The organism is Ruminococcus sp. 1001136sp1_2201st1_G3_2201SCRN_220225, assembly GCF_040924365.1.
Taxonomy (GTDB): domain Bacteria; phylum Bacillota; class Clostridia; order Lachnospirales; family Lachnospiraceae; genus Blautia_A; species Blautia_A faecis.
In genome coordinates, this window is sequence record NZ_JBCOME010000031.1 from 1 (window position 1) to 46552 (window position 46552).

The 46552-nt window shown below is 44.9% G+C and carries 39 protein-coding genes, 1 other RNA gene and 2 pseudogenes; 9 read left to right on the forward strand and 33 right to left on the reverse strand.

Annotated features, from left to right (window positions below; translation table 11 throughout):
- Window positions 1-478 precede the first annotated feature (478 nt).
- The 7 genes from AB5642_RS11100 to tgt form a co-directional block, all read right to left on the reverse strand.
- Window positions 479-1642, reverse strand: coding sequence for a phosphoglycerate dehydrogenase (locus AB5642_RS11100; RefSeq protein ID WP_173719450.1), 1164 nt, complete (start codon window positions 1640-1642; stop codon window positions 479-481).
- Entirely contained in the window at window positions 1642-2724 is a 1083-nt protein-coding gene (gene serC, locus AB5642_RS11105; RefSeq protein WP_148461832.1) for a 3-phosphoserine/phosphohydroxythreonine transaminase, read from the reverse strand. Before serC ends, AB5642_RS11100 begins: the two co-directional genes overlap by 1 nt.
- A complete protein-coding gene (gene ilvB / locus AB5642_RS11110; protein WP_148461833.1) occupies window positions 2721-4403 on the reverse strand; it encodes a biosynthetic-type acetolactate synthase large subunit in 1683 nt (560 codons plus the stop codon). The genes serC and ilvB overlap by 4 nt, the downstream gene beginning before the upstream one ends.
- Before the next feature lie 103 nt (window positions 4404-4506).
- Window positions 4507-6180 carry a dihydroxy-acid dehydratase gene (gene ilvD, locus AB5642_RS11115; RefSeq protein ID WP_173717453.1) on the reverse strand — a complete coding sequence of 558 codons (1674 nt, stop codon included), beginning with the start codon at window positions 6178-6180 and terminating at the stop codon, window positions 4507-4509.
- A gap of 69 nt (window positions 6181-6249) precedes the next feature.
- The gene (leuB, locus tag AB5642_RS11120; protein WP_173717454.1) at window positions 6250-7332 is read right to left on the reverse strand and encodes a 3-isopropylmalate dehydrogenase; all 1083 of its coding nucleotides are present in this window, start codon (window positions 7330-7332) and stop codon (window positions 6250-6252) included.
- Between the two features lie 239 nt (window positions 7333-7571).
- Window positions 7572-7871, reverse strand: coding sequence for a preprotein translocase subunit YajC (yajC, locus tag AB5642_RS11125; protein ID WP_118584184.1), 300 nt, complete (start codon window positions 7869-7871; stop codon window positions 7572-7574).
- A 117-nt stretch (window positions 7872-7988) separates the two neighbouring features.
- Window positions 7989-9146 (reverse strand): tRNA guanosine(34) transglycosylase Tgt, encoded by a 1158-nt coding sequence (gene tgt, locus AB5642_RS11130; protein WP_173717455.1) that lies wholly within the window; start codon window positions 9144-9146, stop codon window positions 7989-7991.
- A gap of 453 nt (window positions 9147-9599) precedes the next feature.
- Here tgt and AB5642_RS11135 point away from each other — a divergent pair, with 453 nt between their 5' ends.
- A complete protein-coding gene (locus AB5642_RS11135) occupies window positions 9600-13850 on the forward strand; it encodes an acyl-CoA dehydratase activase-related protein (protein ID WP_368371618.1) in 4251 nt (1416 codons plus the stop codon).
- Window positions 13851-14026: 176 nt separating this feature from the next.
- Here AB5642_RS11135 and AB5642_RS11140 read toward each other — a convergent pair whose 3' ends face one another.
- The 7 genes from AB5642_RS11140 to AB5642_RS11170 form a co-directional block, all read right to left on the reverse strand.
- Window positions 14027-15646, reverse strand: coding sequence for an oligosaccharide flippase family protein (locus AB5642_RS11140; protein ID WP_368371619.1), 1620 nt, complete (start codon window positions 15644-15646; stop codon window positions 14027-14029).
- A 3-nt stretch (window positions 15647-15649) separates the two neighbouring features.
- A complete protein-coding gene (gene ung, locus AB5642_RS11145; RefSeq protein ID WP_118584187.1) occupies window positions 15650-16336 on the reverse strand; it encodes a uracil-DNA glycosylase in 687 nt (228 codons plus the stop codon).
- A 784-nt stretch (window positions 16337-17120) separates the two neighbouring features.
- Entirely contained in the window at window positions 17121-17879 is a 759-nt protein-coding gene (hisF, locus tag AB5642_RS11150) for an imidazole glycerol phosphate synthase subunit HisF (RefSeq protein WP_148461840.1), read from the reverse strand.
- A 2-nt stretch (window positions 17880-17881) separates the two neighbouring features.
- Entirely contained in the window at window positions 17882-18499 is a 618-nt protein-coding gene (gene hisH / locus AB5642_RS11155) for an imidazole glycerol phosphate synthase subunit HisH (protein ID WP_118584280.1), read from the reverse strand.
- Window positions 18500-18808: 309 nt separating this feature from the next.
- Window positions 18809-20326, reverse strand: a complete 1518-nt coding sequence (locus tag AB5642_RS11160) for a cell wall metabolism sensor histidine kinase WalK (protein WP_295261166.1) — start codon at window positions 20324-20326, stop codon at window positions 18809-18811.
- A complete protein-coding gene (locus tag AB5642_RS11165) occupies window positions 20326-21003 on the reverse strand; it encodes a response regulator transcription factor (protein ID WP_118584277.1) in 678 nt (225 codons plus the stop codon). The genes AB5642_RS11160 and AB5642_RS11165 overlap by 1 nt, the downstream gene beginning before the upstream one ends.
- A 63-nt stretch (window positions 21004-21066) precedes the next feature.
- Window positions 21067-21288 carry a DUF6783 domain-containing protein gene (locus AB5642_RS11170; RefSeq protein ID WP_319017836.1) on the reverse strand — a complete coding sequence of 74 codons (222 nt, stop codon included), beginning with the start codon at window positions 21286-21288 and terminating at the stop codon, window positions 21067-21069.
- Between AB5642_RS11170 and AB5642_RS11175 the strand changes: the two genes are divergently transcribed.
- Together AB5642_RS11175 and AB5642_RS11180 are read left to right on the forward strand one after the other, a co-directional pair.
- Window positions 21187-21408 carry a DUF6783 domain-containing protein gene (locus AB5642_RS11175; RefSeq protein ID WP_319017837.1) on the forward strand — a complete coding sequence of 74 codons (222 nt, stop codon included), beginning with the start codon at window positions 21187-21189 and terminating at the stop codon, window positions 21406-21408. The genes AB5642_RS11170 and AB5642_RS11175 overlap by 102 nt on opposite strands.
- Window positions 21366-21599 (forward strand): hypothetical protein, encoded by a 234-nt coding sequence (locus AB5642_RS11180; RefSeq protein WP_118584275.1) that lies wholly within the window; start codon window positions 21366-21368, stop codon window positions 21597-21599. The genes AB5642_RS11175 and AB5642_RS11180 overlap by 43 nt, the downstream gene beginning before the upstream one ends.
- Before the next feature lie 141 nt (window positions 21600-21740).
- On the opposite strand, the pseudogene AB5642_RS11185 reads toward AB5642_RS11180, so the two are convergent.
- Both AB5642_RS11185 and AB5642_RS11190 read right to left on the reverse strand, forming a co-directional pair.
- Window positions 21741-22013, reverse strand: a pseudogene (locus AB5642_RS11185) (transposase domain-containing protein); the annotation flags it as partial.
- Window positions 22014-22139: 126 nt separating this feature from the next.
- Window positions 22140-22346, reverse strand: a complete 207-nt coding sequence (locus tag AB5642_RS11190; RefSeq protein ID WP_118584274.1) for a hypothetical protein — start codon at window positions 22344-22346, stop codon at window positions 22140-22142.
- 159 nt (window positions 22347-22505) lie between these two features.
- Between AB5642_RS11190 and AB5642_RS11195 the strand changes: the two genes are divergently transcribed.
- Complete coding sequence (locus AB5642_RS11195) at window positions 22506-22814, forward strand: helix-turn-helix domain-containing protein (protein WP_173717559.1); 309 nt, start codon at window positions 22506-22508, stop codon at window positions 22812-22814.
- A 390-nt stretch (window positions 22815-23204) separates the two neighbouring features.
- On the forward strand, window positions 23205-23336 hold the full coding sequence (locus AB5642_RS11200; protein WP_264293745.1) for a hypothetical protein: 132 nt from the start codon (window positions 23205-23207) through the stop codon (window positions 23334-23336).
- 243 nt (window positions 23337-23579) lie between these two features.
- Here AB5642_RS11200 and ssrA read toward each other — a convergent pair.
- The 14 genes and pseudogenes from ssrA to AB5642_RS11270 all read right to left on the reverse strand — a co-directional run bounded on the left by ssrA (window position 23580) and on the right by AB5642_RS11270 (window position 38566).
- Window positions 23580-23929: a transfer-messenger RNA gene (gene ssrA / locus AB5642_RS11205) on the reverse strand.
- A gap of 726 nt (window positions 23930-24655) precedes the next feature.
- The gene (locus AB5642_RS11210; protein ID WP_173772770.1) at window positions 24656-25924 is read right to left on the reverse strand and encodes an amidohydrolase family protein; all 1269 of its coding nucleotides are present in this window, start codon (window positions 25922-25924) and stop codon (window positions 24656-24658) included.
- 59 nt (window positions 25925-25983) lie between these two features.
- Window positions 25984-26739 carry a MerR family transcriptional regulator gene (locus AB5642_RS11215; RefSeq protein ID WP_173719434.1) on the reverse strand — a complete coding sequence of 252 codons (756 nt, stop codon included), beginning with the start codon at window positions 26737-26739 and terminating at the stop codon, window positions 25984-25986.
- A gap of 8 nt (window positions 26740-26747) precedes the next feature.
- The gene (locus AB5642_RS11220; RefSeq protein WP_173719435.1) at window positions 26748-27689 is read right to left on the reverse strand and encodes an ABC transporter permease; all 942 of its coding nucleotides are present in this window, start codon (window positions 27687-27689) and stop codon (window positions 26748-26750) included.
- Window positions 27689-28741, reverse strand: a complete 1053-nt coding sequence (locus AB5642_RS11225; protein ID WP_195392005.1) for an ABC transporter permease — start codon at window positions 28739-28741, stop codon at window positions 27689-27691. Before AB5642_RS11225 ends, AB5642_RS11220 begins: the two co-directional genes overlap by 1 nt.
- A complete protein-coding gene (locus tag AB5642_RS11230) occupies window positions 28741-30267 on the reverse strand; it encodes an ABC transporter ATP-binding protein (protein ID WP_195392004.1) in 1527 nt (508 codons plus the stop codon). The genes AB5642_RS11225 and AB5642_RS11230 overlap by 1 nt, the downstream gene beginning before the upstream one ends.
- Before the next feature lie 194 nt (window positions 30268-30461).
- Window positions 30462-31454 (reverse strand): annotated as a pseudogene (locus AB5642_RS11235) (BMP family protein).
- A 216-nt stretch (window positions 31455-31670) separates the two neighbouring features.
- Entirely contained in the window at window positions 31671-32678 is a 1008-nt protein-coding gene (locus AB5642_RS11240) for an aldo/keto reductase (RefSeq protein WP_195392003.1), read from the reverse strand.
- A gap of 450 nt (window positions 32679-33128) precedes the next feature.
- Window positions 33129-33686, reverse strand: a complete 558-nt coding sequence (gene efp / locus AB5642_RS11245; RefSeq protein WP_118583940.1) for an elongation factor P — start codon at window positions 33684-33686, stop codon at window positions 33129-33131.
- Between the two features lie 136 nt (window positions 33687-33822).
- A complete protein-coding gene (locus AB5642_RS11250; protein WP_195392002.1) occupies window positions 33823-34326 on the reverse strand; it encodes a shikimate kinase in 504 nt (167 codons plus the stop codon).
- Window positions 34323-34826 (reverse strand): YqeG family HAD IIIA-type phosphatase, encoded by a 504-nt coding sequence (locus AB5642_RS11255; protein WP_195392001.1) that lies wholly within the window; start codon window positions 34824-34826, stop codon window positions 34323-34325. Before AB5642_RS11255 ends, AB5642_RS11250 begins: the two co-directional genes overlap by 4 nt.
- 154 nt (window positions 34827-34980) lie before the next feature.
- Window positions 34981-35841: a patatin family protein gene (locus tag AB5642_RS11260; protein WP_148461851.1), complete on the reverse strand. Its 861-nt coding sequence runs from the start codon at window positions 35839-35841 to the stop codon at window positions 34981-34983.
- Window positions 35842-35843: 2 nt separating this feature from the next.
- Window positions 35844-37208, reverse strand: a complete 1365-nt coding sequence (locus tag AB5642_RS11265; RefSeq protein ID WP_195380349.1) for a citrate/2-methylcitrate synthase — start codon at window positions 37206-37208, stop codon at window positions 35844-35846.
- A 140-nt stretch (window positions 37209-37348) separates the two neighbouring features.
- A complete protein-coding gene (locus AB5642_RS11270) occupies window positions 37349-38566 on the reverse strand; it encodes an aminotransferase class I/II-fold pyridoxal phosphate-dependent enzyme (RefSeq protein ID WP_195392000.1) in 1218 nt (405 codons plus the stop codon).
- Window positions 38567-38788: 222 nt separating this feature from the next.
- Between AB5642_RS11270 and gdhA the strand changes: the two genes are divergently transcribed.
- Window positions 38789-40123 (forward strand): NADP-specific glutamate dehydrogenase, encoded by a 1335-nt coding sequence (gene gdhA / locus AB5642_RS11275; RefSeq protein WP_118583930.1) that lies wholly within the window; start codon window positions 38789-38791, stop codon window positions 40121-40123.
- A 111-nt stretch (window positions 40124-40234) separates the two neighbouring features.
- On the opposite strand, the gene nrdR is transcribed toward gdhA, so the two are convergent.
- Window positions 40235-40684, reverse strand: coding sequence for a transcriptional regulator NrdR (nrdR, locus tag AB5642_RS11280; protein WP_173719442.1), 450 nt, complete (start codon window positions 40682-40684; stop codon window positions 40235-40237).
- Between the two features lie 201 nt (window positions 40685-40885).
- Here nrdR and AB5642_RS11285 point away from each other — a divergent pair, with 201 nt between their 5' ends.
- Entirely contained in the window at window positions 40886-41143 is a 258-nt protein-coding gene (locus tag AB5642_RS11285; RefSeq protein WP_118583926.1) for a PRC-barrel domain-containing protein, read from the forward strand.
- A gap of 144 nt (window positions 41144-41287) precedes the next feature.
- On the forward strand, window positions 41288-42067 hold the full coding sequence (sigG, locus tag AB5642_RS11290) for an RNA polymerase sporulation sigma factor SigG (RefSeq protein WP_148461856.1): 780 nt from the start codon (window positions 41288-41290) through the stop codon (window positions 42065-42067).
- A gap of 175 nt (window positions 42068-42242) precedes the next feature.
- On the opposite strand, the gene pap is transcribed toward sigG, so the two are convergent.
- On the reverse strand, window positions 42243-43718 hold the full coding sequence (gene pap / locus AB5642_RS11295) for a polyphosphate:AMP phosphotransferase (protein WP_368371620.1): 1476 nt from the start codon (window positions 43716-43718) through the stop codon (window positions 42243-42245).
- Window positions 43719-44075: 357 nt separating this feature from the next.
- On the opposite strand from pap, the gene AB5642_RS11300 reads away from it, so the two are divergent.
- Window positions 44076-44669: a LysE family transporter gene (locus AB5642_RS11300; RefSeq protein ID WP_173717099.1), complete on the forward strand. Its 594-nt coding sequence runs from the start codon at window positions 44076-44078 to the stop codon at window positions 44667-44669.
- A gap of 119 nt (window positions 44670-44788) precedes the next feature.
- Here AB5642_RS11300 and AB5642_RS11305 read toward each other — a convergent pair.
- On the reverse strand, window positions 44789-46552 hold a 1764-nt coding region (locus AB5642_RS11305), incomplete at its 5' end, for a DctP family TRAP transporter solute-binding subunit (protein WP_368371621.1).

The following is a 46552-nucleotide window of genomic DNA, read 5'->3' on the forward strand; positions in this document are numbered from 1 at the left end:
GCAAGACTAACTTCCACCCCCAGTTTCTAATGTAGAACAAAACAGACTAAAGGTGGAAGTTAGTTTTTCATTTAAGGTATTTTTTTTCTTTTATTAAACATTCAGGTTGTGTTCCTTTAGCAGAACTGTTATAATTGTTATATGGGTGTTGCCATAACGGTAGGCGGTTAGTCCTTCAACAGAGGGACTGTGACCCTCTGATTACATAGAAACCCGTAAGGGAATTCAGTGGAAAGGAGGGCTAAGCCAATGAGTATTGTTGACCTTATAGCAGTTGTAAGCTTCGGCTTAACCTGCTTTACAATAGGATACACATTGGGTAAAGATGTAAATAATACACAAAAATAGCCGCCCTGTCTGTAAACTAAGCGGCAATTTTTGCTAACCAGTATATGGGCTAACCGTCTATCGGCAACACTCTTTTTCTATACTTATATTAACATTCTGTTGTCTTAATGTCAATTATCTATATTCGAATTTATTTCACCACGCGAACCTTTGAAACACCCTCAATAGCCTTCAGTGCATCCAGTGCCTCTGCAGAAGCCGCACTCTCCAGATCAATCAGAGTATACGCATACTCTCCTTTACTCTTGTTTGTCATATCTGCAATGTTCAGGCCCTCAGCACCAAGAATCTTGGTCAGCTGGCTGATCATGTTAGGAATGTTCTTATGTGTAATGGCAATACGTCCAACCGCTACGCAGGTACCCATGTCACAGTTCGGGAAATTTACGGAATTTTTGATATTACCATTCTCAAGGAAATCACGAACCTCCTTCACAGCCATAACTGCACAGTTCTCCTCAGATTCCTCTGTGGAGGCTCCAAGATGAGGAGTTACCAGAATACCCTCGTGACCTGCAACTGTATGGTTGGCAAAGTCTGTTACATACTTTTTCACCTTGCCGCTGTTCAGCGCCTCAATCAGCGCATCCTCGTCAACCAGAAGGTCACGGGCAAAGTTCAGAAGTACAACACCGTCTTTCATCTTCTCGAAAGCTTCTTTGTTGATCATCTTCTCTGTGGAATCCAGAAGCGGTACATGTACAGTAATATAATCACACTTGCTGTAAATCTCATCTAGGCTCTTGCTGTGCTTAATAGTACGGGAAAGGTTCCATGCTGCATCGATGGAAATGTATGGATCATATCCATAAACCTCCATACCAAGGGAAGCTGCTGCATTTGCCACCATGCTTCCGATAGCACCAAGACCGATGATACCAAGCTTTTTGCCCATGATCTCACAGCCTGCAAACTGCTTCTTCTGCTTCTCAGCAAGCTTATCAATATCTTCCTGGTCTTTTTCTCTCTGTACCCACTCAATACCTCCCACAATGTCACGGGAAGCAAGAAGCATACCGGCAAGAACCAGCTCCTTTACACCATTTGCATTGGCTCCAGGAGTATTAAATACAACGATACCTTTCTCTGCACACTCTTTCACCGGAATGTTATTGACTCCGGCACCGGCACGTGCGATCACAGCAACGCTCTCCGGCAGCTCCATGTCATGCATCTTGGCACTTCTTACAAGAACCGCCTGGCAGTCATCCAGAGTATCTGCTTTTTTATAATTATCATCAAAAATGTCCAGGCCCTTCTGGGCAATAGGATTCAGGCAATGATACTGAAACATCAGGCATTTTCCTCCTCAAACTTTTTCATGAATGCAACCAGCGCTTCCACGCCAGCCTTTGGCATTGCATTGTAAATGCTTGCTCTCATACCGCCAACAGTTCTGTGGCCCTTCAGGTTCACAAGACCTGCCTTGGCAGCCTCAGCAACGAATTTCGCATCCATCTCTTTATCTCCTGTTACAAAAGGAACATTCATAAGAGAACGGTCCTTCGGAACAACTGTGCCATGGAAAAGCTTGCTGGAATCAAGGAAATCGTAAAGGATCTTGGCTTTCTCCTCGTTGCGTTTCTTCATCTCTTCCAGACCGCCCATTTTCTTCAGCCATTTGAAAACTTTACCGCATACGTAGATGCAATATGCATTCGGTGTATTATAAAGGGAACCAGCATCTGCATGTGTCTTATAGGTAAGCATGGTAGGTGTTCCCGGAAGAACATCCTCTGTGATCAGATCCTCGCGGATAATGGCGATTACCATACCTGCAGGTCCGATGTTCTTCTGAACGCCGCCATAGATAATACCATATTTGCTTACATCAACCGGCTCGGAAAGGAAACAGGAGGATACATCTGCCACAAGTGTTTTGCCCTTTGTATTTGGAAGCTCTTTGAACTTGGTTCCATAAATGGTGTTGTTCTCACAGATATAAACATAGTCTGCATCCGGGCTGATCGGAAGATCGCTGCAATCCGGAATGTAGGAGAAGGTCTTATCCTCGGAAGAAGCAATCTTGTTCGCTTTTCCGTATTTCTGTGCTTCCTGATATGCTTTCTTTGCCCACTGACCGGTTACAATGTAGTCAGCCACCTTATTTTTCATAAGGTTCATTGGGATCATGGCAAACTGCTGGGAAGCGCCGCCCTGAAGGAAAAGTACCTTATAGTTGTCCGGAATATTCATCAGCTCACGAAGGTCCTTCTCAGCTGTGTCAATGATTTCCTGGAATGCAGCACTTCTGTGGCTCATTTCCATAACGGACATGCCGGTACCATTGTAATCCATCATTTCATCTGCGACTTCTTTCAACACCTCTTCCGGAAGGACCGCCGGTCCTGCGGAAAAATTGTACACTCTGCTCATTTCTTCACATCCTCCTCATCAAATACCTCGTCTAAACTTGCTCCTGCAGGAACCATAGGATATACGCTTAAATCCTGGTCGATCCAGCAATCGAGAACTACCGGACCCTCTGATGAAAGCGCCATCTTAAGTGCAGGCTCTACTTCTTCCATCTTCGTAACGCGGATTGCTTTTGCTCCCATTGCTTCAGAAACTTTCACGAAGTCCACACCATCATTTAAGATGGTCTGAGAATATCTTTGTTCATAGAACAGAGTCTGCCACTGGCGTACCATTCCCAGAACATGATTATTCAGAATGATCTGGACAAGAGGTTTGCCGCAGCGAACTGCCGTGGCGATCTCGTTCATGTTCATACGGAAACAGCCGTCTCCTGCTATATTTACCACGGTTTTGTCCGGGCAGCCCATCTTTGCTCCGATTGCTGCGCCAAGGCCGTAACCCATGGTACCAAGCCCTCCTGATGTCAGGAAGGTTCTCGGCTCCTTAAATTTGAAATACTGGGCCGCCCACATCTGGTGCTGTCCTACATCTGTGGAAATGATTGCATCTCCACCAGTCAGTTCATAAAGCTTCTGGATCACGTAGGGTCCGGTAAGCTGGGAATGATCGTAATTCAACGGATACTTAGCTTTCATATCCTGAATATGCTGTACCCATTCATCATGGCGCTTCTCCGGGATTTTCACAAGGAGAAGCTTCAGCACTTCCTTCAGATCTCCGATCACGGAAGCATCAACTGCAATATTCTTGTTGATCTCCGCTGCATCTACATCAATCTGCAGGATCTTTGCCTTCGGTGCGAAGGTCTTTGTATCTCCTGTCACACGGTCGCTGAAGCGTGCACCAAGAGTGATCAGAAGGTCACACTCGCACATTGCGTAGTTGGAAGTTTTGGTTCCATGCATTCCAACCGGACCTGTGTAAAGCTCATCCTCTCCGGAAAAAGCCCCTTTTCCCATAAGGCTGTCGCAGACCGGAGCCTGGATCTTGTGGGCAAGTGCACGGACTTCTTCAGATGCATCTGCGATCACAGCACCGCCGCCAACAAAAATAAATGGCTTTTTCGCTGCTGCGATCATCTGGGCTGCTGTATCCACATCCTTCGGACGGATGGTGTCAACCTTCGGCTCTACGGCTGTGATGGTGTGACGGATATATTCACATTTTGCTGCGGTTACGTCCTTTGGCACATCTACGAGTACCGGACCAGGACGACCGCTTTTGGCGATGATAAAAGCTTTGCGGATGGTGTCTGCAAGCTTTGTTACATCTTTGACAATATAGCTGTGTTTTGTCACAGGCATTACAATGCCTGCGATATCAACTTCCTGGAAGGAATCTTTTCCAAGAAGGGCAGTTCCAACATTACAGGTAATTGCTACCACAGGAACAGAGTCCATACACGCGGTGGCAATTCCGGTTACCAGGTTGGTTGCACCTGGGCCGGAAGTTGCCAGACACACTCCGACCTTTCCTGTCGCACGGGCGTAACCGTCTGCCGCGTGGGAAGCTCCCTGCTCATGGGAAGTAAGTACATGTTTGATTTTATCACTGTATCGGTAAAGGGCGTCATAAACGTTCAGAATAGCTCCGCCTGGATATCCGAAAACGGTATCCACGCTTTGCTCCAGCAAACATTCTATGATGATCTCCGCTCCTGTAAGCTGCAATTTCATTTCCTCCTGGTATATTATACTGTAAAAATCTCGGACATTTGCTATGAAAGAACCATACTTTCATGAACCATAATTCCATTCACATGTCCGGATAAGAATCTTATTATTTTGCTTTCGGAACCTCAAGGATCGCACCGCGGTTTCCGGAAGTAACCATTGCTGCATATCTTGCCAGATATCCGGTTGTAACCTTCGGCTCTCTCGGCTGCCATTTTGCTTTTCTTGCTGCAAGCTCTTCATCAGAAACCTTCAGTTCCAGCTTCAGTTCCGGAATATTGATGCTGATGATATCCCCTTCCTCAACAAGGGCGATGGGACCGCCTACTGCTGCCTCTGGTGAAACATGTCCGATGGAAGCGCCTCTGGATGCACCACTGAAACGTCCATCTGTAATAAGGGCTACAGAAGAACCAAGTCCCATACCTGCGATTGCAGAGGTAGGATTCAGCATTTCTCTCATTCCAGGACCACCCTTCGGTCCTTCATAACGGATGACAACAACGTCACCTTCTACGATCTTGCCGCCTTTGATTGCTGCGATTGCGTCTTCCTCGCAGTCAAAAACTCTTGCAGGTCCTTCATGAACCATCATCTCCGCAACAACTGCAGAACGTTTTACAACGCTTCCGTCTGGTGCAAGGTTGCCCTGAAGTACAGCAAGTCCTCCTGTGGTGCTGTATGGATTGTCGATCGGGCGGATTACTTCCGGGTTCAGGTTTACACAGTCCTTGATATTCTCGCCTACTGTTTTTCCGGTTACAGTCATGCACTCTGTGTGAAGGAGTCCCTTCTTATTCAGCTCGTTCATAACTGCGTATACGCCGCCTGCTTCGTTCAGGTCTTCCATGTAAGTCGGGCCTGCCGGTGCAAGGTGGCAAATGTTCGGAGTCTTTGCACTGATTTCATTTGCAAAGCTGATATCGAAATCCCAGCCAATCTCATGTGCGATTGCCGGAAGATGAAGCATACTGTTTGTGGAACAGCCAAGAGCCATATCTACAGTAAGGGCATTGAGAAGTGCCTCTTTTGTCATAATATCTCTTGGACGGATGTTGCGGCGGTACATTTCCATAACCTGCATTCCTGCATGCTTTGCAAGACGGATACGCTCAGAATATACAGCCGGGATGGTTCCGTTTCCTTTCAGTCCCATACCAAGAACCTCAGTAAGGCAGTTCATACTGTTTGCAGTGTACATACCGGAACAGGAACCGCAGGTCGGACATGTTTTGTTCTCACACTCAGTCAGGCCTTCCTCTGTAAGCTTGCCTGCTGCGTAAGCACCAACAGCCTCAAACATGCTGGAAAGACTTGTCTTGTGTCCGTTTAAGTGACCAGCCAGCATCGGGCCTCCGCTTACGAATACGGTAGGAACGTTGATTCTGGCTGCTGCCATCAAAAGTCCCGGTACGTTCTTGTCACAGTTCGGGATCATAACAAGAGCGTCAAACTGGTGAGCCAGTGCCATGGCCTCTGTGGAATCTGCGATCAGGTCTCTTGTTACAAGAGAATATTTCATACCGATATGTCCCATTGCAATACCGTCACAGACAGCGATTGCAGGGAACATGACCGGAGTTCCTCCAGCCATTGCCACGCCAAGCTTTACAGCCTGTGCGATTTTATCCAGGTTCATGTGGCCTGGTACAATCTCATTGTAGGAACAAACGATTCCTACTAATGGGCGCTCCATTTCTTCTTTTGTCATTCCAAGGGCATTGAACAGGGAACGGTGAGGTGCCTGCTGTGTGCCTGTTTTTACTGCGTCACTTCTCATAACTTGTATCTCCTTTTTGCTTCATAGCCGGAAAAAATGATCCATTTGCTTTTTTGTTTATTTCGAATTCTAAATTTCCTTAGCGATCAGGTCACCCATCTCTTTCGTTCCAACCAGAGTGCATCCCTCAGACATAATGTCACCAGTACGGTATCCGGCAGTCAGAACCTTCTGTACAGCAGCCTCAACTGCATTTGCTTCCTCATCCAGATCCAGGGAAAAACGAAGCATCATGGCTGCGGAAAGGATGGTTGCGATCGGGTTGGCCTTATTCTGTCCTGCAATATCAGGTGCGGAGCCATGGCTTGGCTCGTAAAGACCAAATCTGGTCTCGTTCAGGCTGGCAGAGGAAAGCATTCCGATAGAACCGGTAACCATACTTGCCTCATCAGAAAGAATATCACCGAACATATTCTCAGTGAGAATAACATCGAACTGCTTCGGATCTCTCACCAGCTGCATTGCACAGTTGTCAACCAGCATATGCTCAAGAGTAACTTCCGGGTAATCCTTCGCTACTTCTTCTACTACTTTTCTCCAAAGTCTGGAGGAATCCAGAACATTTGCCTTGTCAACGCTTGTTACTTTTTTGCGGCGTTTCATGGCAATGTCAAATGCCTTGATGGCAATTCTGCGAATCTCATTTTCGTTGTAGGAAAGGGTATCGATGGCTTTCTTTACGCCGTTCTCTTCTACTGTTTTTCTCTCGCCAAAATAAAGACCGCCTGTAAGCTCTCGTACGATGATCATGTCAAATCCGTCTCCAATGATCTCATCGCGAAGAGGGCATGCTGCACGAAGTTCGTTGTATAAATATGCAGGGCGAAGGTTTGCAAAAAGATTCAGTGCCTTACGAATGGCAAGAAGTCCTGCCTCCGGGCGTTTGGATGGCTCCAGCTTATACCATGGGGATGTCTTGGCATCTCCACCGATAGAGCCCATAAGAACTGCATCAGAAGCTTTCGCTGTAGCGATTGCCTCGTCTGTAAGCGGTACTCCATGTACATCAATGGAAGCTCCGCCTAAAAGTACTTCAGAATAAGAAAAAGTATGTCCATATTTCTCACATACTTTGTCCAGAACTTTTTTTGCTTCTGCAACGATTTCCGGACCGATTCCGTCTCCGGGGATCAGTGAAATGTTGTAATTCATAATAATTTCCTCTCCTTCGTTTCTGAATGCCAGCGGAAAATCACCTCTCGCCTGACACCAATGGATAATTGTTATTATAATAACGCACTTTCTTTAATATTTCAACATGTTAAAGTAAAAAACTGTCAAAAAACTGCCTTTTTTCCCATTCTCAAAAAACATTCACGGAAGAAAAAAGGCCCCATCCCTTTATGGAATGAAGCCTGTTCTTAGTTTCTGTCATATTCGGATGAATCTGATTATGCAGAAGCCTGCTCTGCTTTCTCAACTTCGGCAATTGCCTGTTTCCTCATAGGGATACGGCAGTTCTTATTGTTACCGAACTCTACGATCACGTCTTCTTCTGTCATGTCGATGATGACACCGTAGAAGCCGCTTGTAGTTACAATACTGTCACCTACAGCCATATCGCTGAGCATCGCCTGTACTCTCTTCTGCTCTTTCTTCTGAGGTCTGATCATCAGAAAATACATAATACCGAAAAGTACAACCAGCCATACGATGGTAAATCCCATACTCATTCCGCTTGATGCGTCCATTTGCTATTCCTCCTGTATCTTACTATCACGCCCTGTCTTTTTCACCAGCGCATTATAGTATATAATACACAAAATAATTTGATTCTTCAAGTATTTTTCCGATTTTTTATATTAATTTCATTTACTATATCTGCTGTTAATTTTTCCCTCTTCAAAACCAGCCAGTCGCATTTCTTTATATTCTGCAAAATTGCCCTGATCCAGTGCATCCCTGATTTCCTCCATCAGGTGATTGTAGAAGTAAAGATTGTGAAGCACGCAAAGGCGCATTCCCAACATTTCTTTCGCTTTCAGAAGGTGGCGGATATAGGCTCTGCTGTAATGCTGACAGGCAGGACACTGACATCCCTCTTCGATTGGGGACGGATCCAATTCATATTTCGCATTAAACAGATTCAGCTTGCCGCGATTGGTGTAAACATGTCCATGACGTCCGTTACGGCTTGGATATACACAGTCAAAGAAGTCGATTCCTCTTGCGACTCCTTCCAGAATATTAGCAGGAGTACCTACTCCCATCAGATAGGTAGGTTTGTTCTGCGGAAGGTGAGGCACGACTTCGTCCAGAATATGATACATCTGCTCATGAGTTTCCCCAACTGCAAGACCGCCAACTGCGTAGCCGTCCAGATCCAGTTTGGAAATGGTATCTGCATGCGCAATACGGATATCTGCATAGATAGCTCCCTGATTGATTCCGAAAAGCAGCTGCTCTTTATTCACTGTATCCGGCAGTCCGTTCAGTCTGGACATCTCTGCCTTGCAGCGCTCCAGCCATCTGGTAGTGCGGTCTACAGAAGCCTGTACATATTCTCTGCTTGCCACGCTGCTTGGACATTCGTCAAATGCCATGGCAATGGTGGAACCCAGATTAGACTGGATCTGCATACTCTCCTCTGGTCCCATAAAAATCTTATGACCGTCAATATGGGACTGGAAATAGACCCCCTCTTCCTTGATCTTACGAAGTCCTGCCAGGGAAAACACCTGAAAGCCGCCGGAATCAGTGAGAATCGGTCTGTCCCAGACCATAAATTTGTGAAGTCCGCCAAATTCCTTGATCAGCTTGTCTCCTGTTCTTACATGGAGATGATAGGTATTGGAAAGCTCAACCTGGGTTCCGATATCCTTCAGATCCATGGTGGATACTGCACCCTTGATGGCTCCAACAGTTCCCACGTTCATAAACACAGGTGTCTGGATAGTTCCATGTACTGTCTCAAACTGGGCACGCTTGGCACGGCCTTCTGTTTTCATAAGTGTATATTTTGCCATATGTGAATCCTTTCTTTTTTAAGTCTTTATCTTCAAAAAAATTTCTGTTTCTGCTGCCCTGCAAAGACATTTTTCTTTTTACACTTACAAAAGAGTGTAAAACCACGGCAGAAAACTTCATATATTATAGCCCGAAATAACCGAAAATTCAACACTTGTGCGAAGAATCCTTGTTAAACTTTTACATTGTCATTTAAGCCGGGGTATCGTATAATATTACGGAATATTTGCATTTGAATTTTTCACATATAAATAAGAAGATTTAAGGTTACTGTTCACTGGTAACATTCCGCGAGGTGTTTTTTGTGAACAAAGTTCACAGAAAACCCGAGAGTTGCGGCGCGAAATCATGCAAAGCATGATTTCTGTGCATCGCGAAGCGTGTTACTGTAAACGGAGTGAACAGTAACGATTTAAGCACATATGCAACAGATGAGGAGGCATATTCTTTACATGAGCAACAAATACACATTAGGAATTGACATTGGTTCCACCACTGTCAAAATTGCAATACTTGATGAAAACGACACCCTGCTTTTCGCAGATTACCAGCGTCATTTCGCCAACATCCAGGAAACACTGGCAGAGCTTCTGACGAAAGCTTATGGCAAACTTGGAGAGCTTACCCTTCATCCGGTGATCACAGGCTCCGGTGGACTTACACTCGCCAACCACCTTGGCGTTCCTTTTGTACAGGAGGTAATTGCGGTATCCACTTCTCTTCAGAAGATTGCGCCCCAGACTGATGTTGCCATCGAGCTTGGCGGTGAGGATGCCAAGATCATCTACTTCGAAGGCGGCAATATTGAACAGCGTATGAATGGTATCTGCGCAGGCGGTACCGGTTCTTTCATCGATCAGATGGCATCCCTGCTTCAGACAGATGCCACCGGGCTGAACGAATACGCGAAGAATTACAAAGCGCTTTACCCCATCGCAGCCCGCTGCGGTGTATTTGCCAAGACTGACATCCAGCCTCTGATCAATGATGGTGCCACCAAGGAAGATCTTTCCGCTTCCATTTTCCAGGCAGTTGTAAACCAGACCATTTCCGGTCTTGCCTGCGGCAAGCCGATCCGCGGTCATGTTGCATTTCTCGGCGGTCCCCTTCACTTTCTGGATCAGCTGAAGGCTGCCTTTATCCGTACCCTGAAGCTGGATGACGAGCACGCTATCACACCTGAGAATTCCCATCTTTTCGCAGCTATGGGTTCTGCTATGAATGCGAAGGATGAGGTAACCGTTTCCCTTACAGATATGACAAACCGCCTGAAGAACTCCATCAAACTGGATTTCGAGGTGGAACGTATGGAGCCTCTTTTTGCTACGGAGGAAGACTATGAGGCATTTAACAAGCGTCAAAGTGCCTATCAGGTAAAGAAGGGTGACCTTTCCCAGTATCACGGCAACTGCTATCTGGGTATTGATGCAGGTTCCACCACCACCAAGACTGCTCTTGTAGGTGAGGACGGGACCCTGCTTTACTCCTTCTACAGCAATAATAACGGAAGCCCGCTTAAGACAGCCATCCGTTCCATCCAGGAGATCTACAGCATTCTTCCAGAGGATGCCCGCATTGCATTTTCCTGTTCCACAGGTTACGGCGAGGCGCTGATGAAGGCCGCGCTGCTGCTGGATGAGGGGGAAGTTGAGACCGTTTCCCACTACTATGCGGCAGCTTTCTTTGACCCGGAGGTTGACTGTATTGTAGATATTGGTGGACAGGATATGAAATGTATCAAGATCCGTAATCAGACTGTAGACAGTGTGCAGCTGAACGAGGCATGTTCCTCTGGCTGTGGTTCCTTTATCGAAACCTTTGCCAAGTCTCTGAATTACTCCGTACAGGATTTTGCCAAGGCTGCCCTGTTTGCAGAGCACCCCATTGACCTTGGAACAAGATGTACTGTATTTATGAACTCCAAGGTAAAGCAGGCCCAGAAGGAAGGTGCATCCGTAGCTGATATTTCCGCAGGTCTTGCATACTCTGTTATCAAGAATGCGCTTTACAAGGTTATCAAGGTTTCCGATGCCAAAGAGCTGGGACGTCATATTGTGGTACAGGGTGGAACCTTCTACAACGACGGTGTTCTTCGAAGCTTTGAGCGCATTGCAGGCTGTGAAGCTATTCGTCCTGACATTGCCGGTATTATGGGGGCTTTCGGTGCTGCCCTCATTGCCAAGGAGCGCTACCACGCAGAAGGCCGTGAAACCACCATGCTTTCCATTGACAAGATCAACGAGCTGAAATATACCACCTCCATGGCCAACTGCCACGGATGTACCAATAACTGTCGTCTTACCATCAACAAATTCACTGGCGGGCGTCAGTTCGTAAGCGGTAACCGCTGTGAGCGCGGTATTGGTAAGGAGAAGAATAAGGATCATATCCCCAACCTTTACGAATACAAGTACAAACGGCTTTTCTCCTATCCTCCTCTTTCACCGGATAAGGCTACCCGGGGAAAAGTTGGTATTCCGCGAGTTTTAAATATGTTTGAGAATTATCCTTTCTGGTATACCTTCTTTACTGAGCTGAAATATCAGGTAGTGCTTTCTCCTACCTCCACCAGAAAGATTTATGAACTGGGCATTGAATCCATTCCAAGTGAATCCGAGTGCTATCCGGCCAAGCTTGCCCACGGACATGTGACCTGGCTGATCAAAAATGGTGTGAAATTCATTTTCTACCCGTGTATCCCTTACGAGCGAAATGAATTCCCGGATGCAGTCAACCACTACAACTGCCCTATCGTTACCTCTTATGCAGAGAATATTAAGAACAATGTGGACGAGCTTCACGATCCGTCCATTACCTTTATGAATCCGTTCCTGGCCCTGACCTCTGAAGAGATCGTTACAAAGAGACTGACTGAGATTTTCCCGGATATCCCGGAATCTGAGGTGAAGGAAGCCGCTCACAAGGCATGGGAGGAAATGGCTGCCGTACATAAGGACATTGAGAAAAAGGGTGAGGAGACGCTTCAGTATCTGAAGGAGACAGGCCGCCGGGGCATCGTTCTGGCTGGTCGTCCTTACCATATTGACCCTGAGATTCATCACGGTATCCCGGATCTGATCAACAGCTATGGAGTTGCAGTTCTCACTGAGGATTCCGTTTCCCATCTCGTACCTGTTGAGCGCCCGATCCGTGTCAATGACCAGTGGATGTACCATTCCAGACTGTATGCAGCAGCAAACTTTGTGAAAACCCATGATGATCTGGATCTGATTCAGCTGAACTCCTTTGGCTGCGGACTTGACGCCGTCACCACTGATGAGGTTTATGAAATTCTGGATGGCAGCGGCAAGATTTATACCTGCCTGAAAATTGATGAGGTTAACAACCTTGGTGCCGCAAGGATCCGTGTCAGATCCCTTCTTGCAGCCCTCCGTGCAAAGGATGCACAGAAAAGGGAGCGCACCATTAAACCGTCCTCTATTGAAAAGGTTGCGTTTACCAAGGAGATGCGCAAGGATTACACTATCCTCTGCCCGCAGATGTCACCGGTGCATTTCTCCTTACTTGAGGCTGCTTTTAATGCAAACGGCTATCATCTGGAGGTGCTTCCAAATGACAACAAGCATGCAGTTGACGTAGGTCTGAAATATGTAAATAATGATGCCTGCTATCCTTCCCTGATCGTTGTGGGACAGATTATGGACGCTCTTTTATCAGGCAAATACGACCTGAACAAGACTGCAGTTATCATGTCCCAGACAGGCGGTGGATGCCGTGCATCCAACTATATTGCTTTTATCCGCCGTGCCCTTAAGAAAGCGGGAATGGAACAGGTTCCGGTTATCTCCCTTAACCTTAGCGGTCTGGAGAGCAACCCTGGATTTAAGCTTACTCTTCCGCTGGTGAAGGCTGTTGTGTATGCCGCTGTGTTTGGTGATATTTTTATGAAATGTATTTACCGCATGCGCCCATATGAACTGGAGAAGGGCATTGTAAACCGCAAGCACAAGATCTGGGAAAAACGTGTGATTGCATTTCTTACCGGCAGCTCATTAAGCCACAGCCAGTTTAAGAAAATGTGCCGGGAATTGGTTCACGATTTCGATACCATCCCGATCAGTGATGAGAAGAAGCCTCGTGTTGGTATTGTAGGTGAGATCCTGGTTAAATTCCTTCCGGCTGCAAACAATCACCTTGCAGAGCTTCTGGAAGCGGAAGGAGCTGAGCCTGTGGTACCGGATCTGATCGACTTTATGTCCTACTGCTTCTACAATCAGAATTTCAAGGTCGACAATCTTGGATTTAAGAAATCCAAGGCATTCTTTGGAAATATAGGTATTAAGGCAATCGACTGGGTTCGTAAGACTGCAAATGAGGCACTTGCGGAAAGCCGTCATTTCCATCCTACTGCAGATATCCGTGATCTGGCGAAGATGGCACGCCCCATTGTTTCTGAGGGTAACCAGACTGGCGAGGGATGGTTCCTGACCGGTGAAATGATGGAGCTGATCCATGATGATGTTCCGAATATTGTTTGTATCCAGCCGTTCGGCTGCCTGCCGAACCACATCGTTGGCAAAGGTGTTATCAAAGAAATCCGCCGTCAGTATCCGAAGGCGAATATTGCAGCCATCGACTACGACCCGGGTGCAAGCGAGGTAAACCAGCTGAACCGAATTAAATTAATGCTTTCTACTGCACAGAAGAATTTGAAGGCAGAAGAGGCGAAAAATAACAACTAGCCTCGGTTCGTATTCCGAAAAAATACAACACGAAAGCCCTCAGAGTTGCCGCTCTGAGGGCTTTCGTGTTGCATACATTGAACATATCGCTTCTTTCTTGCCGAATGGCATTATAACCTATGCATATCTAAAAGTCAATATATTATAATTTTAATAGCATATTTAAAAACCATGTTCTAAAACGGCAGTTTCCCTGCAATTTTCTTCAGGTAGGCACCGCCTGGCATCATGGCAAACTGCTCATCAGATGGCTTGCTCACTGCCAGATATACAATAAAATAGGCAACCATTCCAAGAACCACTGCGATTCCAAGGCTGATAAAATTGGAATGGATCAGCTTATAAATTCCATAATAGGAAAATCCAGCCACTACAGCCATAGGCACAGATGCCAGAAGTGGATTCAGATAAGCACTTCTCCATGGATTTTTGTACTGCATATACTGTTTCATCGCCTGCTCGTTCAACAGACACATAACAACCGCATAAATAATCATAGCCACTACAATGGCATATACGCCAAGGTCAGTTGCAAACAGCAGAATTGCCATGGCGATCACATCCACCACCAGGGCAATTGCCGCATTGATCATGGGGATATTGGGCTTTCCGATTCCCTGTAGCACACCATTGGAAATATTGGAATTTCCATTGAGGATGATGGTAATGACACCAAGCATCATCAGCTGAGCTGCTGCCCCCTCCGTCCGTGGGAACAGAAGCCTTGTGATCGGGCCGGCAAGAACTGCAAGTCCAACTGCACATGGAATGGAAATAAACATACTGATCCAGGTTGCGCGGTCGATCTTATCTCTGGCACTGTCCATGTCCCTCTTGGCATACTGGGCAGAAACCTCCGGAATCATGGATGTAGGTGCTGTACTTGCAAGCGTAAGGGGAATATTGATCAGGGTCATATAATAGCCATATTCCGCGTAGAGACTTGTAATGGTATCATGGTCAATTCCCTTAAAGCCCTGAATGCCGGAATACATATAACTGTTAATAAAGCCGTTTACATTGTAAATAAAAGAGCTGAGGATGATCGGCATTACGATGAGAACGATATTCTTCATAACCTCACCGGTGGCCTCATCACGGGAATGAGTATCCCTTGCCAGTCTCTTTTTGATATTCTTTCGATTTACCCAGTATACAAAAAGCATGAAAAGCAATGCTGATGCAACTCCTGCACCGGTTCCCATAGTAGCTCCGGCAGCCCCCCAGGCATTTCGTACAGATTCTTCCGCACTACTGAATTTATTCAGCATGACAGTAGACATCAGGATTGCAAAAACCGCTACAAAACACTGTTCCACAATCTGGGACAATGAGGTAGGGAGCATGTTTCGATATGCCTGAAAATAACCTCGGAAGGTACCAAGAATTCCTGACAGGAAAATGGTTGGTGCCAGCATTTTCAGTGCAAGTCTGGCTCCGGACATGGATTCCGGCACCAGAATGGACGAACCGAAAAGACAAAAAAGTGCTACTACGCCTCCCATTATGATTACATATAACAGCGCACAGTGAAATACCTTCTGGGCGTCTCTGTAACGTTTAAAAGCCAGCTTTTCTGCCATAATCTTGGATACTGCCTGCGGAATGCTGAAAGAAGCGATCATCAGCAGGATAAAGTAAACATTCTGGGCATAATTGAAAAGACCCATACTGTTATTTCCAAGAGTATTGGAAAGCGGACTTTTATAGAGCATTCCGATGATCTTGGAGATCAATGCCGCGATCATCAGGAATGAAGCATTTTTTACAAGTGTGTTATCGTTCTTTTTCCCCATTTCTTATTGTTCCTTTTTGATATTTTCAATCTGCCAGTCAATGGGGGCAAGCCCGTTTTTCTCCAGAAATTCATTGGTCTGGCTGAAATGCCTGCATCCGAAAAATCCTCTTGACGCAGACAGCGGGCTTGGATGTGCAGCTGTGAGTACCAGCTGCTTCGGATTGTTCAGCATTGCTTTTTTCATCTGGGCAGGTCTTCCCCAGAGAAGATATACGATCGGGCGGTCCTGATCATTCAGGGTCTGGATAACCGCATCGGTAAACTGTTCCCAGCCGATTCCTCTGTGTGAAAACGCCTGGTGGGCGCGGACAGTCAGTACTGTGTTCAGAAGAAATACGCCTTGTTTTGCCCATTTTTCCAGGCAGCCGTTGTCAGGAATATAGCAGCCCAGGTCGCTGTGGAGTTCTTTATAAATGTTTACCAGAGACGGGGGAATGTCTATATCTTCTCTTACAGAGAAGCAAAGGCCGTTGGCCTGTCCATCGTTATGATAGGGATCCTGACCCAGAATAACTACTTTTACATCGTTTAACGGGGTGTATTCGAAAGCATTAAACATATCCTGGGGCGGTGGGAATACTTTCGTGGTGCGGTATTCTTCCATTATTGTTTTATATAGTTTGGCATAATATGGCTGATGAAATTCATTCTTCAGCGCGGCCTGCCAGTCTCCTGTTATCTGGCCCATTTTAATTGTCACCTCATCTTTTGTATTTTGCTATTTAGTGTGTTGAAAGTTGTTCAAGGCGGACGCACTCGGACAATGGTGATTGCTCACTCGCCGGCGCAACGCTCCAGCGAACTAACTGCTAACTGCGACTAAATCGTTCAGGAAAGCCTTCACGATTAAGTCTCCGTAAGCAGTGGATTTCGCCTACGCTAAAACCGCGCCTGAAATGGCTCGCTGGAGCAATCACCATTGCCCGAATGCTGTGTACTGGCTAGGACTTATTTGTACATAGGAACTTTCAACAGATGGGGAGGGTGAGTGACTGGCTTCCATATACTATATCGGAAACGAAAGTTTATGGAAATCTTGCCGGAAATTAGCGGCTTTTACAATTTCTATGAAGTATTTGCACATTTTTAGGGCTGTTTTGCAAACAAAGAACTTGACATATTATTATATGTGTCTTCGATACCTCATCCATCATTGCCAAGAAAGTATCAGAAAACCAATCACTCCCCCTCTTCCTCGTTAAAAGTTCCTAAATAGAATCAGTCCCAGCCGACACACAGCATTTGGGCAATGTGTATTACTCCAGCGAGCCATTTCAGGCGCGTTCTTAGCGCAGATGAAATCCAGCGCTTACGGAGACTTATGCGTGAGGGCTCTCCCGAACGCATTAGTCGCAGTTAGCGATTAGTTCATCGAAGCGTTGCGCCGGCGAGTGAGTAATACACATTGTCCAAATGCGTCCCTCCTGAAAACTTTTCACCCTCCCAACACACTAAATAGCAATTTTAATATTCTATCGTCTTACCGGAACACCTTTTTCAGCCAGGTAATCCTTCACCTGAGAAATTTCCAGTTCTTTATAGTGGAACAGGGAAGCTGCCAGAACTGCATCGGCACCGCCGTCGGTAAGGCCTTCGTAGAAGTGTTCCAGGGTACCGGCACCACCGGAAGCGATGACCGGGATGGATACGGCATCAGATACTGCGTGGGTTAATGGGATGTCGTAGCCAGCCTTGGTACCATCACAGTCCATGCTGGTAAGGAGGATTTCTCCTGCACCAAGGGCTTCTGCTTTCTTCGCCCACTCAATGGCATCAATGCCTGTATCCAAACGACCGCCATGCTTATAGATGTTCCAGCCGCCGTCAGGACGACGCTTAGCGTCAATGGCAACTACTACACACTGGCTGCCGAATTTATCTGCTGCCTCACGGATTAATTCCGGACGGTCAATGGCTGCGGAGTTTACAGAAATCTTGTCTGCACCTTCGCGGAGCAGCTTCCGGAAATCATCTACAGTACGGATCCCGCCGCCAACTGTAAATGGAATGAATACGTTGGCTGCAACTTTTCGCACCATATCTACTACTGTGTCACGCTGTTCACAGGAGGCTGTAATGTCAAGAAATACCACTTCATCTGCTCCTGCTGCGTCGTATGCTTTCGCAATTTCCACAGGATCTCCTGCATCCTTCAGGTCTACGAAATTAACACCTTTCACTACTCGTCCATTATTTACATCCAGACAGGGAATAATTCGCTTTGTAAACATAATTATGCCTCCTTCCCAAGCTTCGCAAAATTCTCCAGTATTTTCAGACCGTACTTGCTGCTCTTCTCCGGGTGGAACTGGCAGGCAAATATGTTGTCCTTTTCAACGGAGGCATGAATAGTTACGCCATACTGCGCAGTCGCCTTCACGATTTCAGGTTCTTTTGCCTGAAGGTAGTAGGAATGAACAAAGTAGACGTAAGTCTCTTCCGGAATTCCTTTAAACAGGCGGCCATCATTCTGAAGGTGAAGAGAATTCCATCCCATGTGAGGAATTTTAAGTCCAGGAGCCGGGGGAATCTTCACGATCTTACCTTTCAAAATTCCAAGTCCCTCCACTCCCGGAGTTTCGTCACTGGATTCGAAAAGGAGCTGCAGACCCAGACAGATTCCAAGGAATGGAGTTCCTTTCTCTGTAAGCTCCCGGATCACAGGAACAAGTCCGAATTTATTCAGATTATTCATGGCATCTCCAAAGCTTCCAACACCTGGAAGGATTACTTTATCCGCACTCAGTAATACCTGAGGATCTCTGGAAACTACAGTTTCCTCTCCAAGGTAATGAAGGGCTTTTTCCACACTTTTTATATTGCCTGCATCATAATCGATTATTGCTATCATTCGGGCTCCTCCTGTTGTCTGTTTTTCGTCAATACTGCGTCTATTGTGTGCAGCATTTTCTGCCATCATATAAATGCTTTTAATCAGCAAATACTGCCTTCCCAAAGCACAATATTGCTGAACATACACTTTCATATTCTTACAGTATAACGCAAAAACAGGCGGTTGCAAAGAGCTAATTCCATGCTGCCGCCTGTTTTGTTAGTTTGTATTGTCTTTCCCGATCAGCACTGCTTTTTTTATGAAAAATTACAATTATCTTCTCTTTCAAGCACCAGATTTCCAGCCTGAAGATTGACTATTTTTACTTTATTTCCGATCCAGGGTAAACCAGAATTCCACCCCGTTATCAAAGTTCTGAACACCGTACTGCTGATTCATACCTTCCATAATAGCCTTTACAATAGAAAGTCCGATTCCGCTTCCGCCATACTCTCTGGTACGTGCTTTGTCTACCTTGTAGAACTTGTTCCACAAATTCGGGAGATCGGCTTCCGGGATTGGGGTTCCGGTATTAAATACCGTTACTTTCACTCTGTCTTCCTGTTTCTGGACTTTGATCTCCACGATTTTTTCTCCATCCAGATGATGCAGGGCATTGCTTACATAATTCGTCACAACTTCTTCTGTCTTAAACTCATCTGCCCAGACATAAAGAGGCTCTGTCTCATTAAAAATCACCCGGGCTTCTTTCTGCCTGATCATGATATCCATGGTGGAAAGAACGCCTTTGATCAATGCAGTCAGGTCAAAACGCTCCATAACAGCTGCGTCTTTTCCGGATTCCAGCTGATTCAGCGTAAGAAGATTCTTTACCAGCTTATTCATCTTGGCAGCTTCATCAATAATGACGTCACAGTAAAAATCCATGCTTTCCGGATCATCATTAATGTTCTCCTTCAGACCTTCTGCATACCCCTGCACAAGAGCAATGGGTGTCTTCAGCTCATGGGAAACATTATCCAGAAACTCTTTTCGCATTTCATCGATTTTCACCTTATTCTCAATATCCTTCTGCAGCTCATTGTTTGCAGATTTCAGCTCGGAAATGGTATGCTCCAGCTGACTGGACATCTTGTTAAAATTATCTCCCAGCACATCAATTTCATTGCCGGCCTTGCTTTTATATCTGGCTTCAAAATCAAGATCTGTCATCTTACGGGAAAGCTCCGTCAGCTCGGAAATAGGTCTGGTCAGCTTTCTGGTTACTGCCATAATACACATTCCACTTATAACAATAATGACAATTCCTACAAAGAAATAAAACTTATTGGAAATATTTGCGCTTTCCTGGATACTTTCCAGAGGGCTTCGGATCAGGAAATAATTGCCATTGTCAAATTTCCCCCAGCACTCTACATAATCCATGCCCACGAAACGGTCATATACCTGCTGAACCACACAGTTATCCGTCTGTTTCAGAATTGTGCCTTTTCCGTTATCCATGTCAAGATCACTGGCATAACCAAAAAACAGCTTGCTTCTCAGCTGATCTTCATTCTCCGGCCAGCACAGATATTTCGTATTATCCTCATTGACAACCACCCAGGTCAGATTATTCCTGGAGCTTTCCTGAATGATCTCAGAAGACAATTCTTCCTGCTCGCTTTCCACATCGTCCTCTGTCATAGAATCCGTGTTGATCTGACTCAGCACTTCCCTTGCTTCCAGAAGAGTTTCCGTCTTTTTTGACACATAATATTTTTCCAGAAATGCTCCGTTGATCATGGAAATCGTGAGAATGGAAAGGAATAAAAGACCTATAAATGTAAACGTGATCTGGTGCTTTATGGAGCGGATTTTCTTTGGCTTCTTTGATTTCTTCATCACTCTACCTCAAACTTGTAACCCATTCCCCATACGGTCTTGATGTACTCACCTTTATCCCCCATTTTACTTCTTAATTTCTTCACATGTGTGTCAATGGTTCTGGCATCTCCGAAATAATCATAATTCCAAACAGAATTAAGGATTTTTTCCCTGGAAAGAGCAATTCCCTGATTTTCCAAAAAGTAAGTAAGAAGCTCAAATTCCTTAAAGCTAAGATCCATAGGCTTGTCATCGACTGTTGCAAGATGGGCAGCCTTATCGATCACAATTCCCCCTGCGCTGAGCACATCTTCCGCTCCGGTCTGTCCGGTACGGCGAAGGATAGCTTCTACTCTGGCTACCAGGATCTTCGGGCTGAATGGCTTGGAAATATACTCATCCACACCCAGGTCAAAACCAAGAAGCTCATCACGCTCATCTCCTCTTGCTGTCAGCATAATGATCGGCACTTTGGAATTCTTGCGCACCTCACGGCATACTTCCCAGCCGTCCATCTTTGGCATCATTACATCCAGGATGATCAGGGCAATATCTTTTTCTTTATAAAAGATATCCATGGCTTCCTCTCCATCTCCTGCTTCCAGCACCTGAAAATTCTTCTTTGTTAAAAAGTCTTTTACAAGCTTTCTCATTCGGCTTTCATCATCCACTACAAGGATTTTTAATGTATCCATATCTTGTCCTCCCTTTTTGGTCAACCTCATTTATCGCATGGTTTTTATACCTTTTTGTACGATTCACCTGTATCTTAACACAGGGGTATGATGATTTTGTGAACGCCAGCACATTTTCTGACAGATGACTTTTTTTCTGTTTTGTGCTATGCTAGAGCGTGTTTGAAAAAGGCTTTCTGCAAGATGTGCGTCACAATTTGTGGGAGATTTCGCTCGGATGAGGGCGCCGTAGCGGGCTACGGCGCCCGAATTCGGGTGAAATCTCCCGCAAAGTGGGGCGTGCAGATTGCGGGAATGATTTTTCAAACACGCTCTAAGTACAGTGTAAAATATAAATCAATTTTTGAAAAGAGGGAATTCACATGCGTCAGGAAAGTTTTAAAATGGAGCGTCCGGGACTGGTGAAACCGGGAGATAAGATTCAGATCACGGAATATCAGTCCTACATGAACTACAGCTATATCATTGAGCCTGCTGTAGCCATGTCCGGCTGCTATCCGAACTCACAGAGAATCAAGGCAAAGGAAGGAACCATTGTCAGTGTGGAAAAGGCACCGCTTAGTGGGTATGTGGTGATTGCGGAATTTGAGGAATAGCTACATTTAGTCAGGGACTCCCCAAAGGGGGCCCTGACTGATTTTCACTTTTTCTGAAATTTCTCAATCACACACTCCACACTCATGCGTCTTTGTTTACATCATATTTATTTAAATATTCTCTGTAAGAAAAATCCCCGACTACTTTTCAGTAGCCGGAGCACCTTGACAATTCACATATGATTGATTTGATTCGTTTGCACGACGTTCGATCTCAGCTTTGACAGTTTCGTTCCATGGCGCCAGAAGTTCTAATTCATCATCACTCATCCAATCATCAGGCAGTTTTTCCAGCAGATAGGTAAGATAGTGATAGACGTTTACTCCATTGGCTTTTGCCATTTCTACCATTGTGTACACAATAGCGCTGGCCTGGGCTCCGTTTGGTGTGTCACAGAACAGCCAGTTTTTACGGTTATGTGCTTAAGAACATAACCGTAATTATGTGCCGAACTTAGTTATGTGCTCTTAACATATTTCAAGAAAAATGTCATAGTTAAAAGAAACTGTCGAAGAGCTGCATAAACAGTATTCACAGACTCAAGACACATGCTCACCTGTTGAAGAAGGTACTGATAATTCCAAATCGACCGAAGACACTGATAACCAAAAATAACCGTCATTACGATCGTTGTCACCTCCTTTCTCTCTTGGTTCGTTGTCAGTTGCAAACATCATTGACTTGTCTGCCATCTGCTGATTTGTATAACCAAATCTGGCTTGTTCCGCTTCTAAATTTCTAAACATCTCATTTCCTCCTTTCGCTTATTTGCGTTTTGCAAACTGAAATTATACTATAATTTCTATTTGCAAATTTATCAATACTTTTCTTTTCATTTTGCAAACTTTTCTGTTGACAGTTTTTTCAATATGCAACTATAATCGAATTATCAGGAGGTTCCAATTATGGGTGACAATTTTAATGACAATTTAAAAGAAGCTCGCTTAAGATCTGGATTATCCCAGAAAGAAGTGGCAGAAAATATTGGCGTAGCAAAATCTACATATTCACTATATGAGAGTGGAAATAGAGAACCAAACGTAAATACAATAAAGAAAATTGCTGATTGCTTAAATGTTTCTGCTGATACTCTCCTCGGACTTAATGACGAACTTACCACTCTTGCCGCTCATTTTGATGGCAAAGAATACACCGAAGACGAATTGAATGAAATTCGCCAGTTTGCTGAATTTGTGAAAAGCAAAAGGAAATAATCGGCATATCTGCCAGAATGTACATTGACAATATAATATATTTACCCAGGGAACTGTTGGGGTGTTATGTCAGCCGCCGGACACTTTTGTGAAAGGAGGCTGGTGCTGATGGTTACATACAGTGATTTATTTACTTTTGTAATTATGTTTTGTGCAGTCATAACTCTTGTTATTACTTTTTCGCATAAAAAATAGCGCCCCTGCTCTGGTAAAGTAAGGCGCTATTTTTAGCTGATGCTTTATCCGGCGGTCAGGTGTGCACTGACCAACGGTTCTCTTGTTAAATATATTATATGTCACTCCGAAATATTTGTCAATTTTCTTTTTGTGGAAGCAACTGTACAGATTTTTGTACACGTATTGAGATATACTAAAGCGGGAGGTGTTTACATGAGCACATATGAGAAATTACAAGACCAGACCTGCGCGGACGGTATAGACGTAATGGACTATGAATTTAATAGTCCAAACATAAAAGGCTTATATTGTAACAGCACTGTAGCAATCAATAATTCCATTTGAAGGAATGGTTATACCATTCCGTTTTCATGATTTCCGACATTACTCTGCTTCGATCATGCACGCAATTGGTATCCCGGATCAGTACATTATGGCAAGAGGTGGATGGAAAACAGATACCGTTCTAAAGGCTGTATACAGAAATGTGATCAACGATGAGCAAAAGAAATTTACAGATAAAATTAATTCGCATTTCACAACTATGCAACACGAAAAAGAAAAAACGCCGTAAATACGGCGTTTTCACTATGGACCTGGCGGGAATTGAACCCGCGTCCGAAAGTCTATCCCTTGCGGCATCTCCCATCACAGTCGCTGTATTAACATTCCCTCCACAGCACGCCCACCGACAGGCTTACTGCTTCAGTAGCTTCATGATACATCTACCGGGGCAAAGCTTACCCGGCAAGGTTTCTCACAAGGTCGACACCAGACTCCTGAAGTGTGAGTGCAACAGGACTGACGGGCAGCACTTAGGCTGCCATTACTAACTGATCGTCAGCGTTTATATTTAGAATTTCCCGTTATTACGCAGTTCGGGAGACTGCGGATGGCTTCCACAACTTCAAAACCCCCGTCGAAACCAGTACAAGCCCTAATCGTATATAATAGGTATTGCTGGTGCGCAGACGAAGTTTGTGTAATTGTGCTTTCGCTAAGATATTATTATATGCATTTTTTGCAAAGTTGTCAAGATGGTGTTTTACTATTTAATGTGTTGGTCGTTATTCCGGACGCGATTTCACAATGTATATTCACCGCCGCGCGTCGCAACGTTCCGGCAAGCTAATGACTAACTACGACTAAGACGCTCAGGAGAGCCTTCGCGCCTAAGTCTCCGTAAGTCATGGATCTCGCCTCCACTAAAACCGCTCCTGAAATGCGCGGCTTGCGAATATACATTGCAAAATCGCTGGCTGCTGGAAAGGGAAGAAAGAAACAGTAACGACAACAGCGGGGGTGGGGTGAAGTAGTTGGTATCCCGCAACTTTATTGTTTTTTGCCAATCTATCGTTTCCAAGAAAGTGTAGGGAAGCCAGTCACTCCCCCTCCCCCTTCGTTAAAAGTTCTTACTAACCAGCAAGTCCCAGCCAGTACACAGCATTTGGGCAGTGTGTATTACTCCAGCGAGCCATTTCAGGCGCGCTCTTAGCGTAAGCGAAATCCAGCGCTTACGAAGACTTATGCGTGAGGGCTTTCCCGAACGCATTAGTCGCAGTTAGCGATTAGTTCGCTGGAGCGTTGCGCCGGCGAGTGAGTAATACACACTGCCCAAATGCGTCCCTCCTGAAGAACTTTTCAACACACTAAATAGCAAATTTCTAAAATTCCTGCTCTAACAGCTCCCCATCAATATATCTGGCCTTAATATTCCGGTCATCTCCGATGTAGCAGAAACGCTCCAGTTTCTCCTCTGCCGTCATTTTTGTCCATGGATCTTCCATATTATCAATCACAAGAGCATTAAACGCATACCCTTTTTCGAAAGAACCAACCTTACCGAATACACTTCCAGACTCTTTGGTTGCATGGTAGAATGCCTGTGTAATGGTAATGGTCTTACTCTCCTGTGGCTCGTAGAATTCTTTCAGCTTGGATAACTGCACGGCTCTTGCAACCTGGCGGTAGATGCCGATTCCATGGCCACCGGCAATGTCAGTTCCCATGGCAATTTTCAGTCCCTCAGCCTCCATATGCTGCAGCGGCATAATTCCTGCAATAATATTCACAGTGGCATCCGGGCAGTGAACAGAAAAGCTTCCATGTTTTTTCAGAATCCGCTTATCTTCCTCAGTTGGGAAAATAACATGGGCGAAAATAGACGGACCGTGATCCATCAGACCTGCGCGCTCATAAATTTCTGCGTCAGAACTATAGCCCGGAAACAGATTCAGAGCTTCCTGTGCCTCCCACAGAGACTCTACCAGATGAGTGTGCACACCACAATGATATTTTGCTGCCAGCTTGCCAAGACCATCGATCAGCGGCTTGCTGCAGGTCGGGGCAAAACGGGGAGCCAGAATGGTTTTCACCTTTTTGCTGCCCTCATGTTCTGCCAGATACTTCTCTGTTTCCTTCAGGGAATCCTCTGTGGTCTCGGTGAGAAATTCCGGAGAATTGCAGTCCATGTTCACCTTTCCCACATAACCATACATGCCTTTCTCTTCCATTTTATCAAAGAGATAGTTTGTGGCCTCACGGTGAATGGTTGCAAAAACATTGGCATGGAAAGTACCATGACGGAGCATATCATCTACAAATGCATCGTAGCAGTTTTTCGCATATTCCATATTCTGGAAACGGGATTCCTGCGGAAATGTATAATGATTCAGCCAGTCGGAAAGCAGACAGTCCATACCAATTCCACGCTGTACATACTGTGCTCCGTGTACATGAAGATCGGAAAAAGCCGGAATGATCAGCTTATCGCCGTAATCTACAACCTCTGCGCCCTGATACTGCTCCGGAATCTTTTCACAGATCTGTGAAACCACTCCATCTTCTACAATTATATAACTGTTTTCGTGAATCTCTAACCTGTCTGCTGACGGTGTAAACAAAATATCTCCGTGGTAAATCTTTACTGCCATTTTTTGTCCCTCACATTCTTAATCATTGCATTTTTTCTCTTTCTCGCATCGCTTTTCCTCTATTTTGTATCTGCAATCCTGACCTCGATCCTGGTAGAATAATTATCATTATCCTGTTCCACAAACTGGTCGATGATATTCAGCGCCAGAATGGTATCCTCCAGATTCAGATTCCGTCCCCATTCCTTTATCCTTTTAAAGCTGTCCTGAATCTCTTCATATGCCCCTTTGTGATACCCCACAACATAGGTTCCTGCAGGAATCGTGCGTATCTCCGCATTTTCCTCTGGAACGGCATCTGTAAGAAGCGCTCCAAATTCCTTGCTATTTTCCCCATAAAATACAATGGTTGGATAAAAGTAGAATGATTCGCCTGCATAAAGCTCCTCTTCTGCTCCAATGGGAATATATTTTCGCTCCGGATATTTCACCACCTGAATGTTTTCGTAATCAATTCCATCTTTCGAGTCTTCAATAAACTGTATTTTTCGCAAAATCGCATGGTCAATCCGCATCATCTCTTCCCACTGGGCATGAATGGCCACGGAACGCTCCTTCAGTCTTTTAAGCGCCTCATCAGGGCTTTTCGTGTCCTGAAAATCCCGGACTGCCTCAATGGAATAGCCCAGTTTTCGCATATAGCGGATGGAGGCAAGCTTATAAGTCTGATCAAAACGATATTTCCGATATCCGTTTTTCGGGTCTCTGTAGCTGGGCTTCAGAATTCCGATTTTGTCATAATAATGCAGGGTCTGCACGTTCAATCCGAATAAGGTCGCCAGCTCGTTTACATTCAGATACTCTTTATTTGCCATATATACTCCTATCTTGAGCCTTTTACATACGGCTTAGCAAGAGCTTCTGGTTCACTGTTCTTTCCGGCAGCCCCAAGCATTGCAATAAGGGTCAGCGCATATGGCAAAATTGCCAGAAGGAACGGGGAAATGGATACGCCGATGGTCTGGAGACGAATCTGCAGGGCATTGGCTGCTCCGAACAAAAGAGCTGCTCCAAACATTCCAAAAGGTGTGTATCGTCCAAGAATAACAGTTGCAAGAGCGATATAGCCACGGCCGGAAATCATATTTTCTGTAAAAACGCCAAGCTGTACCAGTACCAGATATGCACCGCCGATTCCTCCAAGAATTCCGTTGAACACCATCACGATCCAGCGGTATTTTTTCACCTGGATACCTGCGGATTCTGCTGCACGTGGGTGCTCTCCTACTGCCATAAAGGACAGTCCAAGATTGGTTTTTTTGTAAAAAATCCAGGTCAGGATCAGGAGCACATAAAGGATATAGGTCAGGAAATCGCAGTTAAAAAATGCATCTCCGATCAGCGGAATCTTTGACAAGCCTGGAATGGCAATGTTTGGGAAGGTCTCGATCTGCTGATAGCCCTGTCCATTTGACATTAATTTAAACAAAAAGCTGGTGACGCCAAGCATAAGCATGTTGATGGCAAGACCGGATACAGACTGGTTCTGAATCAGCGTAATGGAAAGAAGTCCATGAAGCAGACTGACTATAAGTCCTCCTGCCATACCGCACAAAAGTCCCACAAACAGATTGCCGGAATACCAGGCACCTGCAAAGGAAAAAAATGCACCGCTGAGCATAACACCTTCCATTCCGATATTCAGAATACCGGATTTTTCCGCAATGGTCTCACCAATTCCGCCATACATAAGCGGCACTGCCAGACGAACTGCTGCGGCCAGAAAAGCCGTCATAAAGCTTAAACTGAAAATCTGCTGAAGCATTACGCATTTCCTCCTTTTCCAACTTTTGCCTGTTTCTTTTTGAAATGAAACAGTTCTCTTCCCAGGATCAAAACAACAACCAGACCGATCAAAATGTTAACGATCGCAGACGGTACTCCAAGCTGTCTTTGCATAGAGCTTGCACCTACCTGCATTGCTGCATAAAGCACTGCCACAAAGAATACGCCAATAGGATTATTAAATGCCACAAGTGCGATCAAAACAGCTGTATAGCCACAGTTTGAGGAGATTCCTTCCAGAAGCTTTTTCTGAATGGCAAGGACCTCGATTCCGCCTGCCACTGCGGAAAGTCCGCCGCTTAAAAAGGCAGAAAGCACAATATTTTTCATAACAGAAATACCGTTGCAGGTACTTCCACGTTTGTTCAACCCAACTGCCTTCAATTCGTATCCCATAGTTGTTTTTTCCAGGAAAAACCACACTACAAGTACACAGATGATTGCGATCAGAATGCCTGCATGAAAACGGGTTGCCCGGATCAGGGTTCCAAGCTGTACGGTTTTGTCAATTTTCGCAGACTGTGGAACATTTCCAGCCGGGTCCATCAAAAAAGAACGGACTGCATAGCCAAGAAAATTAATTGCAATATAGTTCAGCATGATAGTGACAATAATTTCGGAAATATTGAATTTCGCTTTGCACACTGCTGCGATCAGCGCCCACACGCCACCTGCCAGAAATCCGATTACCAGGGAAAGGATAATTCTTGGTATTCCCGGAACAGCAGTCCAGTTCAGAGCTACCATGGTAGTTGCCATAGCCCCTACATAAAACTGTCCTTCTGCACCAATGTTGAAAAAGCCGGTACGATATGCTACTGCGCAGCCAAGACCTGTAAGGATCAGCGGGCATGCTTTTACAAAAATTTCTGCAAATCCTGCAGGTGTTCCAAAGATTCCACGGAAGAAAAGACCGTATGCTTCCACCGGGCTTGCGCCGCATGCAAGGATCAAAACCGTACCTGCCAGAATTGTGATCACAAGAATCAGAAGTACATCTGTAATCCCTCTTGTTCTTTTTTCCTTCTCCATTATCTTGCCTCCTCTTCTGAAATTCCGCCCATGAGAAGGCCGATTTTCTGTACAGTAGCTTCTTCTCTATTCAGGATTCCCACGATTTTTCCACCAAAAAGCACTGCAATCCTGTCACTTAATGCCATAATTTCTTCCAGGTCTGCGGATATCAGCATAACACCTTTTCCTGCATTTCTCTGATCTATAAGCTGCTGACGGACAAATTCTGTAGCACCGATGTCAAGACCTCTGGTAGGCTGGCTTGCCACGATCACTTTTGCATGATCGTTCAGCTCTCTGGCTATGATCAGCTTCTGCTGGTTTCCACCTGACAAAAGCTTTACAAGCGTATCAATCCCCGACTTTCCGGATGCGCGCACCTGATATTGTTTCATTTTTTCTGCTGCATTTTTACGAATAGCTGCTTTGTTTATAATAGAATGGTTTGCAAATGGAGGCTTCCCATATTCCCGGAGAACAAGGTTTTCTGAAATGTTCATTCCGGTGATCAGACTGTCTGACAATCTGTCCTCTGAAATATAGGAAACACCTGCTTCATAACGTCCGCGGATATTGATTCCTGCCAGATTCTGTCCGTCCAGAAGGATTTCGCCCTCACCGGCTTTCTGGATTCCGGTGATCACCTCTGCAAGCTCTTTCTGTCCGTTTCCTTCCACACCGGCAATTCCAAGGATTTCTCCTTTGTGAATGGTAAGGCTGATATTCTCAAGCTTATGACGGCTGTGTTTTCTGTGATGATTGGACACATTTTTCAATTCCAGCATAATATCTTTTTGGGGAGAACCTTCTATATGATAGTCATCATTCAGCTCTCGTCCGATCATATAGGCAGACAGCTCTTCCGGATTGGTGTCTGCAGTCACAAGATCTGCCACCTGTCTGCCATCCCGAAGAATGGTAACCTTGTCACTGATTGCCATAATCTCGCTCATACGATGGGTGATGATAATGATTCCATAGCCCTCTTTTTTTAGATTGCGGAGAACATCGAAGAACTGTGTGGTCTCCTGAGGAGTAAGCACGCCGGTAGGCTCATCCAGGATCAGAAGTTCTACATTTCTGTATAATGCTTTCAGGATTTCCACGCGCTGCTGTTCTCCCACTGACAGATCACTGATCACAGCATCCGGGTTCACGTAGAGTCCGTATTTTTCTGCCAGATCAGTCAGCTTCTTTTTTGCAGCAGCTCTGTCCAGGAAAAAGGAGTTGTCCTTCAGATTCAGGACAATGTTATCCAGAACTGTCATTTTATTTACCAGGGAAAAATGCTGCTGGACCATTCCAATGCCTGCATCGATAGCTTCCCTTGGAGAGGCAAAATCCGCTGGCTTGTCTTTCCACAAAATTTCACCGCTGTCTGCAGTGTAAAGACCAAATATAATATTAACAAGTGTGGTCTTTCCGGCTCCGTTCTCACCGAGGAGAGCATGGATTTCACCTTTTTCTACAGTCAGGTTGATATCCTCATTTGCATATACGCCGGAAAATGATTTACAGATATGTTTCATTTGAAGAAGAGACATGGTTTTCTCCTTTTTCTCGTATAGTTAAAGTGTTTTAAAAAGCTGAAACTTCGGAAGGTTATCTCCACTGACTGATTGATAACTTTCCTCCATTTCAGCTTCATTTGTCTTTGAACAATCAGTTGCCGGATTTCAGATTGCGAGCCATTTTTATAAAAACAGATATCTCAATCCGCGGTTACAAATCCGATTTCTTACTGTCTCATTGTGTAGTCGCGCTCAACCTCAAGCTCGCCGGAAATGATTTTGTCAATAGCATCCTGTGCAGTTGCTTTCACATCATCGGAAAGATTGTCGGAAAGGAGAACTTCTACTGCGCCATCTGCCATACCAAGGTTGTAAACATCTCCCTCAAAGCTTCCGTCTGCAACGCTGCCAAGGGCAGTATCAATTACAACATCAAGATTGTAAATTGCAGAATCGAGAATGTTGTCAGGTGCTAAAGAGCTCTGATCGTAAGAATCGCCCTGGCACCAGATTCCAGCCTAAACAGCTGCTGTCATTGCACCGTTTCCGCAAGCATTTGCACAATGCTTGATTACGTCTACGTCATTATCGATCATAGCTTTTGCAGCTTCCTGTGCAAGCTGTGTATCAACAAAAGAGTTTGTCCAGGCTGTCTGAACTTCGATATCAGGATTTACGGATTTTGCTCCGTCTTCATATCCGTTAATAATCTTTACAAGGGAATCTCCAGGGATCGGTCCGATGGCGCCAAGTTTACCAGACTCAGAAGTAGAAGCAGCAATGATTCCTTCTACATAAGCGGTCTGCTCACATGCCATAACGTAGGAAGCTACGTTGTCAGCGGAAGCGTCAGCCTCTGTGCAGATGAATTTGGTGTCTGGGTAGGTCTCTGCAACTTCCAGTGCAGGATCACCGAACTCATATCCGTGACCAATTACCACATCATAACCTGCACTTGCATAGTCAGCAAAAGCAGCGGAAATATCAGCAACTTCCAGGTTCTCTGTGTAAGCCAGCTCGTATCCGTATTTCTCACAGGCTTTCTGTGCTCCTTCGTACGCTGTCTGATTCCAGCCCTGGTCATTTGCTGCTCCGGAAAGTAAAAGTGCTACCTTCAGTCCTTCTCCATCAGCTGCCTGTACCGGCTGAGTACATACACCATTTACCATAGCCGCTGTCATTGCCATTGCTAATCCCATAACCACCAGTTTTTTCATCATAATCCTCCTTGATCAGATCCTGTTTTCGTGTATTCGATACTGTTCACTCCGTGGCCAGTATCGCTTATTTTTCTTATCCGCAACTTTGTAGTTGCTATAAGGTTTTCTTAAGGCTTCTTTATATTAAACTATATAGTTACTATAGAGTCAATACATTTTTTCTTTTTTTTGTAAAATTATCTGAAAAACCATTGGAGACGCACAGGGCAGTTTTTATTATTCTCCAAATTCTTCTGCAACCTTCTTCAGCATTTCCCGGATTGGCAGATGATATGGGCATCTTGTCTCGCACTTGCCGCATCCCACACATGCAGAAGCTTTCACTGCCATGCTGCCGTAGCGGTCTTTCGCCCAGTCAGCCAGATTGTAGCGTTCCAGATATCCTGCAAAAAGGAATGCGCTTGGAATGCTGATTCCAACCGTACATGGCGCACAGTAATTGCAGCGACGGCAGAAATTGGTGCCCAGCTGATGGCGGATCTGTTCTATTTCAGCAAGCTCTGCCTCTGTAAGAGGTGCTGCGTCGGAGCATGCCTTAATGTTCTCTTCCAGTTCAGATACTTCTGCCATTCCCGGGATTACCACCGTAACAGCCGGGTTGGAACAGACATAACGAAGTGCAAGAGTGCCATTCTCAATTGCACCACCTGCTAATGGCTTCATGGCAATAAAGCCCACATTTTTCTCCTGACATTTGCGGATCAGCTCGTCGCCCTGGTTTTCTACGATATTATATGGAAACATGATTGTCTCCACCCAGTCCAGATTCAGTGCGCGTTCAAAAACAGCTGTAGAATGTGCAGTCAGACCGATATGACCAATTTTACCGGCTGCTTTCGCCTCTAATAAAGCCTCCAGGGCACCGTCCTCACCTATAACAGTGTCCAGCTGTTCCATGCTTGGGTTATGTACCTGATACAGGTCAATGTGATTGGTTCGAAGATTGCCAAGGCTCTTCTCAATGTCTGCTGCCATGGCTTCTCTGGTTCTTGCCATACTCTTGGTGGCAATCACAAATTTGTCACGAGTTCCTTCAAGGGCATAGCCAAGATACTCCTCGCTGACCGTATAGCCTCTGGCTGTATCGATATAATTTACCCCCTCTTCTGCCAGCTGCTGCATTAATTTCTTAGTACCTTCCGCGTCAATTCTCTGGATGGGGATTCCGCCAAAGCCCATGCGGGAAATCTTAAGACCAGTTTTTCCAAGTGTTGTATATTCCATTTGTACTCCTCCTTATTTTTGGTATACAATAATTTATGATACCAGTGTCAAAAGGTCAAAAAGCCGTTCGTGCTTGCACGATAAGGCGTTTGAACTTGGGACACGCCAAATATGAGAAAGTAGCGATTTACGCAGTAAATCAGCGGATTTCGAATATTTGGAGGATTGCGGGAGCAGCGTAGCTGCGGAGCAATCCGGGGTATCAAATGAGTGGCAAAAGACCTTTTGACACTCATATCATAATTTATAAAATATGTCTGAAATTAACAAAATGTGCCACCGGCATACGCCGATGGCACATAAATAAACAGCTTATGCTATTTAGAACGGAATATTCGCATCCGCTACTTGCTCATAAATAAATAACTGCTCCGCAGTTATTCTAGCGGATATTCGCAATCCGCTTTCGCTACTTGCTCATAAATAAATAACTGCTCCGCAGTTATTTATTTATACTCGTGACAGGTACTCGCCTGTTCTGGTGTCGATTTTCAGCTTGTCGCCCTGGTTAACGAACAGCGGAACCATAACCTGTGCTCCTGTCTCAACGATAGCCGGTTTGGTAGCACCCTGAGCTGTATTTCCAGCGAATCCTGGCTCTGTCTCTGTAACTACAAGCTCAACGAATAACGGAGGCTCAATAGCGAATACATTGCCATTGTGAGAACAGATCTTAACCATCTCATTCTCTTTTACAAATTTAAGAGAATCGCCAACCTGCTCTTCTGTAAGACCAACCTGGTCAAATGTCTCTACGTTCATGAAGTAATATAATCCGCCATCGCTGTAGAGATACTGCATATCAACACGCTCGATACGTGCTGTAGGGAATTTCTCTGTAGGACGGAAAGATTTCTCTAACACGGATCCTGTAATAATATTTTTGTATTTGGTTCTAACGAAAGCAGCTCCCTTACCCGGTTTAACGTGCTGGAATTCTACGATCTGACAAACGTTGCCATCAATTTCTACTGTGACACCGTTTCTGAAATCACCTGCTGAAATCATAATTAATTTTTCCTCCTTATAGTGCTTATGACTAGAAATATTTTATTATATATGTACCATTTTTTCAACTACTTTTTTTCATATGCAGCCAAATTTTCCTGTTTTTCCCATATATTATGGCAAAATACTTTTGTATTCACGGAAGCTGTCCTTCAATTTCCTTGATTAGTTCCTCAAAAGGCTTCACTCCTGTCACAACTTCAACATCCGCAAATTTATGATAAATCGGATCACGCTGTTTCAGAAGCTTTTTGATCTTTTCATCCTGATTTTCGCCTTCCAGAAGAGGATTGCTATTTCCCTCAAGCCTCTTGCGGAGAGTCTCAGCAGACCCCTTCAGGTAAACAACTGTACCCAGCTGCTTAATATACTGCTCATTCTGCTCCTGAACCGGAAGACCTGCGCCAAGAGAAATCACTTTTCTTTCTTTATCTTCAATCAGAGCTTTCACAGTCATAGTTTCCAGAGCACGGTAATATGGCTCTCCAAATTTCTGTAAAATCTCCTTTACGGACATGTTCATCTTCTTAACAATCACCTTGTCCACATCCACAAATGTCAGCCCCAGGTCACTGGACAGACGTTTCCCCACTCTTGTCTTGCCAGAACCCATAAATCCGATAACCACAATATGGTTCATGAATTCTTCTCCTCCTTGGTATAAAAATGTAATACAATTTTCTCCAGATAGCGCTTCAGCACGATCTGGATCTCTTCCTTGGGATTGATCGGCTTTACCAGAATATTACGAAGGCCAGCATTCTTAGCCCCCCATATATCGGTAAAAAGCTGGTCTCCGATAAAGACCGTATTCCCTGTGTTCGTTCCAAGTCTCTCCATGGCCCTTTCATAGCCTTTTCGGGACGGCTTGGCAGCCATTTCAATGAACTGAGCGCCTACTGAAGCGGCAAAGGGTTCTACCCTTTTTTTCCTGTTGTTTGACACCAGACAGCAGGAAAAGCCAATGTCACGAAGCTGCTGAAAAAGCCGGACAGCTTCCGGATCTGCCGGTGCCCCATGAGGAACCAGGGTATTGTCGATATCAAACAAAATCCCCCTGTATCCCTCCTGGTATAGTTTTTCATAGTTGACTACATATGCTGAATCCAGATATGCATCTGGAAAAAAGCGTTCAAACATTCTGTTACATCCTTTAATTCTTTTATTTTCTATGGTAATACAGATTGCGGGAATGATTTTTCAAACAGACTCCAGCAACGCGCTTTGCAATCACAGAAATCATGTATTCACATGATCTCGCGCCTGTTTTCCAAGAGGTTCTGTCAGGATCCCGTCACCTGCTTAGGTACGCCTGCAGTTCCTCATAATGGTCTTTCATCACATCATAACCATGCTGATAAAACGCCATCAGCTTCTCTTTGTTCGCCTCCGCACGCCCCACAGTGGGAATTTCCGGGCGGATGACAAAAATATGTCCTTCCCTCTCCCATTTTTCCAGAAGCTCCAAAGTCCGGTTGTAGCTGCGGTAACGATTATATAAAGTGTTCAAAAATTCCGGATAATGCCGAAATGCAGCCACATAAAGCGGAGTGCTCTTTCCCGGTTTCTTCTTGCGGTAACCCATATTTCGGGTAAGGATCACCACGTTCTTTCGATATCCCTTCTCCATGGCATGGATCAGGGGAATCGAATCTGCAATGCCGCCATCCAGATAAGGAACACCGTCAATCTCTACCATGGGACTTACAACGGGAATACTGGAAGAAGCCCTTCCAATATCCATCAGGCGACGTCTGTCATGCTTCTCAGTCATATATTCCGCATCACCAGTCTGGCAGTTGGTCACTACCAGCTCACACTCCGTATCTGACTGAAAAAAAGTATCAAAATCAAACGGAAACAATTCATTTGGATATTTGTCAAACAGCATATCCATGTCAAAAAGCTCATGCTTCTTAAGAGCTTCCTTAGTAGCAATATAGCTGTTTGCCTTATCCTCTATGATCATGCAGTCTCTGGTCCTTCCAGGCTGCCAGGATACATAATCAAGAGCATTGCAGGAACCAGCGGAAACACCCACCACATATGGGAATTTCACCTCTTTTTCCATAAGATAATCCAGAACCCCTGCTGTAAATACTCCCCTGCTTCCCCCGCCCTCCAGGACCAAGGAAGACTGATGCTTCACTGTCATTCTTATTCACGCTCCTTAAGCGGTACGTATACAGCCGGAGCCAGAACGTTCTTGTAAGCCGGACGGATGATCTTGTCTGTATTGATCAGCTCTTCCATTCGGTGGGCGCTCCAGCCCACAATACGTGCCACTGCAAAAATCGGTGTATACAGCTCAAGAGGCAGATCCAGCATGCTGTAAACAAAACCGCTGTAAAAATCCACGTTTGCGCTGACACCCTTGTAAATATGGCGTTCCTCGGCGATAACCTCCGGAGCCATTTGCTCTACCATCGCGTAGAGATTGTATTCTTTCATACGGCCTTTTTCTCTGGCCAGAGTCTCAACAAAGCCTTTCAGTACCTGGGCACGGGGATCCGATACCGAATAAATAGCATGTCCCATACCATAAATAAGACCTCTCTTATCAAAAGCTTCTTTGTGAAGCAGTTTCTTCAGATACTCTCTTACTTCCTCTTCGTCAGAAATATCCTTCACATTCTTCTTCAAATCCTGGAACATACTTACAACCTTAATATTGGCACCACCGTGCTTCGGACCTTTCAGAGAACCGAGAGCAGCTGCGATTGCAGAATAGGTGTCTGTTCCGGATGAGGAAACAACGTGTGTAGTAAATGTAGAGTTATTACCACCGCCATGCTCCATATGAAGGATCAGGGCAAGATCCAGAATCTTCGCCTCCAGATGGGAATATTTCTTATCCGGGCGAAGCATACGGAGGATATTCTCCGCTGTGGAAAGCTCTTTCTTCGGATTGTGAATATAAAGGCTCTTGCCGCATACATAGTGATTGTAAGCCTGATATCCATAAACAGATAAAAGAGGAAATACACTGATCAGATTCAGGCACTGTCTCAGTACATTCGGAAGGGAAATATCATCCGGCTCCTTGTCATAGCAATAAAGTGTAAGCACACTTCTGGACAGGGCATTCATAATGTCCTTGGACGGTGCTTTCATGATAACGTCCCTTACGAAATTCGTAGGAAGGGAGCGCTGGTTCGCCAGAAGCTTGGTGAAATCCTCCAGTTCCTCCCCATTCGGAAGCTTGCCGAACAGTAAAAGATAGGTAGTTTCTTCGAAGCCATATCTGTCATCTTCAATAAATCCCCTGGTCAACTCCTTGATGTCATATCCCCTGTAGGAAAGACTGCCCGCACAGGGCACTTCCTTGCCGTCAACCACCTTCGTGGCGCATACATTGGAAATCTGCGTCAGACCTGCCAGAACGCCCTTACCATTGATATCGCGAAGGCCTCGCTTAACATCATACTTCTGATAAAGAGACAGATCCAGGCTGGAATGCTCCTTGCAAACCTCCGTTAGGTTCTCTATTTCCGGTGTTACTTTCATCTTAAATCCTGCCATTCAAATAAACTCCTTTCTTTTTAATCCGTCCGATAATCCGTTCCTCCCTCAATTATTAATGCTGTCAGAGTCAGAAGCGGATGCTTCTGCTCCGGCATTGTAAATGGATAATCTGTGACTGCCATTGTTTTATTATCTTTTTATCGCTGTTTATAGGTGGACAAGAAATCCCTCAGCTTGTCCATAGCCTTCTCCAGCTGACGCACATTCGGCAGATATACTACACGGAAGTGGTCAGGACAATTCCAGTTAAAGCCCTTGCCCGGCACCAGAAGCACCTGTTTCTCATGTAAGAAATCAAGAGCAAACTGCTCGTCATTGTGAATATTGAATTTCTCTGTATCGATCTTCGGAAAAATATAGAACGCAGCCTTGGGCTTTACGGCTGTGATTCCCGGAATGTCATTGAGTGCCTTGTAGATAAAATCTCTCTGCTCATAAACTCTTCCGCCTGGCTGAATGTACTCATTTACACTCTGGTATCCGCCAAGTGCAGTCTGTACAATGGACTGGGCCGGAACATTGGAGCAAAGACGCATGGAGGAAAGCATGTTAATACCTTCAATATACCCCTTCGCCTTATTCTTGGCACCACTTAAGATCATCCATCCAATACGGAAACCAGCGATCATATGGGACTTGGAAAGTCCGGAAAAAGTAACGCAGAATACGTCTGGTGCAAGGGATGCAATAGAAGTATGCTTATAGCCATCCATGATCAGACGGTCGTATATCTCATCTGAAAAAATGATCAGCTCGTGCTCTCTTGCGATCTGCACGATCTGCTCCAGGATCTCCTTAGGATAAACTGCTCCTGTAGGGTTATTCGGATTAATGATAACAATCGCTTTGGTCTTGTCTGTGATCTTGCTCTTAATATCATCAATGTCCGGATACCATTCAGACTGCTCATCACAAATATAATGAACTACATTTCCACCTGCCAGAGTCGCAGTAGCTGTCCACAAAGGATAATCCGGTGCAGGGATCAGAATCTCATCCCCGTTATCCAGAAGTGCCTGCATGCAGAGATTGATCAGCTCACTGACACCATTACCTGTATAAATATCACTCATGGTAACCCCGGGAATTCCTCGAAGCTGGGCATACTGCATAATGGCCTTTCTTGCAGAAAAGATTCCTTTGGAATCGGAATATCCCTGAGAGGTACGAATATTGCTCAGCATGTCCAGAATTACTTCCTGCGGTGCAGAAAATCCAAATGGATATGGATTGCCGATATTCAGCTTCAGAATCTCCATTCCATCCTCTTCCATTCTGGCCGCTTCATCCACTACCGGTCCTCGCACATCATAAAGTACGTTATCCAGTTTACTGGACTTCTCGAATGTTTTCATTTATTTCACTCCTCATCTTACTACTTATGTCCGGCATATCTGTCTTTTTCCTGCTCCGGCATAATGTATTTCTTGCTATCTATCATCTCATATTTGGCTCATTTTCGCAAGCCTTAATGAAATTTTTGGAAATATGAAAAAAACTCTTTTCATTTTTAGCACTTTAGTGTATAATAGCGTCGTTAAAAAATTTTACACCTATCTGGATGAGGAGGAATTACAATGTCTTACACAGAAGAAGTATACGAAAGAGTCGTAGCACAGAATCCAGGTGAGCCTGAATTTCACCAGGCAGTAAAGGAAGTTCTGGATTCCCTGAAGGTCGTAATTGACAAAAATGAAGAAGAATACCGCAGCATGTCCCTTCTGGAGCGCCTTGTAGAGCCGGAAAGAATCATTTCCTTCCGCGTTCCGTGGGTAGATGACAAGGGCGTTGTTCAGGTAAACAAGGGATATCGTGTACAGTTTAACAGCGCTATCGGACCTTATAAGGGTGGTCTTCGTTTCCATCCGTCAGTAAACCAGGGTATCTTAAAATTCCTTGGATTTGAGCAGACATTTAAGAACTCCCTTACCGGACTTCCAATCGGTGGTGGTAAAGGTGGTTCCAACTTTGACCCGAAAGGCAAATCTGACAGAGAGGTTATGGCATTCTGCCAGAGCTTCATGACAGAGCTTTCCAAATATATCGGTGCTGACACTGATGTTCCGGCAGGTGATATCGGTGTAGGCGGACGTGAGATCGGTTATTTATTCGGACAGTACAAGAGAATCCGCGGATTATACGAGGGTGTTCTCACAGGTAAAGGACTTACCTACGGCGGATCTCTGATCCGTACACAGGCTACCGGATATGGTGTTGTTTATATGCTTGACGAGATCATGAAAGCACATAACGATTCTATTGATGGAAAGACATTCATCGTAACAGGATCCGGAAACGTTGCAATCTATGCTGTAGAGAAAGCTCAGCAGCTTGGCGGCAAGGTTGTTGCTATGTGTGACTCCAACGGATATATTTATGATCCAGAAGGAATCAAGCTTGACATTGTGAAAGATATCAAAGAAGTAAAACGTGGACGTATCAAAGAGTACGCAGACCGTGTTGAGGGTGCTTCTTACACAGAAGGTACCGGAATCTGGAACATCAAATGTGATGTATACCTTCCATGTGCTACCCAGAACGAGCTTGCTCTTGATGGTGCTAAGACACTTGTTGCAAACGGCTGCAAATATGTAGTTGAGGGTGCGAACATGCCTACTACTCTTGATGCTACAACTTATCTCCAGGAGAACGGTGTTCTGTTCATGCCTGGTAAAGCAGCTAACGCTGGTGGTGTTGCTACTTCTGCTCTTGAGATGAGCCAGAACTCCATGAGACTTTCCTGGACAGCAGAGGAAGTTGATGCGAAGCTTCATGGAATCATGGTAGACATCTTCCACAAAGCTGATGACGCTGCTAAGCGTTATGGTATGAAAGACAACTATGTTGCCGGTGCTAACATCGCCGGATTTGAGAAAGTTGTAGATGCTATGAAAGCTCAGGGCATCTGCTGATTCTCTGTCATCTGAAGTTTCAAAAAGACAGGTCCGCTGCGGCCTGTCTTTTTTATTCCATTTAATACTTGTTTATACAGAAAAAATCCCCGCTCTCTGGCGAGGATTTTTCTAATTTAAAAATTTCTTTAATTCATCCATAAAGGTACTGACATCTTTAAACTCCCGATACACAGAAGCGAATCGCACATACGCCACCGAATCCAGATCTTTTAAATGGCTCATCACGATTTCTCCGATTTTCGTGCTGGAGATTTCTTTATCTTCGGCATTGAAGATGTCGCCTTCTATGGCATCGATCATGGTTTCCAGCTTATCGCTGGCAATGGGACGTTTGTAGCAGGCGCGGCGGACACCGTTGATCAGTTTATTGCGGTCGTACTGCTCACGGTTCAGATTCTTCTTGATTACGGTTAACGGGATTGTCTCCACATTCTCATAAGTGGTAAATCTTCTTCCACAGGAATCGCACAGTCTTCTGCGTCTTATGGAATTGGTCTCTTCCACTGGTCTTGAATCTACTACTCTTGTATTATCCTGATTACAGTATGGACATCTCATGTATTTATTTCCCCTTCCTCATGTCTCCCCTTCTGCCATACAATCTGGGCAGCAGACTTTCCTCTTTTCTGTTCGCTCAGTAACATAAAACGGACTGAATTACCTATTTCTTATTATACTTTAATCATAGAAAGTATGTCAATAAACTCCATACATATTTTCAGACTTTTTGCATAATATCATAAAAAACAGGTGCTTTTCATGCGTATTTGCGAATTAAAGCAAAAAGAAGTGATCAATATCTGTACCTGCCGTACACTTGGCTGTCCGGTGGATGTGGAATTTAACTGTGAAACCGGATGTATTACCGCCCTTGTGGTTCCCGGACCTGGCAGTTTCTGCTTTTGTTTCTGGGGAGCCGGAAGTGAATATATAATCCCCTGGAATTGTATCCGGCAGATTGGAGATGACATTATCCTGGTAGAAATTGATGAAAAGTATTGCTGTAAAAAGGCTTAATTCTATTTTCCCAATTGTCAAGGGGCAATAATTTTTATATTTTCCCGAAAAAAGAATATTTATCCTCCCACGTGAGAATCATTGTTACTGTTCACTTCGTTCTCAGCAGCACGCTTCGCGATGCACAAAAGGAGGATTCAAATAATGGCACTTAACAAAGTTGAAATTTGCGGAGTCAATACATCGAAGCTTCCGGTACTGAAAGCAGAAGAAAAAGAAGAGCTTTTTCGCAGGATCAAGGAGGGTGATGAAGAAGCCAGGGAACTTTACATCAAAGGAAATCTGCGGCTGGTCCTCAGCGTGATCAAGCGTTTTTCCAACAGCAGCGAAAATATGGACGATCTTTTTCAGATTGGCTGCATTGGGCTTATAAAAGCAATTGATAATTTTGACACTACATTGAATGTAAAATTTTCTACTTATGCAGTGCCTATGATCATTGGGGAGATACGAAGGTATCTTCGTGACAATAACAGTATCCGGGTGAGCCGGTCTCTGCGGGATATTGCTTATCGTGCAATTTATGCAAAAGAAACCTATATGAAAACAAATCTGAGGGAGCCTACCATTGCGGAAATTGCCAGCGAAATAGGGATAAATAAAGAGATGATCGTATATGCTATGGATGCGATACAGAATCCGGTGTCACTTTTTGAACCGGTTTATACGGAAGGCGGGGATACGCTTTATGTGATGGACCAGATCAGCGATAAGAAAAACAAGGAGGAGACCTGGGTAGAAAATCTGTCCCTCCGGGAAGCTATAAACCGGCTGAATAAGCGGGAACGGCATATTATTGATCTGCGTTTTTACGAGGGCAAAACCCAGATGGAGGTGGCCCAGGAAATCGGGATTTCCCAGGCACAGGTCAGTCGGTTGGAAAAGAATGCACTTAAAACCATGCGGAATTATCTGAGAGCGTGACGGAAATCATGGATCCCGGCATTACGAAATCCGCTCCTTAAATGGTCTGCTGCATGAATATATTGCAAAATCGCTGGTTGTTGGCCAGCGATTTTGCTTATTATGCTGCTATTCCAGAATGCGTTTGAAAAAGGCTTTCTGAAGGATATGCATCATAATTTGTAATAATGATTTTTCAAACACGCTCTAATGCCTTTTCCAATTCTTTTATTACAATCTTAAGAGCTTTAATTCTCGCATACTTCTTGTCTACAGATTCCAGGATATGCCATGGTGCATAGGTGGTGCTTGTCTTGGAAAGCATTTCATCTACGGCACCTTCATAAGCATCCCATTTTTCGCGGTTGCGCCAGTCTTCGTCGGTGATCTTCCACTGTTTTTCAGGATTGTTCTGACGGTCGGTGAAGCGGGCCAGCTGGGTGTCTTTGTCGATCTGGACCCAGAATTTGATAATCACGGCACCCCAGTCGAACAGTTCCTTCTCGAATTCATTAATCTCGTTGTAAGCACGTTTCCAGTCGTTCTCGCTGCAGAAGCCTTCCAGACGCTCTACCATTACGCGGCCGTACCAGGTGCGGTCGAAGATGGCAATGTGACCGTCTTTGGGCAATCTGGTCCAGAAGCGCCAGAGGTAATGACGCGCCTTTTCGTGAGGTTCCGGGCTGGCGATTGGATGGACCTCAAAGCCACGGGGATCAAGGGCTTCTGTGATCCGCTTAATATTGCCTCCTTTTCCGGCTGCGTCCCAGCCTTCATAAGTAATGATCACCGGCACACGCTTACGGTACAGACGGTTATGCAGTTCGCCCAGTTTCTTCTGGAGATGCTTCAGCTCTTTCTTGTATTCTTCATCCTCGATCACCTTGTCTGTCAGTTCGATTTCCGAAAGCTTCGGCATTTTCTCAAGCGGAAAAATGTTTGTGAGAAGCGGTGCGCTGTGTGTGCTGTTCTGCAAGGCTACCTCAATGTTATTTACCATTATTTCAAGAACCTGAAGTTCTACGAAGTTGCGGTCTTTTGCATCAATAATATACCATGGTGCAATAGAAGTATTCGTATCTGTCAGATAGCGGTCGAAAACCTTCTGGCAATGTTTGTAATGTTCGTTCTGCCACTTGTCAAAGGCATCCACACGCCATTTTGTATCCTGCTCTTTGTTAAGCTTCTCAATACGTCTGGTCTGCTCTTTTTTGTCAATCTGCATGAAAAATTTCAGAACCAGATAACCGTTGTCTGTGAGCTGTCGCTCGAAATGTTTGATGCTGTCGATCCGCTTTGCATAATCCTCTTCTTCCAGACCGTTCAGACAGTCTTTGCAGGTCTGCTCCATCCAGCCAGAATCCAGAAAGGTAAATTTGCCGGCTTCCGGAATCTGATTGAAATACCGGTACAGAAATGGTCTGCGCAGTTCATCCTCTGTAGGCTTTGACATGGTTGCTACTTTAAAGAAACGGGGATCAATGTATTTGATCACTCTGCCGATTGTGGTACCTTTGCCAGATGCACCCCAGCCTTCAAAAAGTACCAGCACAGGCAGCTTGTGTTCTTTCAGCTTCATCTGCTGCTGATACAGCTTCTCACCAGCTTCTTTAATCCGTTTCTTCAGCTCCTCTTTTTCCGGAATCTCCTCCGGAATCCAGGTTTTCAGCATAAACACGTCCTCCTCACATACTATTATTTTCAAACACAAATCAATCTTTCCTGTTAAAAGTAAATTCTATTTTTTCATATCCACCTTATTTTCTGCATTATAACATAATCGTTCCCATTTTGCACGAATTTAACAAACATTTATCCGAATTTCGATTACAATAGTTTCCGGTCACTGGGAATGTTACCAGTAAACAGTAACCTGGGAAGTTCTGCCTCCTCTTATATACAATCCGATATTTTTATGTTATTATTAAAAATCATATTTTGTATGGGGTTTACGAACACATAGCGTTTTGTATATTGCGCCTTTCTTTTCGTAGCTCAGATGTTTAAACTTACCTAAGGAGGAAGTCCCATGCCTTTATCTGTCTTCATAGAAATGACCCTGTCTGCCATCCTTACCGTCTGGTCGCCTGGTCCCAATAATATTCTTTTGCTGTCCACAGCCAGCAAATACGGCATTTCCGGTAATATCCGCTTTATGACCGGAATCTGGAGCGGATCTCTCACTTTGATGTGTCTTTCCGGACTGTTCTGCAGTACTCTTGGGAAAATCATTCCAGGGATCCAGCCGGTTATGAAATATCTAGGCGCAGCTTATGTACTCTATCTTGCCTGGCAGACCTGGCGCAGGATTCCGCCCTCTGACAATGTCCAGGACAAAAAGCCAACCTGGCTGATGGGATTTTTCCTGCAGCTGATAAATGTAAAGATCATCATCTATGGGCTGACCATGTTTTCCGCTTATATTCTGCCCTATGAGGCAAGGGTTCCTATACTGTTTTGCTTCGCTGTATATCTGATGTTTCTTGGAGCCCTGGGAAATCTGATCTGGGCATTTGCGGGAAATGTACTGAAAAGATTTTACAGCAGTCATTATAAGCTGATGAATGGAATCATGGCCCTGCTGCTGGTGTGGTGCTCTCTCAGGATCACTGGATTACTGTAAGACAGGCCAAAAACACCTCCCGGAATATGTTGGTTACTCACATTCCGGGAGGTGTTTTCTATAGGGCACTGTTCAATTTATGAGACACATGTATCAAATTGATACATGCTTATGCTGTCTTACTTAAATGCATCCACCAGTTCCTGACCATCGTCATATCCCTGGTTTTTCAGTTCTTCTACAAACCACTGGTCTACGCCTTCTACCGCCTCTTTAAAGGAATCAATATCCATATCCTCTTTTGCGGTAAAGGTAACGCCATTTTTCTCTTCCCAGCGGTTCATGATCTCATTGGCACCGGAGCGGTTGATGTAACGCTCATACTCAACAGCCATTCTTCCAGCCTTGTCTACAACAGCCTGCTGCTCTGGTGTAAGGCCATCATAGATATCCTGATTGATACAGAAGAACAGACAGTCATAGATGGCATCCCACATGGAGCAGTATGGCTGAACCTCCTGTACACTGGCTGCGTCGATTGCAGGAAGCGGATTCTCCTCTCCCTCTACGGTGTTCTGCTGAAGAGCTGTGTAAGTCTCAGACCAGTTCAGGTTGGTTGCATCTGCCCCCCATCTCTTATAGCATTCCATAAGAAGATTGGAGCCTGCAACACGGACTTTCAGGTTCTTCATATCGTCCACCGATTTTACTTCACGCACACTGTTGGTCAGTTCACGGAAGCCGTTCTCCGCAATACCCATGCAATGCAGTCCATACTCACTGAGGATTTCCTTCATCTTCTCTCCTGCCTCACCGTCAAACTTGGCATCTGCGTCTTCCACAGAATCATAAATAAACGGCAGGGAGACTACGTTAAATCTCGGATCAAATGCAGAATAAATCAGGTTGGAATGCATGGAAATCTGTACCGGGTCTCCGTTCATCAGTGCCTGGATTCCCTCGGACTGGTTTCCGTTTGTCAGCTGGTCTGCTGCATATATGTTTACTTTTACTTTTCCTCCTGTAGCTTTTTCCATCAGCTCGCCGAACTTGCGGCCGCCATCAGCCCAGGTAGAAGTCTCAGTTGTGGAGCATGCAAAATTCCAGGTAGTCTCCTCCCAGCCAAGGTCACTGTAATCGCCAATTCCGGTAAATGCCTCTACCAGCTCTTCTGCATCCTCGTATCCCTGGGATTTCAATTCCTCAATGAACCACTCATCTACACCGTCAACAGCTTCCTTAAAGGACTCAATGTCCATATCCTCTTTTGCAGTGAAGGTAACGCCGTTTTTGTCTTTCCAGCGGTTCATGATCTCTTCATCACCGGAGCGGTTGATGTAACGTTCGTACTCTACGGCTTTCTGTCCTGCCTCGTCTACAACAGCCTGCTGTTCCGGTGTAAGACCATCATAAATCTCCTGGTTGATACAGAAGAACAGGCAGTCATAGATGGCATCCCACATGGAGCAGTATGGCTGAACCTCCTGTACACTGGCTGCGTCAATTGCAGGAAGCGGGTTCTCCTGACCCTCAACTGTGTTCTGTTGAAGGGCTGTGTAAGTCTCAGACCAGTTCAGGTTGGTTGCATCTGCGCCCCATCTCTTATAGCATTCCATAAGAAGGTTGGAACCGGCAACACGGATTTTCAGGTTTTTCATATCATCCACAGATTTTACTTCGCGGACACTGTTGGTCAGTTCACGGAAACCGTTCTCTGCAATACCCATGCAATGGAGTCCGTACTCACCAAGAATTTCTTTTAATTTCTCACCAGCCTCACCGTCAAACTTAGCATCTGCATCTTCTACAGAGTCATAAATAAACGGCAGGGAAACTACGTTAAATCTTGGGTCAAATGCAGAATAGATCAGGTTGGAATGCATGGAAATCTGTACCGGGTCTCCGTTCATCAGTGCCTGGATTCCCTCGGACTGGTTTCCGTT

Coding starts and splice junctions, on each gene's coding strand:
- AB5642_RS11100 (WP_173719450.1), bottom strand. CDS start 1,642: ATGTTTCAGTATCATTGCCTGAATCCTATTGCCCAGAAGGGCCTGGAC.
- serC (WP_148461832.1), bottom strand. CDS start 2,724: ATGAGCAGAGTGTACAATTTTTCCGCAGGACCGGCGGTCCTTCCGGAA.
- ilvB (WP_148461833.1), bottom strand. CDS start 4,403: ATGAAATTGCAGCTTACAGGAGCGGAGATCATCATAGAATGTTTGCTG.
- ilvD (WP_173717453.1), bottom strand. CDS start 6,180: ATGAGAAGTGACGCAGTAAAAACAGGCACACAGCAGGCACCTCACCGT.
- leuB (WP_173717454.1), bottom strand. CDS start 7,332: ATGAATTACAACATTTCACTGATCCCCGGAGACGGAATCGGTCCGGAA.
- yajC (WP_118584184.1), bottom strand. CDS start 7,871: ATGGACGCATCAAGCGGAATGAGTATGGGATTTACCATCGTATGGCTG.
- tgt (WP_173717455.1), bottom strand. CDS start 9,146: ATGGCAAAATATACACTTATGAAAACAGAAGGCCGTGCCAAGCGTGCC.
- AB5642_RS11135 (WP_368371618.1), top strand. CDS start 9,600: ATGAGCAACAAATACACATTAGGAATTGACATTGGTTCCACCACTGTC.
- AB5642_RS11140 (WP_368371619.1), bottom strand. CDS start 15,646: ATGGGGAAAAAGAACGATAACACACTTGTAAAAAATGCTTCATTCCTG.
- ung (WP_118584187.1), bottom strand. CDS start 16,336: ATGGGCCAGATAACAGGAGACTGGCAGGCCGCGCTGAAGAATGAATTT.
- hisF (WP_148461840.1), bottom strand. CDS start 17,879: ATGTTTACAAAGCGAATTATTCCCTGTCTGGATGTAAATAATGGACGA.
- hisH (WP_118584280.1), bottom strand. CDS start 18,499: ATGATAGCAATAATCGATTATGATGCAGGCAATATAAAAAGTGTGGAA.
- AB5642_RS11160 (WP_295261166.1), bottom strand. CDS start 20,326: ATGAAGAAATCAAAGAAGCCAAAGAAAATCCGCTCCATAAAGCACCAG.
- AB5642_RS11165 (WP_118584277.1), bottom strand. CDS start 21,003: ATGGATACATTAAAAATCCTTGTAGTGGATGATGAAAGCCGAATGAGA.
- AB5642_RS11175 (WP_319017837.1), top strand. CDS start 21,187: ATGTGCGTCACAATTTGTGGGAGATTTCGCTCGGATGAGGGCGCCGTA.
- AB5642_RS11180 (WP_118584275.1), top strand. CDS start 21,366: ATGCGTCAGGAAAGTTTTAAAATGGAGCGTCCGGGACTGGTGAAACCG.
- AB5642_RS11190 (WP_118584274.1), bottom strand. CDS start 22,346: ATGTTTAGAAATTTAGAAGCGGAACAAGCCAGATTTGGTTATACAAAT.
- AB5642_RS11195 (WP_173717559.1), top strand. CDS start 22,506: ATGGGTGACAATTTTAATGACAATTTAAAAGAAGCTCGCTTAAGATCT.
- AB5642_RS11200 (WP_264293745.1), top strand. CDS start 23,205: ATGAGCACATATGAGAAATTACAAGACCAGACCTGCGCGGACGGTATA.
- AB5642_RS11210 (WP_173772770.1), bottom strand. CDS start 25,924: ATGGCAGTAAAGATTTACCACGGAGATATTTTGTTTACACCGTCAGCA.
- AB5642_RS11215 (WP_173719434.1), bottom strand. CDS start 26,739: ATGGCAAATAAAGAGTATCTGAATGTAAACGAGCTGGCGACCTTATTC.
- AB5642_RS11220 (WP_173719435.1), bottom strand. CDS start 27,689: ATGCTTCAGCAGATTTTCAGTTTAAGCTTTATGACGGCTTTTCTGGCC.
- AB5642_RS11225 (WP_195392005.1), bottom strand. CDS start 28,741: ATGGAGAAGGAAAAAAGAACAAGAGGGATTACAGATGTACTTCTGATT.
- AB5642_RS11230 (WP_195392004.1), bottom strand. CDS start 30,267: ATGTCTCTTCTTCAAATGAAACATATCTGTAAATCATTTTCCGGCGTA.
- AB5642_RS11240 (WP_195392003.1), bottom strand. CDS start 32,678: ATGGAATATACAACACTTGGAAAAACTGGTCTTAAGATTTCCCGCATG.
- efp (WP_118583940.1), bottom strand. CDS start 33,686: ATGATTTCAGCAGGTGATTTCAGAAACGGTGTCACAGTAGAAATTGAT.
- AB5642_RS11250 (WP_195392002.1), bottom strand. CDS start 34,326: ATGAACCATATTGTGGTTATCGGATTTATGGGTTCTGGCAAGACAAGA.
- AB5642_RS11255 (WP_195392001.1), bottom strand. CDS start 34,826: ATGTTTGAACGCTTTTTTCCAGATGCATATCTGGATTCAGCATATGTA.
- AB5642_RS11260 (WP_148461851.1), bottom strand. CDS start 35,841: ATGACAGTGAAGCATCAGTCTTCCTTGGTCCTGGAGGGCGGGGGAAGC.
- AB5642_RS11265 (WP_195380349.1), bottom strand. CDS start 37,208: ATGGCAGGATTTAAGATGAAAGTAACACCGGAAATAGAGAACCTAACG.
- AB5642_RS11270 (WP_195392000.1), bottom strand. CDS start 38,566: ATGAAAACATTCGAGAAGTCCAGTAAACTGGATAACGTACTTTATGAT.
- gdhA (WP_118583930.1), top strand. CDS start 38,789: ATGTCTTACACAGAAGAAGTATACGAAAGAGTCGTAGCACAGAATCCA.
- nrdR (WP_173719442.1), bottom strand. CDS start 40,684: ATGAGATGTCCATACTGTAATCAGGATAATACAAGAGTAGTAGATTCA.
- AB5642_RS11285 (WP_118583926.1), top strand. CDS start 40,886: ATGCGTATTTGCGAATTAAAGCAAAAAGAAGTGATCAATATCTGTACC.
- sigG (WP_148461856.1), top strand. CDS start 41,288: ATGGCACTTAACAAAGTTGAAATTTGCGGAGTCAATACATCGAAGCTT.
- pap (WP_368371620.1), bottom strand. CDS start 43,718: ATGCTGAAAACCTGGATTCCGGAGGAGATTCCGGAAAAAGAGGAGCTG.
- AB5642_RS11300 (WP_173717099.1), top strand. CDS start 44,076: ATGCCTTTATCTGTCTTCATAGAAATGACCCTGTCTGCCATCCTTACC.